Origin of the sequence: Rhodococcus sp. JS3073, assembly GCF_026810085.1 — a bacterium.
In the GTDB taxonomy this organism is placed as follows: domain Bacteria; phylum Actinomycetota; class Actinomycetes; order Mycobacteriales; family Mycobacteriaceae; genus Rhodococcus_F; species Rhodococcus_F wratislaviensis.
This window is the reverse complement of sequence record NZ_CP113951.1, coordinates 913,281-970,951: the sequence shown is the minus strand read 5'-3', so window position 1 is coordinate 970,951 and position 57,671 is coordinate 913,281. Positions and strand designations below refer to the sequence as shown.

Genomic DNA, 57,671 nt, shown 5'->3' with positions numbered 1-57,671 from the left:
TTCGCGCTGTTCGGACTGGGGACGCCGCTCATCGCCAAGCGGTGGGGCCTGGAACGGACCGCCCTCGTCGCGATGCTGATGGCCGCGGTCGGCATGCTCACGAGAGCCCTGATGAGCGACACCTGGTCGTTGCTGGCACTGTCGGCGCTGGCGCTGGCAGGCATGGGAATCGGCAACGTGGTGATTCCGCCGCTCGTCAAGCGTTACTTCTCCGACCGGCTGGCCGTGATGAGCGCGGTCTACATCGTCGGCGTGCAGATCGGCACCATCGCGCCCGCCTTCGTGGCCGTCCCGCTCGCCGAGGCATTCGGCTGGCGGGTCTCGATCGGCGTGTGGGCGCTCCTCGGCTTCGCCGCGGCGGTCCCGTGGATCCTCCTCCTCACCCGCGAACGACGTCGCGCCGTGGTCGTGACGGCGCAACCGCCCGCGGACGTTTCGGCCGACCGTCCCCACGGGAAGGCCTGGCGATCGCCCGTCGGCTGGGGCATGGCCGGCATGTTCGGGATGACGTCGATGATCACGTACTCGATGTTCACCTGGATCCCCGACATCCTGTCCGACGCCGGCGCGAGCGAGGCGTTCGGTGGTGCCATGGTGGGACTGTTCTCGTTCATGGGCCTCGTCGCGGCGTTCGGCGCCCCCACGCTGTGCGCGCGCATGCGCAACCCGTTCCCGGTCGTGATCGGGTGCGCGGTCTGCTACCTCGTGTCCTTCAGCGGCCTCCTGCTGGCCCCCATGAGCGCGCCCATCCTGTGGATCGTGCTGCTCGGGCTCGGGCCCAGCACGTTCCCGATGTCGCTGACGCTGATCAACCTCCGCACGCGCAGCCACATCGGCTCGGCGACGCTGTCCGGTTTCACCCAGGGCGTGGGCTACGCCGTCGCGTGCCTCGGTCCACTACTGTTCGGGGTGTTCCACGATGCCTCCGGCGGGTGGACCCTGTCGTTCGGATTCTTGACGTTCGGTGTGGTGATCCTCCTCTTCGCTGCGTTCCAGGCGTGCAAGCCGCGCATGCTCGAGGACAGCTGGCACGTCGATTCGGAGCCGCAGGACGCTCTTCGACACGCCTAGGAAACATGCAGGAAACCTCACATCGGCCCGGCTGAAAAGTGAGGATCAGTTGACGTCGCGGTCACCGACCGCAGCACCGCCGCAACACCGGTTTTCTACCTTTGGGTCTCCCACACAACGAGGAGGCCCGGGTGAAGAAGCACTACATCGAGCACTGGGACGCGGAAGACGTCGACGCCTGGGAGGCGGGCGGCAAGGACATCGCCAAGCGGAACCTGATCTGGTCGGTAGTCGCTGAGCACGTCGGCTTCTCCGTCTGGTCGATCTGGTCCGTCATGGTGCTGTTCATGCCGACCGACATCTACGGCATCGACGCGGCGGGCAAGTTCTTCCTGGTCGCTGTCCCGACCCTCGTCGGCTCGATTCTGCGAATCCCGTACACGGTGGCGACGGCCCGATTCGGCGGCCGGAACTGGACCGTCTTCAGCGCCCTGGTCCTGCTCGTGCCGACGCTGTTCACCCTGTACCTGATGATGAACCCCGGCGCGTCGTACACGACGTTCATCCTCGTGGCCGCCCTCGCCGGCGTCGGCGGCGGCAACTTCGCCTCGTCGATGACCAACATCAACGCGTTCTACCCGCAGCGGCTCAAGGGCTGGGCGCTCGGTCTCAACGCCGGCGGCGGCAACATCGGTGTCCCGATGATCCAGGTGATCGGCCTGCTCGTGATCGCCACCCTGGGTAACACGGAGCCCTGGATCGTCTGTGCCGTCTACCTGGTCTTCATCGCCGTTGCCGCGGTCGGCGCCGCCCTGTTCATGGACAACCTCGGCAACCAGAAGTCCGATCTCCGGTCGATGGCCAAGGCGCTGAAGTTCTCCGACTCGTGGGTCATCAGCTTCCTCTACATCGGCACGTTCGGATCGTTCATCGGCTTCAGCTTCGCGTTCGGCCAGGTCCTGCAGATCAACTTCCTCGCCGGTGGCGCCACCCCCGCGGAGGCTGCGCTGCACGCCGCGCAGATCGCCTTCATCGGACCGCTGCTCGGCTCCATCGCGCGCCCGATGGGCGGCAAGCTCGCCGACCGCATCGGCGGCGGCAAGATCACGCTGTACACGTTCGTCGCCATGGCGCTCGCCGCCGCAGTGCTGGTGACCGCGGGCACCGTCGACGACGGCACGCCCGGCGCGGCAACGGCCGGAGTGCTGGTGGCATTCGTGTTCGGCTTCATCACCCTCATCCTGCTGGCGGGCATCGGCAACGGCTCGGTCTACAAGATGATTCCGTCGATCTTCGAGGCCAAGGCGCAGGGACTCGAGGGCCTGAGCCGGGATGCGAAGGCGGCGTGGTCGCGGGCGATGTCCGGCGCCCTCATCGGGTTCGCGGGCGCCATCGGTGGCCTCGGCGGGGTCGGCATCAACCTGGTGCTGCGCGCGTCCTACGGCGGTACCGCGAAGTCGGCGACCATGGCGTTCTGGGTGTTCCTCGCCTTCTACATCGCCTGCATCTTCGTCACCTGGTTCGTCTTCCTGCGCCGCCCGTCCGTCACTCGTGGGCTCACCGTCTCCGACGGCGACGACGAAAAGGTGTCGGTTTCGGCGTGACCTCACGCAGTACCGCATGAACTCGAGCAATTCAGCTAGAAGGAGCGACGGCATGAGCCGCAAGTCAGCAGTGGTCATCGGACACGGAATGGTCGGACATCGATTCGTCGAGGCGTTGCGTGCGCGCGACGAGGCGGACGACTGGTCGGTGACGGTGCTCTGCGAGGAGCCCCTCCCCGCGTACGACCGGGTGGGACTGTCCTCCTACGTGGGGGCGTGGGACCCCAAGGAGCTTGCGCTCGCGGGTAACGACTACCCGGACGACGCTCTCGTCGACCTCCGGATCGGCCGCCGGGCCGCGACCATCGATCGGGAGTCCCGCAAGGTCACCACCGATTCGGGCGAGGTCGTCGCGTACGACGCTCTCGTGATGGCCACCGGTTCGTACCCGTTCGTGCCGCCGATTCCCGGGCACGACCGTCCGGAGTGCTTCGTCTACCGCACGCTCGACGACCTCGACGGCATCCGGAAGCGTGCCGACGCGGCCGGTCCCGGCGCCGTCGGTGTCGTCGTCGGTGGTGGTCTGCTCGGACTCGAGGCCGCGAACGCGCTCAAGTTGATGGGCATGACACCGCACGTCGTCGAGTTCGCGCCCCGGCTGATGCCGCTGCAGGTGGACGAGGGCGGTGGAGCGCTGCTCGCCAACCTGGTCACCGACCTGGGTCTCACCGTCCACACGGGTGTCGGCACCGCCGGCATCACCGAGGGTCCGGACGGGATCAGCGTCGAATTGTCCGACGGTTCGGTGATCGAGGCCGCGCTGCTGGTGTTCTCCGCGGGTGTGCGGCCGCAGGACCAGCTGGCCCGCGACGCCGGACTCGAGGTCGGCGAGCGGGGCGGGATCATCACGGACCTCGGCTGCCGCACGTCGGACGAGAACATCTACGCGGTCGGCGAGTGCGCCGCGGTGGAGGGACGGTGCTACGGCCTCGTCGCTCCCGGCTACACCACCGCGGAGATCGTAGCGGACCGGCTGCTCGGCGGGGCGGCGGAGTTCCCGGGCGCCGACCTGTCCACCAAGCTCAAGCTGATGGGCGTGGACGTCGCCAGTTTCGGCGACGCGCACGCTCAGACCCCCGGCGCACTGGAGGTAGTTCTCAGCGACGCCGCCAAGGGCACCTACGCCAAGCTGGTCGTGTCCGACGACGCGAAGACGCTGCTCGGCGGCATCCTCGTCGGCGACGCCTCCGCGTACGCGTCGCTTCGCCCGCTCGTCGGCCGCGAACTGCCGGGCGATCCGGCCTCGCTCATCTCGCCGGCGGGGGAGAAGCCCGGCGCCGGGTCCCTTCCCGACGACGCCGAGGTCTGCTCGTGCAACGGCGTCACCAAGGGGTCGATCTGCGGTGCCATCGCCGACGGCGCCTGCGACATCGCGCAGGTCAAGAGCTGCACCAACGCCGGAACGACGTGCGGCGGCTGCCTGCCGACCATCAAGCAGCTCCTCGCGTCGTCCGGCGTGGTGATGTCGAAGGCGCTGTGCGAGCACTTCGAGCAGTCCCGCGCCGAACTGTTCGAGATCGTGCAGGCCACGGACACGCGCACGTTCTCCGCGCTGATCTCGAAGTACGGAAAGGGTTCGGGCTGCGACATCTGCAAGCCCGTCGTCGCGTCGATCCTGGCGTCCACCGACTCGGACCACATCCTGCACCGCAACCAGGCGGGTCTGCAGGACACGAACGACCACTTCCTGGCCAACATCCAGAAGAACGGCACCTACTCGGTGGTGCCGCGGATGCCCGGTGGCGAATGCACGCCCGAACAGCTCATCGTCATCGGCGAGGTGGCCCGCGACTTCGGCCTCTACACGAAGGTCACCGGCGGTCAGCGCATCGACCTGTTCGGCGCCCGTGTCGAGCAGTTGCCCGCGATCTGGAAGCGTCTCGTCGACGCGGGCATGGAGTCCGGTCAGGCCTACGGCAAGTCGCTGCGCACCGTGAAGAGCTGCGTCGGATCCACCTGGTGCCGGTACGGCGTGCAGGACTCCGTCGGGATGGCGGTCGACCTGGAGAACCGGTACCGCGGCCTGCGGTCCCCGCACAAGATCAAGTTCGGTGTTTCCGGCTGCGCCCGCGAATGCGCCGAGGCGCGCGGCAAGGACGTCGGCGTCATCGCCACCGAAAACGGCTGGAACCTGTACGTCGGCGGCAACGGCGGCCAGTCTCCGAAGCACGCCCAGTTGCTCGCCGGTGGGCTCGACGACGAAACCCTCGTCCGCTACATCGACCGGTACCTCATGTTCTACATCCGCACCGCGGACCGTCTCCAGCGCACCGCGCCGTGGGTCGACTCCCTCGAAGGTGGGCTCGACCACCTCAAGGCCGTGGTGTGCGAGGACAGCCTGGGCATCGCCGCCGATCTCGAGGCGGCCATGGCCAAGCACGTTCTGGGATACAAGGACGAGTGGGCGGGCGTGCTCGAGGACCCGGAGAAGCTGTCGCGGTTCGTGTCGTTCGTCAACGCGCCCGAGGAGGCCGATCCGACCGTCTCGTTCGACGACACGGGCGTCCGGAAGGTCCCGGTGTTGATGGGAATGCCGAAATTCGCAGCTTCTACATCGGAGTAATCCCCGCTTAACGCTGCGGAAACACCGACCCCGAACGATGTATCCAAGCACGGATACACACCAGCCCGAAGGAGGACTGTGATGACCGTCGTCGACATGAACGTGCACAGTGCCAGTGGAACCAGGCGTGAAAGCGTCCAGTCAGGCCGTCTCGAATGGACGTCCGCGTGCCCGCTCAGCCAGCTGATTCCCGGTCTCGGGGTGGCGGTGCTGCTGCGGGGCGGGGAGCAGGTGGCACTGTTCCTGCTCGAGGACGGATCGCTGCGCGCCGTGGGCAACATCGACCCGTTCGGGCGCGCGGCCGTGATGTCCCGCGGCCTCGTTGGTGACCGGGCCGGCGAGCCTACCGTGGCGTCGCCGCTGCTCAAGCAGGTGTTCTCGCTGGTCGACGGACGCTGCCTCGACGACGAGTCGGTGCGGCTGCCCGTGTACGACGTGCGGGTGTGGGCCGGCGTCGTCCAGGTTCACAGCACGAACGCGTGAACGACGACACGCCGCTGTGCGGGTTCACGATCGGAATCACGGCGTCCCGGCGTGCGGAAGAGTTCGCCACGCTGCTGACGCGGCGCGGCGCCACCGTCGTGCACGCCCCGGCCATCCGCATCATCCCGCTGGCCGACGACACGGAACTCGAGCGCGTCACACGCCAGATCATCGACAACCCGCCGGAGATCGTCGTCGCGACGACGGGGATCGGCTTCCGCGGCTGGATTGAGGCCGCGGACGGCTGGGGCGAAGCGGAGGAGCTGGGCCGCGCACTGGCCTCGAGCCGCCTCCTGGCCCGCGGACCCAAGGCGAAGGGCGCGATCCGGGCCGCAGACCTGCGGGAAGAGTGGTCACCCGCCTCGGAGTCGTCGGCGGAGGTGCTCGATCACCTGCTCGGTGAGGGCGTCGAAGGCAAGCGCATCGCGGTCCAGCTGCACGGTGCCACCACGGAATGGGAGCCGGTCGCGGACTTCTGCGAGGTGCTCCGCTGCGCGGGCGCCGACGTGATCGCCGTCCCCGTCTACCGGTGGACGCCGCTCGAGGACCAGGCCCCGATGGACCGGATGATCGAACTGATCGCCTCCGGCGGACTCGACGCGGTCAGCTTCACCAGCGCACCGGCGGTGGCCTCGCTGCTGACCCGCGCCAAGGAGACCGGAATGATCGAGATGGTGCTGCACTCGTTCCGGCACCGAGTGCTCGCGGCCTGCGTGGGACCGGTGACCGCGGGACCGCTGCGCGAACTCGAGGTGCCGACGACGATGCCGGCGCGCTCGCGGCTGGGCGCACTCGCCCGGCACATCGCCGACGAGCTGCCGAGGCGGGCGAACAAGATCCAGACCGCCGGACACGAGCTGAGCATCCGCGGCGGATGCGTCGTCGTCGACGGCGAGGTGCGGCAGCTCCCCCCCGCCGCCATGTCGCTGATGCGCACACTCGGCGCCCGTCCCGGCCGGGTCGTGCCGCGGGACGAACTGCTCGCGGCGCTGCCCGGTGGCGGCGGCGACACCCACGCCGTGGAGACGGCCGTGGCGAGGCTGCGCGCATCCCTGGGCGCACCGAAAGCCGTCCAGACGGTGGTCAAGCGGGGATATCGCCTCGCGCTCGACCCCGTCGACTGCGTCGATTCACGTGAGGAGGGACAGCAGTGAACGAGACAGCACTGGTACTGGTGGCACACGGAACGCGGAGTCCCCGGGGCGTGGAGATGATCGCCGCGCTCGCCGACGCCGTCGCCGAGCAGGTCGGACCGACCCGGGTGTCCTTCGTGGACGTTCTCGGGCCGTCGCCCGCCGAGGTGCTCCGCGACATCACCGGGCCCGCTGTCGTGGTCCCGGCGTTCCTCGCGTCGGGCTACCACGTCCACACCGATGTTCCGCGGGAAGTCGCAGACAGCGGTCACCCGTCGGTGGCCGTGACCCGGGCGCTGGGACCGGACCCCGTTCTCGCGGAGGTCCTGCTGCGGCGGCTGGTCGACGCGGGCTGGCGGCCCGGCGACGCGGTCGTGCTCGCCGCGGCCGGCTCGTCCGACCCGCGGGCCCTGCGCGACGTCCGGCGCGCCGCGGCGCTGCTGTCGGAACTCGTGGCGTCGCGCGTCCGGATCGGCTACGTGGCGACAGCGCAGCCGCGCGTCCCCGACGTGGTGGCCGGGCTGCGGGCGGACGGCGAGAAGCGCGTGTTCGTCGCGTCGTATCTCTTGGCCCACGGACTGTTCCACGCGCGTCTCGCCGATGCCGGTGCGGACGGAGTGGCCGAGCCGCTCGGTGTCGATCCGGCCATCGTCGGCCTTGTGGCGGAGCGCTACCGCAGTGGAATTCCGGCCGCGCTGCGCACACTGTCGTTCCAGCGCTGAACCGTCAGCGCGGTAGCGGGACCAGCTCGGCGAGATCGCCGTCGGCCGCACCCGCCGGGACCAGCGCGAGCGCTTCGCGGTCGATCAGGCCCGCGAGATGCGCGGTCCGGATTCCGGGGGCGACGTGCCACGTGCCGTCCGGTTGCGGGACGGCGGGCAGGATCCGGGTGGCGTCGCCACTGACCTCGGACGCATTCGCGATACGTCCCAGCTGACGCGGCGCCGGGGTGCGACCGGTGAGTGCCGCCGCGATGGACGGAACCGTGGTCAGGAGCGTCACGACCGCGGCGTACGGGTTTCCGGGCAGCCCCAGCACCACCCGACCGTCGGGTAGCAGGGCGGTCACCTGCGAACCGCCCGGGCGGCACCGCACCCGCCCCACCACGATCCGGGCCTCCGCCCGGTCGAGCGCGGCACGCAACTGGTCGGCCGCGCCGCCACCGGTCGCCCCGACGATCACGATCAGATCGGGCTGGCGGACTTCCCGGAACAGTTCGTCGAAGCTGTCGGACGTGTCCCGCAGGTGGGTGTCGGCGACCGTCCGGATGCCGCACCACGAGAGGAACTGGGGGAGAACGGGTCCCAGGGCGTCCCGCGTCTGCCCGTGTCGCAGCGGACCGTCCCGCCGGATCTCGTCACCCGTCACCACCACGTGTGCGCGGACGGGGCCGCGAACCCCCGCGGTGGTCACCTCCGCGCTCGCGGCGGCGGAGACGAGTGCGGGCGTGACGGCCGTGCCCTCCACTGCGAGCCGGTACCCCTCGTGCCAGTCCTCCCCGCGCCGCCGCGCGTCGTCGCGCACGGGGGCGTCCTCCTTGCGGGACAGTCGCGGTCCCTCGGAAATGTCTGTCACCACGGCGAATTCGTCCCGCACGATGGCGGTGGCACCGCTGGGGAGGTGCGCGCCCGTCGCGATCCGGGCCGCTTCGCCCTCCGCCAGCTCGAGTTCCTCGGAGCTCCCCGCGTACCGGATGTCGTCGCGCAGCACCCACGGACCGTCGCCTGCGACGGCGTATCCGTCCATGGCGGAGACGGCGATGCGAGGCAGAGCTTCGGCGGCGAGTAGCGGCTCGGCGAGGGTGGCGCCGAGCGACGTGCCGAGTGCCGCGGACCGCGGTGGGAGCGGGGGGACGGCGGTCAGGATCGCGTCCCGGGCCTCGTCGATCGTGACCGGCGTCGCCGCGGCCCTGCTCCGGGCTCGCTCGACGTCCTCCGGTGTGTCGCAGTCCGTGACGCCGCGGAAGAGGACCGTGTCGAACGTGTCCGGAACGAGTGCCTTCATGGGCTGGTTGACCGCCGATCCGAGCGAGCGCACACGGTCGGTCAACGCGCCGACGCGCCACGCGGACAACAGGAACTGCAGGCGGCCCGACTCGTCGATCGCGAACACTGTGTCGGCGTCCTGCACGGCGGCGGCGAGGGCCGCCACCATCGTGGGTTCCGCGAACGGCAGGTCCGACGCGAGCAGAATCACCCGGTCGTCCGGTTCGGCGTCGAGCACGGCGAGTCCGGCGGCCACCCCCGCGACCGGCCCGGCGCCCGGCGGCGTCTCCTGCGTCTGGAGCACCGTCGAATCGAGGTCGGCGCGCCGAGGTCCCACGACGACGATGCGCTCACAGTCGTCGACGGCGTCGAGCGCGGTGTCGAGCATCCGGCGTCCGCCGACCACCACGGCCGGCTTGTCGACGCCGCCCATCCGAGTGGCTCGTCCACCGGCGAGGACGATCGCGTGAACGGGTGCGGCAGAGTTCATTCCCTCATGCTGCCGCACACCCTCAGTCGCTGTGCAGGTGGCTGCGCGGAGGTCCGGCGAGCCCGGACCGTCCGCCGTGCGCCGTGCTGACGCAGAGCCAGGCCACCGACGCCAGGCTGAGGGCCAAGAGGATTCCAATTACCAGCATGTATCGATTGTCGGGGCAAAGTGGACCGCGAATTCCAGTCCTCTGTGGGAAAGTGGCCTGTATGAGTGTCGAACCAGTCCGAAGCGTCTCGGCAGCCGAGTTGGCGGTGCTGCTCGGTGCGGCGCCTACCGGCGGGCAACCGCTGTACCGCGGGCTCGCCGACGCCCTCCGCGAGAGGGTGGCGGACGGGTCGATGGCCGTGGGAGTCCGGCTGCCCGCCGAACGGGCCCTCGCGGAGGAGCTGCGGCTCAGCCGGGTGACCGTCAGTGCCGCGTATCGCGAACTGCGCGAGTCCGGTTGGGCGTCGGCGCGGCACGGATCGGGCACGTTCGTGGCGATGCCGTCGGGGCCGCCGGCGTGGGGGAGCATGGTGGGCGCGCCGGTGGACGGTGTCATCGACCTCGTCAACGCCGCGCCTGCGGCCGCCCCCGAGCTCAGGGAGGCGTATCTCGACGCAGTCGACGAGCTGCCCCGTTTCATGCCCCAGCACGGTTACCACCCCGGCGGACTGACGACGCTCCGGGCGGCGATAGCAGACCATTACACGCGGCGGGGTCGACCCACCACCGCGGACCAGATCCTCGTCACCGGTGGCGCAGGCGATGCCACCGAAGTGGTCTTCGAGGCTCTGGTCGAGGCGGGCGACCGCGTCCTGGTCGAACACCCGACCTACCCCGGCGCGGTCGAGTCCGTGCAGGCGGCCGGCGGCAGACCCGTTCCGGTGCCGAGCGATGCGACCGACCCGGACGCGTTCGTCGCCGACGCGGACCGGGCTGCGCGGCAGAGCGCCCCGACGGTGGCGTACCTGATGCCGGACTTCTCCAACCCGTCAGGGGCCAGGGCGACTCTCGAAGGCAGGCGGCGGCTGGCCGCGACCCTGGCCCGCCACGGCGTGGTGACCGTCGTGGACGAGGTGGCGGCGGAACTCGTGCTGGACGATTCGGACGACCTCGAGCCGTTCGGCGTCCCGGTCCCGGAATCGGCGACCGTGGCGATCGGCAGCCTCAGCAAGACCGTGTGGGGAGGTATCCGCATCGGCTGGGTGCGCGCCGAGGCCGCCCGCACCGCGCAGATGGCCAAGATCATGGCGCGCAGGCAATTGTCGGTCTCGGTGCTGGATCAGCTTGCCGCCGTGCGGTTGTTCGCCTGGCACGACCGCCTGGTCGCGCAGCGCCGCCGCGACCTGCGGGTGCAGCGGAACGCGCTCGCGGCGGCGGTGGACGAGCGGTTGCCCGGGTGGGACTACGTGCTGCCCGCCGGGGGACTGTCCCTGTGGTGCACCCTTCCTGCCGGAACGAGTTCGACGGAACTCGTCGCCTCGGCGCGGTCGAGGGGCTTGCTCCTGGCTCCCGGGCCCCGGTTCGGTACCGGTCATCTGTTCGACGATCACCAGCGGTTGCCCTTCACGCGGCCGGTGTCCGAGCTGACCGCGGCCGTGAATGTCCTTGCCACCCTGGTCGTGTCCGGCGACGCCTCGATGTCCGCGACGCCGACGCTCGTCGTGTGAAGTACCTGTGAATCGAAGTATCGGTCAGAGACCACTTCGGTACCGGGAAAGGGGCTGATCTTTATCGACGCTCTGGCATAGTGATGCCGTCGACCCGCTCGCTGAATTGTGGGGTATGTCATGGGCTCGTTGTTCCGCAGATCCTTCGGCACCGCTGTACTCGGCTCGGTCCTCGCGCTGACGGCCGCCCTCGTGGGCGCAGGCGCCTCCGCGGCACAACCGCCGTTGCTGTTGCCCCCCTTGCTGTCCCCACCCGCTGCCGACGCGATCTTCCCCGTCGCCGACCCGGACCCGTTCTACATCCAACCCGCGGACGTCGCCGACCATGCTCCGGGCGAAGTCCTGAAGATCCGCCAGCTGCCGCCGTCGTATTATTTCCCCGGTAGCGCGATGTGGGAGCTGTTGTTCCGGACCACCGACTCCGAGGGCAGGCCGATCGCGGCGAACACCACATACGTGCTGCCCCCGAACCACGTCCCGGACGGTCCGCTGGTGTCGTACCAGCACATCATCAATTCGCTGGGCAACAAGTGCAAGATCGTCACCGAGCTCTACACCACCGACCCGCTGCACCAGATCCGCGAGGCCGCCGGACTCAACATCGCACTCGCGCGCGGGTGGGCAGTGGCGCTGCCCGACCATCTGGGACCGAGGATGGCGTACGGCGCGGCGAAGCTCGGAGGCCAGATCACCCTCGACGGCATCCGCGCCGTCCAGCAGGTCCCCGAACTCCAGGTGCAGAACAGCAAGGTCGGGCTGGGCGGATACTCCGGCGGCGGCATGGCCACGGCCTGGGCGGCGGCGCTGGCCCCGAGCTACGCCCCCGAACTGAACATCGTCGGCGCCGCCGAAGGCGGAACCCCGATGAACCTGGTGAAGATGGCGGAGGCGCTGGGCACCAACCCGCACCCCGCGTTCGGTCTCGCGATGGCCGCCGCGCTGGGGCTGGAACGCGAATACCCGGACCGCATCGACGTCAGCGGCCAGCTCAACGATCAGGGCCGCTGGATGAAGCAGATGATCGGCAACGGATGCACCAACGAGATCATGCTGTTCGGAATCGGGCGCAGCGCATCACAGATGACCGACAACAAGAACTTCATGGACGACCCGGAAGCGTGGAAGGTGATGGAGGAGAACAGCCTGGAGCTCTATCCCGGCGTGCCCACCACGCCGATCTTCGAATGGCACAGCCCGACCGACGCGCTGATCCCGGTCGATTCGATCGACACCACCCTGCGGCGGTACTGCGACGCGGGCACTCCGGTGCAGACGCTGCTCACTCCGACCCCCGACCACCTGTCGGCGGCGGCGCTGGGACTGCCCCAGGGGCTGGACTGGATGGACGCCCGGTTCCGCGGTGATCCCGCGCCGAGCACCTGCTGAGGCGGCGGGGACGTCAGCCGGCCTGATCGAACCGGTGCCGTGCGGCCGCGAGATCCACGCGGCCGTCCCGGATGGGAACACCCTCGAGTTCGAGTTTCGCGATCTGGCGGTGCGCGAGGTGCGGCGCCGGTCGTCCCGACGCGCCCAGCACCCGGTGCCAGGGGAGGTCGGCGGAGTCGGTACGCATGATCCAGCCGACCGTCCGCGCGCTGGACAGGCCTGCCGCCGAGGCGATGTCGCCGTAGGTGGCAACCCGGCCGGGCGGAATCGCCGCGACCAGCGCGCGGACCGCCTCGACCTGTTCCTCCGTCGTCGCGACCATCACTCGACCATCAGAGGAGCGTGCGGACGAGCTCGGCGACCTCGTCGGGCCGGGCCTGCGGCACCATGTGATCGCAGTCGAGGTCGACGGCGGTGAGGTTGTCGCCCAGATGGTCGGTGAGAGCCTTGCGGAACTCGGGTGTGACGTACGGCGGCTGCACCTTCGACGCCTGCACGAGGACGGTCGGCAGGTGCGCGGGCGGCAGGACGGCCTCGCGTGCGAGCTCGCCCCACGCTGTGACGACCGCCGGGGTGGACAGCCGCCAGTTCACCCGGCCGTTCGCCAGCGGCACCAGGTGTTCGGCGATCTCGTTCTCGAGGACCTCGCGTGCCACCTCACCCCACGAGCCGTGCACCTTCTCGGACCGGGCCTCTGCGACGTCGGTGTAGTCGGGGGAGGAGATGGTGAGATCCGCCACGGACTGCATCAGCTCGGGATCGAGTCCGATCGCGGGATCGAGCAGCACGAGTCCCCGGACGCGGTCGGGGACGGCCCGCGACAGATGCAGTGCCAGGGCGCACCCGAACGAGTGGCCCACCACCAGGACCGGTCCCCGCGCGTGTGCGTCGAGAGTGTCGACGAGACTCGCGACGTGGGCCTCGAGATTCCATGGCGGCGACCACGTGGAGCGGCCGTGCCCGAGCAGGTCGGGGGAGATCCAGCGGGCGTCCGGCAGCTGGTCGGTGGCCAGCGCCTCCCACCGTCTGCCATGACCGGTGAGTCCGTGCAGGGCGAGGATCTCCGTGCCGTCCTCGGCGCCGAACAGGTACGTATTCAGTGCTGACACGTGACCCATGATGCCGGATCGGGTCGCCGCACGAGATGTCGGACCGTTCTGGTGGAATGCCACCCATGACGGAATCGGCGGTGCGCACCAGGACGTCGGTTCCCCGTGCCCGGCTCGTGCACCGCCGGAACCCGGTCCGCGAGGCGCGGGTGTGGGACGACGCCACGCAGCGGGTCCTCACCGCGCCGCCCCTCGGCCTGGGCTGGAATCCCTGGCAGGTGCTCGGCGGCCCCGGAACGGGAAAGACGTCGCTTCTCGTCGACGTCGCGGTGGACCGGATCGCCGGTGGCGAAGACCCGGAGTCGGTGCTCGTCCTGACGCAGTCGAAGCGAGCGGCGGGCCGGGTCCGCGAAGAGGTCACCGGCGCCCTCGTCGGCCATGACGAACACCACGGCCCCCGCGCCACGCGCGAACCGCTCGTGCGCACTGTCCACTCCTACGCCTTCGCGGTGCTGAGACTGCAGGCCGCCGCCCACGGAAATCCGCCGCCGCGCCTCATCACCGGCGCCGAACAGGACGCCGTGCTGCGCGAGATGCTGCACGGCGACATCGCGGACGGCGGTGAGATGTGGCCCGAACGGCTGCGTCCAGCACTGGCACTGGGCGGCTTCGCCGTCGAGCTGCGCGACCTCATGCTGCGCTCGAGCGAGCGGGGCCTCGGCCCCGAAGACCTGATCAAGCTGGGGCAACGTCACGCCCGTCCCGAGTGGGTGGCGGCGGGAATGTTCGCCGCCCGGTACGAGCACGGCATGCTGCTGCGCGGTGCCGTCGGGGTCGAGGCCCCCGAGGCCACGGCGCCTGCGCTCGACGCCGCCGAACTCATCGGCGCGGCCCTCACCGCGTTCGCCACCGACCCGGACCTGCTGCGCACCGAGCGTGCCCGGGTGCGGCACCTGCTCGTCGACGACGCCCAGCACCTCGATCCGCAAGCCGCGGAACTCGTCCGGCTCGTCGGCACCGGTACCCGCACCACGGTCGTCGCCGGCGACCCGGACCAGTCGATCTACGGCTTCCGCGGGGCCGATCCGACGTTCCTCGCCGAGCTGGCCGACAAGGGCGATCCCCGGCAGGTGTTGCTACCGGTCAACTTTCGCAGTTCGACGGAGGTCGCGGCCACGGCGGCCCGGATCACGTCCCGGCTTCCGGGGCATCTGCCGCACCGGATCTGGAGCCCGGCGCAGGACGGCGGACGAACCTCGGTCCGGGTGCTGAGCACGGCGGCGAAGGAGGCCGCGCTCATCGCCGACACCCTGCGTCGCGCCCACCTCCTCGACCGGGTGCCGTGGTCGGAGATGGCGGTGATCGTGCGCTCGGTTCCGCGGGTCCTGGCGCCGCTGCGTCGCGCCCTGCTGGGTGCGGGTGTGCCCGTCACCACCGCGGCATCCGAGTTGCCGCTGGCCCGTCAACACGGGGTGTCGGGACTGATGCTGGTGCTGCGGGCACTGTCGGGGCAGGAATTCACGGGCGAGGACGCACTCGCTCTGCTCGCCGGCCCGGTCGGCGGCGCAGAACCCGTGGCGCTCCGGCGTCTACGCCGGGGCCTGCGGCGCGCCGAGCTGGCGTCCGGCGGCGATCGCGACTCGGCGGAGCTCCTTCGTCTCGTGCTGGTGGGCGAGACCGACAGCACCCGCAGGGTCACCGCCAAATTGACCGATGTCGAAGCGGCATCCCTGAACCGGGTGCTGTCCGTGCTGCGCAAGGCGAAGGTGCCTCTGGACCGCGGGCGCGGCATCGAGGACGTGCTGTGGGCGGCATGGCAGGCCACCGGACTCGAACGCCGCTGGTCGGCGGCCTCCGCTCGCGGGGGGCCGATCGGGGCACAGGCCGACCGCGACCTCGACGCCGTGGTCGCCCTGTTCGACGCCGCGGCGAGTTATGTCGACCGCCTCCCGCGCGCGCAGCTCGCCGGGTTCGTCGACTATCTGACCGGGCAGGCCATTCCCACCACCCGGAACGTCTCCGCGGTCCCGGTCGACGCCGTCTCGGTGCTCAGCGCCCACTCGGCTGCCGGCCGTGAATGGGACGTCGTCGCGGTCGCGGGTGTGCAGGAAGGGCTGTGGCCGAGTCTGCGGGCCCGCGGCACCCTGCTCGGCACCGAGGCGCTGATCGACCTGACGGCGGGAGTGTCCGACGGCAGCGAGACGGCCGCCGACCGGATGTCGCGCACCGCACCGCTCTTGGCCGAGGAACGCAGGCTGTTCCTGGTGGCGTGCAGCCGGGCGAGGCGGAGTCTGCTCGTCACCGCGGTCGACTCCGCCAGCGGCGACGCCGATCTCGTTCACTCCCGTTTCGTCGACGAACTGCTCGCCGGAGACCAGGATGCGGACGTCGAGGAGGCAGTCGTGCAGGCGGAGGATCCGGCGACCCGGGTCCTGGCCCTCCCTGCCCTCGTCGCCGAATTGCGCAGCGTGGTCTGCGATCCGGACGTCGCGGAATCCGATCCCGACCGGCAGGAACGTGCGGCGCGCCAGCTCGCCCGGCTCGCCGACGCCGGCGTGCGCGGCGCACACCCGGACCAGTGGTACGGCACAGCCGAACCGAGCACCGGCGTGGCGTTGTGGAACGAGGAGGACGGACCGGTGTCGCTGTCGCCGTCCACCATCGACCTGCTCAACACGTGCCCGCTGCGGTGGTTGCTCGAACGGCACGGCGGGACGGACGGCGACAACACCCACGCCATCGCCGGAACGCTCGTGCACACGCTGGTGCAGGCGCTCGCCGGGCGGATCCCGCCCGATCAGGTGGAACGCGCGCTCGAGAACGCCTGGGAGTCGATCGATCTGGGATCTCAGTGGTACTCGCGGCGCGAACTCGACCGGACCCGGGACATGCTCGCCACCTTCACTTCCTGGCTGGGTAACACCCGGTCCGAACTCACCGAGGTCGGTGTCGAGGTGGCAGTCGACGGCGTCCTGGAACCGCGGGAAGAGGGTTCCCCGACGATCCGGCTGCGGGGGCGGATCGACCGGCTCGAGCGCGATGCCGAGGGCAGGCCCGTCATCGTCGACGTGAAGACCGCCCGCACGCCGGTCACCAAGGACGACGCCCAGCAGCACGCCCAGCTGGCGGCGTACCAGGTGGCGGCGGCGACCGGTGCGATCGACGGGGAGCCGGCGTCGAAACCCGGTGGGGCGCGGCTGGTCTTCGTCGCCAAACCACACAAGAAGGAAGGCGCGACCCAGCGGGTGCAGGCACCGCTGTCGGACGAGGACCTCGAGACGTGGCTCGCGGTCATCCACGCGGCAGCGGCGGCCACCAAGGGGCCTGAGTTCCTCGCCCGCGTCAACGACGGTTGCCGGCACTGCCCGGTGCGCACGAGTTGCCCCGCGCACGACGAGGGACGGCAGGTGACGTCGGAATGACGATCCGTATCGACCCGGTGGAACTCGCCGTCGGCCTGGGTCAGCACCCACCGACCCCGGAGCAGGCCGCCGTGATCGCGGCACCCCTCGGCCCGACCCTCGTCGTCGCGGGGGCAGGCGCGGGCAAGACCGAGACGATGGCGGCCCGCGTCGTGTGGCTGGTGGCCAACGGTGTCGTCGACCCCGAGGCGGTGCTGGGGCTGACGTTCACCCGCAAGGCGGCGCAGCAGCTGACCGCCCGGATCAGGAAACGCCTTGCCCGGCTGGCGGGTTCGGACCTGCTCCGCAGGGTCGACCCGAGCGGCGACCTGCGATCGCGAATCCTCGCGGGCGAACCGGAAGTCAGCACCTACCACTCCTACGCCGGGCGACTGCTGTCCGAGCACGGGCTGCTGCTGCCCATCGAACCCTCGGCGACGCTCCTGTCGGAGACGGAACTGTGGCAGCTGGCGCACCGGGTGGTCAGCTCGTGGGACGGCGACCTCGACACCGACCGGAATCCGGCGTCCGTCACCGAAGCCGTGCTCGCATTGTCGGGGCAGCTGGCCGAGCACCTCGTCGAACCGGACGATCTGCGGGAGGCGCACACCGAGCTCGACAAGCTCGTCCACACCCTGCCCGCCGGACCGCGGCAGCGCGGCGGCCCCGGCAAGGAACTGCTCGACATCCTCGACACCCAGCACCGGCGGGTGGAGCTCCTACCACTGGTGCAGCGTCTCGCGGACACGCTGCGCCGCGAAGGTGCGCTCGACTTCGGCAGCCAGATGTCGCTGGCGGCACGGGTCGCCGCGGACCACCCCGAGGTCGGAGTCGCCGAGCGCACACGCTTCCGGGTGGTGCTGCTCGACGAGTACCAGGACACGGGACACTCGCAGCGGGTGCTGCTGTCGTCCCTGTTCGGCGGCGGTCTCGACGGCGAACTCGCGCTCACCGCGGTGGGCGACCCCATGCAGTCGATCTACGGCTGGCGTGGTGCCTCGGCGGCCAACCTACCGCGCTTCGCCACGGATTTCCCGCTGACGAACGGAGATCCGGCGCCGACGCTGGAACTGCTCACGAGCTGGCGCAACCCGCCGGAGGCCCTGGCCCTGGCCAACATGGCGTCGGCGTCCCTGCGTGAGCGGGGCGTGTCGGTCAGCACCCTGCGGGCGCGACCACAGGCCGTCCCGGGTGATGTGCGGCTGGCCCTCACCGGTGACGTCGTGCAGGAACGCGCATGGGTGGCCGACCGCATCGCCGAACAGTACGCGAACGCCACGAGCCGGGGCGAGGACCCACCGACCGCCGCGGTGCTGATCCGCCGCAACGCGGACGCCGCACCGATCGCGGAGGTCCTGCGGTCCCGGGGTCTGCCGGTCGAAGTGGTCGGTCTCGGCGGGCTGCTCCACACCCCCGAGGTGGCCGACGTCATCGCGATGCTCCGGGTGGTCGCCGACCCGATGGCGGGCAGTGCCGCCGTGCGGATGCTGACCGGGGCGAGATGGCAGATCGGGGCCGCCGATCTGACGGCGCTGTCGCGGCGAGCCTCCGAACTGGCCATCGGAACCGGCTACGGCACCACCGGCGCCGTCACCGATTCGACCGCTCTGGCCGACGCCGTCGGCGAGGCGCTGCCCGGTGAACACGCGGAGCAGGCCGGGCTGGCAGACGCTCTGGCGGATCCCGGTCCTGCCGAACGCTATTCGCAGGTCGGCTACGCACGGATCACCGCCGTCGCGGCGGAGTTGGCGTCTCTGCGTGAGCGAATCGGGCAGCCACTCACCGAGCTGGTGGCCGAGGTGGAACGGACGCTGGGTATCGGCATCGAAGCGCAGGCGCGGACGCGGCGGTCGGCGCGGGGAAGTGCGGGCCGCGAACATCTCGACGCCTTCGCCGACGTCGTCGCCGGGTACGCGAGCCGCACGTCGGCCACCGTCACCGGACTGCTCGCGTTCCTGTCGGCCGCGGAGTCGGTCGAAAAGGGTTTGGCGCCGGGTGAAGTCGAGGTGGACCCGCATCGCGTGCAGGTGCTGACGGTGCACTCGGCGAAGGGGCTGGAGTGGGAAGTGGTGGCGGTACCGCACCTCACGGCCGGGGTCTTTCCGTCGCGGACGGCGTCCGGGTCCTGGCTCGGTGCCGTCGGTGAACTGCCACCCTCGCTGCGCGGAGATCGTGCGCGGCCGGGGGAGTCGGCCGACGGCGTGCCCGTTCTCGACCTCGAGAACCTGTACGACCGGAAGGACCTCGAGGAGGCCGTGAAGGCGCACAAGGCGGCGCTGGCCGCGCGCAAACTCGACGAGGACCGCCGGCTGTTCTACGTTGCACTCACTCGTACCGAACGGGTGCTGTTCGCTTCGGGTCACCACTGGGCAGAATCTGGAACCGAGCCCAAGGGTCCCTCCGAGTTCCTCACCGAACTGCGCGACACGGTGACCGACGAAGAGCACGAGGGAATCGGGATCGTCGACATCTGGGCGCCCGCACCCGAACCCGAGGAGCAGAACCCGCTGACCAGCACCCCCAAGTCGGCTGTGTGGCCGCGGGATCCGCTCGGCCTCCGCCGGGAGTCGGTCGAGCGGGGCGCGGCGTTGGTCGTCGCGGCGCTGAAGGGTGCCGGCGAGCCGGCACCGGCCGGCGAGGACGACGATCCCGAGAACTGGGCCGCCGACGTCGACGCCCTTCTCGCGGAGCGGGAAGCGCGGGCCAATGCGCGCACCGAGGTGGTGTTACCCGGTCAGTTGTCGGTGAGTCAGCTGGTCGAACTCGAAGCCGACCCGGACGCCTTGGCCGCCAGGCTGCGGCGTCCGCTGCCGTACCCGCCGAATCCGCTGGCCCGCCGCGGTACCGCATTCCATGCCTGGGTGGAGCGCCGCTTCGGGGCCACCCGGCTGCTCGACCTCGACGAGCTGCCCGGTGCCGCCGACACGGGTGCGGGCCCCGACACCGACCTCGCGACCTTGCAGGACGCGTTCCTGCGCTCGTCCTGGGCGGACCGCAACCCGACCGAGGTGGAGGTGCCGTTCGAGACGTCGGTGGCGGGGACGGTGCTGCGCGGCCGGATCGACGCGGTGTTCACCGACCCCGACGGCGGGTGGACGGTGATCGACTGGAAGACCGGTGCCGAGCCGAGCGCGGCCAACGAGAAGGCCGTCGTGATGCAGCTGGCCGCGTACCGGCTGGCGTGGGCCGAGCTGATGGACGTTCCGATCGAGCGGGTGCGCGCCGCGTTCCACTACGTGCGGACCGGACGGACGATCGCGCCGGAACACCTGCCCGACGTCGACGCACTCGCCCGTCTCCTCCGTTCCGCCGGTTCTCCCGAGGAGGAGGTCAGGCCTGACGCCGAGCCTTCAGCGACTCGGTGACCAACGGGATCTGCAGCGGAAGACGCAGCAGCGCACCGGCTTTCTGCACGTTCGTCGTCTTGGAGCTCTTCAGCCAGTCCACCGCCATGTTGACGTTGGCAGGGAAGACGGCGAGGAACAGGAGTGCAGCGAGGCCGCCACCGAGCCTGCGGGTTCGCGGCACGGCGAGCGCGGTGCCGATGGCGAGTTCGGCGACCCCCGACACGTACGTGTAGGTGCGGGCCTCGCCCGGAAGTTGGGTGGGGACCGTGGAGTCGAAGAACTTGGGGGCGACGAAGTGCATCGTGCCCGCGCCGAGTAGCAGCGCGGCAAGGCGGAGTGCGGGCTTCTGGCTCGGTCGTGGTGTGTTGCTCTCTCGTTGCATGACGTCAGCTTGCCCGAACGACTCGGTTCGCGACAACGAGGCTCCGACGTGTCACCGATGGGGCAATCGGGGTTAGGCTGCCAGCCGATGTCGGAGTTCAGCGCAACGTGGAGACGAACATATGGCCGGTAGGCTGCGTGAGAGATTGAGCAGGTCGGACACCCTGACCGACCGGCCTGACTTCGCGTTGGTGGGTGTGCTCCGGATTCCGGAACTGCAGACCAGTCCGGCGCGGGCGATCTACCGCCGCGTGGGTATCGCCCTGGCGGCGTTGGCGTTGGCGGTTCTCATCGTCTACATCGACCGGGCGGGTTACCGCGACGCGCAGGACAACGAATTGTCGCTGCTCGACTGCATCTACTACGCGACGGTGTCGTTGTCGACGACGGGCTACGGCGACATCACCCCGTTCACACCGTCCGCGAGGCTCGTGAACGTTCTCCTGATCACGCCTCTTCGAATCTTCTTCCTCATCGTCCTGGTCGGTACGACTCTCTCCGCGCTCACGCAGAGCTCCCGGCAGGCGTTCAAAATTCAGCGTTGGAGGCAGCACGTGCGCAATCACACCGTGGTGATCGGCTACGGAACCAAGGGACGCACCGCGATCGACGCGATGCTCGGCGACGACGTTCCGCCGTCGGAGATCGTGGTGGTCGACACCGACCACGCGGTGCTCGACTCGGCGGCCAGCAAGGGCCTCGTCACGGTCCACGGGTCCGCCACCAAATCGGACGTGCTGCGGTTGGCGGGCGCGCAGAACGCGTCGGCGATCATCGTAGCCGCCAACCGCGACGACACCGCGGTGCTGGTGACGCTGACGGCGCGCGAGATCGCACCGAAGGCGAAGATCGTCGCGGCGATCCGCGAATCCGAGAACACGCACCTGCTGCGGCAGTCCGGTGCCGATTCGGTCGTGGTGTCCTCCGAGACCGCGGGCCGGCTCCTCGGCATCGCCACGAAGACGCCGAGTGTCGTCGAGATGATGGAGGACCTCCTGACTCCGGAGGCCGGATTCGCGATCGCCGAGCGCCCGGTGGAGCGGGACGAGATCGGCGGCTCCCCGCGTCACCTCGCGGACATCGTGCTCGGTGTGGTGCGGGACGGGCGGTTGATCCGGGTCGGCTCGCCGGAGGTCGATTCGATCGAGGAGAACGACCGACTGCTGTACATCCGTCGGGTCGCCAACTGATCGGCAGTAGTGTCGACGGCGTGACTGCATTCCGGCTGAACGACACCCCGCTCCTGTCCCGCTCCGCTGTCGGCCGGGCCGAGGAATTGCGTTCGGACACGGACGCGCTGCGAGCGGGCTGGCGGGATGCGCTGCTGCTGCGCGTCAATCACCGCGGACAGGTGCGGGTGGGCGACGAGGGCCTGGTGTTCGCGGACGCCACCGAACTCGGCCCCGAACCGCAACGGGGGGCGGTGTTCCTCGGCATCCGCAAGGACCGGCACGTGTGGGCGGTGCGAGTGCAGGCGCTGACCGGCGAGCTGGCCGATCTCCGGACGCTGGGCGGGACGCTGGACGATGCGGACGCCGGCGTGCTCACCGGGGCCCTCGCGATGCTCAACTGGCACGACAGCGCAGGCTTCAGCGCACTCGACGGCGCCCCGTCGGAGCCGACGATGTCGGGGTGGTCGCGGATCTCGACGAGCACCGGGCACGAGGAATTTCCTCGCACCGATCCGGCGGTCATCTGCCTCGTGCACGACGGCGGAGATCGGGTCCTGCTGGCCCGGCAGCCCACGTGGCCGGCGCGGCGGTTCTCGATCCTGGCCGGATTCGTCGAGGCCGGCGAATCGCTCGAGACGTGCGTCGTCCGGGAGATCAAGGAAGAAGTGGGTGTCGACGTCCGTGACGTCCGCTACCTCGGTAGCCAGCCGTGGCCGTTTCCCCGTTCGGTGATGATCGGGTTCGCGGCCGTGGGCGATCCCGACGCCCCGCTGACGTTCGCGGACGGCGAGATCGCCGAGGCCCGCTGGTTCACCCGGGACGAGGTGCGCACGGCACTCGAACTCGGCGACTGGGCGTCGGACACCGACGCCCCGCTGCTGCTCCCGGGTTCGATTTCCATCGCGCGCGGAATCATCGAGTCCTGGGCGGGAGCAGCGACGGAGTCCTAGACGCCGAGGAGCTTCTTGACCTGCGACAACGACGGGTTGGTCGCGGTGCTGCCGTCGGCGAACTTGACGGTGGGGACGACATGGTTGCCGCCGTTGACGCTGCCGACGAACTCTGCCGATGCCGGATCGTCCTCGATGTCGATCTCCACGTAGCCGATGCCGGATTCGTCCAGCTGCGTCTTCAGGCGCCGGCAGTAGCCGCACCAGGTGGTGGAGTAGATGGTCAGGGCGGGGGTGTCGGTAGCAGTCACGGCGGATATAACACCACGACGCCGTCGTGTGTTCCCACTGCGGTGTTCGTCCGCTTCGCGCCGTGTCGGTTGCCCCTGTCATGATGGACGCCATGTCAGCAGCCGGCGCAGCAGAGGTGACGAGTACCGGTCTCGATCCCGAACAGTCCGCAGCAGTACTCGCACCCCGGGGTCCGGTGTGTGTGCTGGCGGGGGCCGGAACAGGGAAGACCCGGACCATCACCCGGCGTATCGCGCACCTCGTGGCCAGCGGACACGTCGCGGCGGGGCAGGTGCTGGCGGTGACGTTCACGGCCCGCGCGGCAGGCGAGATGCGCGGCCGGCTGCGCAGCCTGGGGATCGGTGACGGGGGAGCGCAGGTCCAGGCGCGCACGTTCCACGCCGCCGCGCTGCGACAGCTGAGGTACTTCTGGCCGCAGGTGATCGGCGACACGGAGTGGCGGCTGCTGGACCGCAAGTTCGCGGTCGTGTCGTCCGCCGCCGGGCGGGTCGGGCTGTCCACCAGCACGGAAAGCGTCCGCGACCTGGCGAGCGAGATCGAGTGGGCCAAGGCCTCGCTGATCGCGCCGGAGGACTACCCGCGAGCGGTGGCGAAGTTACGCCGGGAGGCGCCGGTCGACGCCGCGAAGGTCGCCGAGGTGTATCACGGCTACGAGCAGCTCAAGGCCCGCGGCCAGGACGGGATGCTTCTCGACTTCGACGATCTCCTGCTCCACACGGCGGCGGCCCTCGAGGAGCATTCGGCTGTCGCGGAGGAGTTCCGCGACCGTTACCGGTGCTTCGTCGTGGACGAGTACCAGGACGTCACTCCGCTGCAGCAGCGTGTCCTCGACGCGTGGCTCGGGGAGCGGGACGACCTCACCGTCGTCGGTGACGCCAACCAGACCATCTACTCGTTCACCGGCGCCACACCCAATTACCTGCTCGACTTCTCACGCCGGTTCCCCGAGGCCACCGTCGTGCGTCTCGAGCGCGACTACCGATCGACCCCCGAGGTCGTGTCGATGGCGAACCGGGTGATCGGAGCGGCCCGCGGCAGGATCGCGGGCACCCGTCTGCAGCTGATCGGCCAACGCGATTCCGGGCCGGAGCCGAGTTTCGTCGAGTTCGACGACGAGCCGGCGGAGGCCGCCGGGGTGGCGCGCACGATCAAGCGGCTCATCGCGTCCGGCACGCCGGCCGCGGAGATCGCGGTGCTGTACCGGATCAACGCCCAGTCCGAGGTGCACGAGCAGGCGCTGACCAAACTCGACATCCCGTACCAGGTGCGGGGCGGAGAAGGGTTCTTCACGCGTACCGAGGTGCGCCAGGCGGTGGCGGCGCTGCGCCAGGCCGCAGGCCGCGACGACCTGCCGGATGCGGTCGGCGCCGACCTGGTCACGCTCGTCCGAGCCGTCCTCGCCCCGCTGGGGCTGACGGACGCGGAGCCGGCGGGTGCACAGGCTCGCGATCGGTGGTCGTCGCTGTCGGCGCTGGTCGCGCTCACCGAGGAGCAGCTGACCCAGGACCCGGAGTTGACGCTCGACGCGCTGTTGCGCGAACTGAGTCTGCGGGCCGAGGCACGGCACCCACCCGTCGTACAGGGTGTGACACTCGCGTCCCTGCACGCCGCCAAGGGGCTCGAGTGGGACGCCGTGTTCCTCGTCGGGCTCACCGACGGAACGCTGCCCATTCAGCACGTGCTCGGCGACTCCAACTCGGCACCGGACGAAGCGGCCGTCGAGGAGGAGCGCCGGTTGCTGTACGTCGGCGTGACCCGCGCCCGGGAGCACCTGCAGATGTCGTGGGCGCTGTCCCGGAACGAGGGCGGCCGCAAGTCGCGGCGTCGTTCGCGGTTCCTGCACGGACTCATCCCCGAAGATTCCCCTGCCTCGCGGATCGCAGCGCCCATCAAGAGCAACAAGAAGCGTCCACGGTGCCGGCTGTGCGGAAAACCGCTGATCGGGACGACCGCGACCATGCTCGGTCGCTGCGAGGGGTGCCCGTCGAACGTCGACGTCGAATTGCTCGAATCGCTGCGGTCGTGGCGGCTGGAGAAGTCGCGGGAGCTGAAGGTCCCGGCGTACGTGGTGTTCAGCGACAACACGTTGACGGCCCTCGCCGAGCAGCGGCCGCAGGACGATCGCGGGCTCGTCGCGATCCCCGGGATCGGTGCGAAGAAGCTCGAGCAGTTCGGCGAGGACGTCCTCGGTGTGATCAAGGGAAGCGGTAGTCCCTGAACGACTCCCACGCCGCAGGGGAGTAGCGCGCATCACTGCAGGTCAAAAATAGGTTGTGCGGTTCTGGAGAATTGCCTACTGTGGTTTCAGTGCGCGGGGAGACCCGTGTGGTTCACATCGGATCGAGAAGAAATGGAGGTGGCAGTGAAATGACGAAGTTCCAAGCACATGAGACGGCAGTCGCTGCTGCCTCCGCACTGTTCGGCATGAACGCGGCGGAAACGGCACCGGCGATCGTCTGGTCGGCAGCCCGTCGTCGTCCCGCAGCAGCAGTCGAGTCCGTGTATCGGAGTTGTCGAGGAATCCCTCGGTAGACCAACTCCCACCGTCTTTTCAAGGCCACGGACCCGCATCGCGGACCGTGGCCTTTGTAGTTCGAGCACCCTTCCCGCTCGCAGCCTCGGCTCTGGTTCGCACCCATTTCATCGAACCGAAGAGATTGACCGTCGCAATGAGAGCAGAGGAGAAGGACGTGTCTACCGTGACATGCCGAGGGGTATCCGAAACCTCAACCGCCACAAGCGGATTTGTTCAGATAGTGTCCGCGCGTGGTGACCTGCCCTGCCGGGTCGATGATCCCGACCTGTGGTTTGCGGACTCTCCCACCGAGCTGGAACAGGCGAAGGCGCTGTGCGCGTCCTGCCCGATCCGCTCCCGCTGCCTCGACGCGGCCCTCGACCGGGGTGAGCCGTGGGGCGTGTGGGGTGGGGAGATCTTCGACCAGGGTGTCGTGATCGCCCGCAAGCGTCCCCGGGGACGTCCGCGCAAGACTCAGACTCTGGTCTGTGCGTAGGAACCGGTACGGGGCGGGAGAATTCGGGCGTTCGCCCGGCCACTCACACGAGTGGGCCGGGCGGACGCCCGTTCTGTGTGTTCGGGTCAGACGGTGTCTTCGTCCTCGGGGGCGGGCTCGGCGAACCCGGGGAGCCACCGCGTGAGGATCTCCATGTACGGCGCGTATGCGTCCAGCTGAGCGCAGATTCCCACCGAGCCGACGAGAACCCGGAAGATCATCAGATATTCCGCCGGCAGATTCAGTGCCCGTGCCGTCCGGAACTGCGCACTGTTGAAGTCGGTCGCGGAACCCGCGGCCTTCTGCAACCAGGCGCGGGTGAAGTGGAACGATTCGGTACGGATCGGGTCGGTGACCGGACGCAGGTAGTCCGCGATCTCCTTGTCGGTGACCGTTCGGCCGGGCAGAACGAATCCGTTGGCGTGCAGCAACTCCGTCAGTTCGTCGAACTGCTCGTGGAGCGCCAGCCGGACCATGGCCCCGAGCACCGGGGGAAGGCCGTGCGGAAACGGTGCCGCGGCACCGAAATCGATGACACCGAGGCGGCCGTCGCTGTGCAGCATGAAGTTACCCGGATGCGGGTCGCAGTGGAGCAGGCCGACGCGGGTGGGGGAGGCGAAGTGGAACTCCGCGAGCAGTGCGCCCGCGGTGTTGCGTTCTTCGGGGGTGCCATCGGCGATGATGGCGGACAGCGGCTTCGCCGACATCCATTCGGTGACCACCACCTTGGGGGCACTCGCGACCACGTGCGGAATCGCGAACTGCGGATCGCCGTCGTACACCTTGGCGAAGCGGCGCTGATTGTTCGCCTCGATGCGGTAGTCGAGTTCTTCCTCGGTGCGGGCCGTGAACTCGTCGATGACCGGGCGCACGTCGACGCCTGGCATGACCGAGGCGAACAGACCCGCGAACCGGCCGAGCGTCTTCAGGTCGGCGCGCAGGGCTTCGTCGGCGCCCGGGTACTGAACTTTGACGGCCACGTCACGACCGTCGGCCCACACCGCGCGGTGCACCTGGCCGATGCTGGCCGATGCGGTCGGGGTGTCGTCGAACGACTGGAATCGGTCACGCCACTTGGTGCCCAGCTGCTGGTCGAGCATTCGGTGGACGGCCCGCGCGGGTAGGGGAGGCGCCTGCGCCTGCAGCTTGTTCAGCGATTCACGGTACGGTTCCGCGAACTCCTCGGGGATCGCCGCCTCCATGACGCTGAGCGCCTGCCCCAGTTTCATGGCGCCGCCCTTGAGTTCGCCGAGGACCGCGAACAATTGCTCGGCGGCCTTCGCGCTCAGCTGGGCGTCGATCTCGTCCTTGTCGCCGCCGGTCAGCTTCCGGCCGAAGCCCATCGCAGCACGCCCCGCGATCCCCAACGGGATGCTCGCGAGTTTGGCGGTGCGGGCGGAACTCCTGCGGGGGATGTCGGACACCCCACCATCATGCATCATGACCGAAGCCTGTTCGATTCGCCCACAGCGGGTGCCAGGTACGTGCAGCTGCAGCTCGCGTGCCGCGGCCAGCGCCGGGTCACCAGCCGGTGCGCGCCGAGATCGATCTCGAGCGTCGCGTCGAGGCTGCTGGGCGGCGCACCTCGCGGTGCGGCCAAGACGGCCTCGAGCTGGCCGAGTGCGACCGCGGCCGTGGCCATGATCACGGCGGGGCTGGCGTGCCCGACCGCCCCGAGTAGCTGAGCGGACAGGTGCGGCCAGTCCTCGTCGTACGCGGCGCGGAGGAGGTCGGCGCACCGCAGGCAGCTGGTGTGGCCCGGGAGCACGAGCGGGCCGACCACACCACGACCGTCACGCAGCCGGACCTGCAGGTGCGGTATCCCGTTCTGGACCAGATCCGCGACGAGCCGAGGTTCCGCCACCAGGTCGTCCGCGAGCACGACGCACAGGGCGTTCCACCGCCGGACGTCGGCGTCGGCGGAATATCGGAAGGAGCGTGAAACCCGGATGCCGCCGTCCGTGAGCCCGGCCGACACCGCATCCGACAGCGGTCCGCGCCCGTGCACGCGGATGGTGATCGTGTCCGCGACGGGGGACGTGCCGGCGACATCGATCAGCCCGGCCCGGTCGAGGTCGCCGAGAAGCTTCGACACGTCCGTGGGCGCCAGGCCGTACCCGACGGCAGTCCACAGGATGTGCGGCCGCGAGTTCTTGCCGTCGAGCAGTCGGACGACGGCGAGGAGTTGCTCGGTCCGGACCCCGGGCGGCGGCGAGAGAACGAGCGCGCGCTCGGGATCCCAGCCGAACTGCACGCGCCCGTCGGGGCGGACGAGTACGGCGATCCGGGGATCGAGAGTGACACCGACGTGGGGTGTGGGCTGGATGGTCACACGCTGAGGATCGCAGGCCACACGCGGGCGTCGGCCCGGAAAACACGGGTTGTCCACAGGCCGAAACGTACTTCGACCTGTGGGTTTCCCGTTATCTACAAACTGGTGGGATCAGGTGGTCAGGATTCGGACTCGTCGTCCTTGCCGGACTTGCCGCGTTCGGCCTCCTCGGCCCGCTCGCGGGCCTCGGTTGCCTCCAGCTGCGCCATCGGATTGTCGAAATCGCCGCCGTCGCCGCCGCCGAGTACACGTTGGACGAACGCATCCGGGCTGTCGAGATCGGACGAGTCGGGCAACAGGTCGGGGTGTGCCCACACACCGTCACGGGCGTCGACGGTCGACTCGGACGTGAGGCGAGTCCACAGCTGCGCGGCCTCCCGGACCTTTCGGGGACGCAGTTCGAGTCCGACGAGCGTGGCGAACGTCTGCTCGGCGGGTCCGCCGGTCGCACGCCTCCGGCGCAGCGTCTCACTGAGGGCCGCGACACCGGGGAGGCGGTCGTTCAGCGCCGACGCGACGACGACCTCGACCCAGCCCTCGATGAGGGCGAGCAGCGTCTCGAGTCGCTCGAGTGCCTGCTTCTGCTCGGGTGTGGTCTGCGGTTCGAACGCCCCCTGCTGCAGGATGTTCTCGAGCTGCGACGGATCGGTCAACGCGGACGGGTCGAGTCCCTTCGCCATGTCCTCGATGGCCGAGAAATCCATCGTGATGCCGCGGGCGTACTCCTCGACGGTGGCGAGGAGACGCTGACGCAGCCACGGGACGTGGCTGTACAGGCGCTGGTAGGCGGCCTCACGCGCGGCGAGGAAAACGAGGATTTCGCGGTCGGGCTGCTCGAGCCCCTTGCTGAACCGCTCCACCGCAGCGGGAAGCAGTGCGCCCGTGCCTGCCGGACCGAGGGGGAGACCGATGTCGGTGGAGGTGAGTACCTCCTTCGACAGCTGGCCCAGGGCCTGGCCGAGCTGGGAGCCGAACGCGAGGCCACCCATCTGGCTCATCATGCCGATCATCGGGCCTGCCATCTGCTGCGCTTCTTCGGGCAGTCCCTGCACCCACATGCCGGACACCTTCTCCGCGACGGGGTCGCACAGCCGCTTCCAGGTGTCGAGGGTGTTGTCGAGCCAGTCGTTGGGCGTCCACGCGACCGTCTTCGTCGCGCCCGCGGGCAGCGTCGTCGCGGCGTCGAGCCACAGTTCGGCGAGCCGTGAGGCATCGGCGATCGCCTCGGAGTTGCCCTGGGTGATGGGTGCGACGGACCCCATCTGCTGGCGCGCGAGTTTCTTCGCGATCTCGTAGTTGACCGGGCCGGTCTGCTCACCGGACCCCATCGACGTGCCCATCCCGCTCAGCATCTGGCCGAACTGGGTCAGCATCTGGCCGAGGGCGGCCGGGTCGAAGCCCCCGGCGGGGAAACCACCCGCCCCGAAACCGAAGTCGCCGGAACCGCCCGCGTTCTGGTCGCGGTCGGGCCCGTTCTGATCCCCCGTGTTCTTGTCACGATCGGGATCGTCGTCGGGTTTGGAGAAGCCGAAGGGCGGATTGCTCATGACTCAACGGTACAAGGCGCATGGTTCCGTGGCTGTCCACCTCGTCACGCTGACGGCGAACACGCGGACGGCCGACAGTCGTGTCCGCGGGTTCGCGCTCTACGCTGGTCCAGGTGAATCGACGGATCGTGACGCTTCTGGCTGCGCTGGCCCCGATCGTGGTACTCGGAATTCTCGGCACGGTGATCACGGTGCCGTATGTGGCCCTCGGGCCGGGACCCACGTTCAACACGCTCGGCGAAGTGGGTGGTGAGGAAGTGGTCGCCATCGCGGGAACGGAGGTCGACGACACCACCGGCCACCTCAACATGACGACGGTGGCCGTGCGCGACGACCTCAACGTGTTCGAAGCGTTCGGATTGTGGGCCAGTGGGCGCCAGGGCATCGTCCCCCGTGAGGAGGTCTATCCGCCGGACAAGTCGAAGGACGAGGTCAAGCAGGAGAACGACGCCGACTTCCAGCAGTCGGAGGACAGCGCCGAACTCGCGGCACTCCACTTCCTCGGCAAGCCGGTGGACCTGCGGATCGCCAAGGTCGGTGAGGACGGCCCCTCCCAGGGACTGCTCCGTGAGGGCGACGTGTTGGTGAGTGTCGACGGAAAGCCGGTATCGACGGTCGGTGGCGTGCAGGAGGCGGTGGCCGATGTGCCCCCGAACACCGAGGTGCCGATCGTGATCCGGCGCGACGGCGCCGAGACGACGGTGCGGGTGGTCCTCGGCGCACGCCCGGACGACGAGTCCAAGGGCTACCTGGGGATCACTCCCGAGGAGATCCCGGACGTCCCGTTCACGATCGACTTCAACCTCGCCGACGTGGGCGGCCCCTCGGCAGGGCTCATGTTCACCCTCGCCGTGATCGACAAACTCAGCCCGGGTGAACTCAACGGCGGCAAGTTCGTCGCCGGCACCGGCACGATCGACTCGGACGGCGATGTCGGCCCCATCGGCGGCATCAAGTACAAGTTGATCGCCGCGGAGGAGGCGGGCGCCGAGACGTTCCTCGTGCCGGCGAAGAACTGCGACGAGGCACGCCAGGGCGCACCGGACGGGCTCCGGCTCGTGAAGGTCGAGAATCTCGACGGAGCCGTCGACGCGCTCGAGGCCATCAGCGCCGGAGCCGACGCGCCGCACTGCTGAGCGGTCAGTCGTCCTCGGTCGCGTCGAGGGTGGCGTACAACGCGCTGATGAGATTCGGCGCCAGATCCTCGTAGGTGAGCAGTTCGATCCCGGCGTACGGGTCGGCGTCCTCGTCGGGGCGCAACTGCATCAGGCACAACGACGGTCCGTCGCGCAGCACGGCGGCGATCAACCGGGCGGACCGGCGGTCGGGATGCGACTCGGCCGCGGCCCGCGCGGCGTCGTCGGCGGCGTCCCGATCGGACAGCAGGGGGACGAGCGCGTCGTCGAGATCGGACTCCGCCTCGGGCGGCAGAACGACGATCTCCTGAACGAGGGCGCACCCCACCACGGACTCCGGCCAGCTGGTGGTGGCGAGGAACTCGTCGAGTGCGCGCGACCCGCCGTCGATGTCGTCGGGGAACGGATCCTGTTCCACCGGGGTCAATTCCGCACCGTCGGCGAGTTGGTCGAGCAGGCTGGGTTCGGCGGCCGCGAGCAGTTCGGTCGGGACGAGTGCGAACATCTGGGGCGGCTGATCCCACCCTCCGGCATCGACGAATTCGATCACCTCGCGCACACAGCGGGCGAGGGCGTCCGTCTCTGGGTTCACATTCTCTTCACTCACGAGACCCATCTTCGCACCCCCGGAACAGGACCGACGGCCGCATCTCTCGGTTGTTACGTAGAGTGGGACGAAACGGTCACGCCCTCGCTGTTCGGGTGTGGACGAACGAACGGTGCAGTTGATCGCGGCGCGACAGCGTCGCCGAGTTCTTGGAGTGTGGCACGTGGGCATGCGGCCCCCCGCAGGTTTACCGTCGTTGTCCAAACGCAGCCGAGTGCTGCTGGTGCTGGCGCTTGTCGTCGCGGCCCTGTTGCTGGTGGGCCCTCGGCTCATCAGTACCTACACGGACTGGTTGTGGTTCGGTGAGGTCGGATTCCGTGGTGTCTTCACCACGGTTCTCGTCACCCGCCTGCTCCTCTTCCTCGTAGTCGGGGTCGTGGTCGGCGGAATCGTCTGGCTGGCACTGCTGCTCGCCTACCGTTCGCGGCCGGTGTTCGTTCCGGTGTCGGGTCCCAACGATCCGGTGGCGCGGTACCGCACCACGGTGATGACTCGACTGCGCCTGTTCGGCCTGGCCATTCCGATCGCGGTCGGTCTGCTCGCGGGGCTGATCGCCCAGTCCAGCTGGGTGACGGTGCAGTTGTTCGTCAACGGCGGCGCGTTCGGCGTCGCCGATCCCGAGTTCGGTCTCGACGTCGGCTTCTACACGTTCGATCTGCCGTTCTACCGTTTCGTCCTCAACTGGCTGTTCGTCGCCGTTCTACTGGCGTTCTTCGCGAGCCTGGTGACGCACTACATCTTCGGCGGGCTGAAGCTGGCGGGCCGGGGCGGGGCGCTGACCAATGCGGCGCGAGTCCAGTTGGCGGTCCTCGCGGGAACGTTCATTCTCCTCAAGGCCGTCGCGTACTGGTTCGACCGCTACTCACTGCTGTCGAGCAGCCGCAAGGAACCCACGTTCACCGGTGGTAGCTACACCGATATGAATGCGGTGCTGCAGGCGAAGCTGATCCTCCTGGCCATCGCGGTCATCTGCGCGGGCGCGTTCTTCGCGGCGATCTTCCTCCGCGATCTGCGGATTCCCGCAATGGCGACAGCGCTTCTCGTGCTCTCCTCGATCCTGGTCGGCGCCGTGTGGCCGCTCGTGGTGGAGCAGTTCTCGGTGCGCCCCAACGCCGCCGACAAGGAGAGCGCGTACATCGAGCGGAACATCGCCGCCACGCGGCAGGCGTACGGCATCACCGACGACAAGGTCGAGTACCAGGACTATCAGGGGTACGGAACGAAGCCGCCGCGGGACGTGCCGGCTGACGTCACCACCATCGAGAACACGCGACTGCTCGATCCGAACATCCTGTCGCGGACGTTCACCCAGCAGCAGCAGTTGAAGAACTTCTACGGTTTCCCGCCGACGCTCGACATCGACCGGTACGACATCGACGGGCAGTTGCGGGACTACATCGTCGCGGCCCGCGAGTTGTCGTCCAAGAGCCTGACGGGTAACCAGACGGACTGGATCAACAAGCACACCGTCTACACGCACGGCAACGGACTGGTCGCGGCCCCCGCGAACCGGGTGAACGCCGCTGCCGGCGAGTCCGCGGAGGAAGCCGCCAACAGCAACAGCGGTTACCCCGTCTACATGGTCAGCGACATCGCCTCGCAGGAGGCGGGTAATCAGGTCATTCCGGTCGAGCAGCCGCGCATCTATTACGGCGAGGTCATCGCCGACACGGACGCCGACTACGCGATCGTCGGCGGATCCGAAGGTTCGGATCCGCGGGAGTACGACACCGACACCTCGCGCTACACGTACACCGGTTCGGGTGGCGTGCCGATCGGCAACTGGTTCAACCGGCTGGCGTTCGCGGCCAAGTACACCGAGCGCAACATCCTGTTCTCCGGCGCCATCGGTTCGGATTCCAAGATCATCTACAACCGTGACCCGCGGGACCGGGTCACACATGTCGCCCCGTGGCTGACCGCGGACGGCGACTCGTACCCGGCCGTCGTCGACGGCAAGGTCGTGTGGATCGTGGACGCGTACACGACGTTGCAGGACTACCCGTACGCCCAGCGCAGTTCGCTCGACGGACTCGTCGAGGACAGCATCGACCAGAACACCGGCCGCCTGCTGCCCCGCAAGGAGGTGTCCTACATCCGCAACTCGGTGAAGGCCACCGTCGATGCGTACGACGGCACCGTGAAGCTCTACCAGGTGGACCAGAACGATCCGGTCCTAGATGCGTGGATGGGTGTGTTCCCGGATGCGGTTCAGCCGGCGGACTCGATTCCCGACGAACTGCGTGCGCACTTCCGCTATCCCGAGGACCTGTTCAAGGTGCAGCGCGAGATGCTCGCCAAGTACCACGTGGACGATCCGAAGGAGTTCTTCACCAACAACGCGTTCTGGTCGGTGCCGAGCGATCCCACGATCGACACGAGCGCGAACCAGCCGCCGTACTACGTGCTGGTCGGTGATCCCGAGACCGGGAAACCGTCGTTCAATCTGACCAGTGCGATGGTGGGTTACAGTCGCGAGTTCCTGTCCGCATATCTGTCGGTGAAATCGGATCCGGACAACTACGGCAAGTTCACGGTGCTCCAGTTGCCGACGGACACGCAGACCCAGGGTCCGCAGCAGACGCAGAACTCGATGATCTCGGATCCACGGGTGGCGTCGGAGAGAACCCTGCTCGAGAGATCGAACAAGATTCAGTACGGCAACCTGCTGACCTTGCCGATCGCGGACGGCGGCATTCTCTACGTCGAACCGATGTATACGGAGCGAAGTTCGACGGGCCCGAACACGTCGACGTTCCCGCAGCTGTCCCGAGTGCTGGTGAGCTACCGCGAGCCGCCGCCGAGTAACAGTGTGCGCGTCGGGTACGCCCCGACGTTGGCGCAGGCGCTCGACCAGGTGTTCGGTGCCGGCACGGGCTCGGTGGCGACGGCACCCAGTGCGGAAGAAGGGACTCCTCCGGAGACCGGCACCACGCCGCCGGTCGATCAGGGCGCGGCCCCGGCGCCGACCGCCCCGGCGACACCGCCGTCCGGAACGGACGTCTCGGCGGCGGTGGCGGAGCTGGACGCCTCGCTCGACGCCTTGACGTCGGCGCAGCGCAGCGGTGACTTCGCGGCCTACGGCGCAGCCCTCGCTCGCGTCCAGAAGGCGGTTGCCGCGTACGAGGCGATCCCGAAGTAAGGGCGCTTCAGCCGCAGAGAGAACGAGGCCCTGTCATCCGGTTCGGATGACAGGGCCTCGTCGTATCTGATCGGAAGATCAGCGCAGTGCGTCGACCAACTGCGGGTTGGCGTCCACCAGCTGCTGGAACTGCTGTCCGTAGCCGTTCTGATCGGCGACCTGACGCGCGGCGTCGAGCGCCTGCTGTGCGGCGGGCTGGACCGGGGCGGGTGCCTGGACCTGAGCCGGAGCCGCGGGGGCGGGAGCCGGGGTGGGCTCCGGTGCGGGGGCGGGGGCCTCGGCGACGTCGCCGCCACCGGTGGACAGGTACTGACCGCACACCGGCCATGCACCCTGGCCCTGGGTCGCGAGAACGTTCTCGGCGACGCGGACCTGCTCGGCCTTGCTGGCGTTCGATGCCGAGCCGGTGCCGCCGTTGGCCTCCCAGGTGCTCTGCGAGAACTGCAGGCCGCCGTAGTAGCCGTTTCCGGTGTTGATTCCCCAGTTGCCGCCGCTCTCGCACTGGGCGACGCCGTCCCAGTTGTGGGAAGCGGCGGACGCGGTGCCGGTGCTCAGTCCGAGGGGGACGGCGACGACGGCTCCGGTGACGGCGATCCAGCCGAGGGCACGCTTGCTGATGCTGTGATTGGTCATGCGGGGTCAATCCTCTCCGCGCTTGCTGGCGTGGCCGGCCTGCGGGCGACGACGTTCGCGTCGTCACGCCGGGCTGCGATTCTGTGCCGCGTCCCTGCCCCTCGAAGGTTTCGGGGATTCCGAACCCGCGGGGCAGAGCTAGCAGCGGCGGGCCGGCTTTCGCCCGGTTGTTTCGGGCCGAGAGCGACCGTACGGGAGCTTTGCCCGCAGTTCACCTGGCGAAAATGATGGACAGCTGTCCGGCATCGAAGGCGAATTATCGCTGTCTTTGCAGGTCAGACCATCTCGATATCGTTTCGGCGTCTATTCGTTACCCCGTTGTTATGTGGTGGGGATCACCACGAATTTGTGCAGCGGCTCACGTCGAAATGGCAGGAAAGTGGGCCTCAGTGGTGTAGGGCGAGGCCGCGCAATGCAGGAGTGCCCCCGCGTGCAGTCGTGACTGCGCGCGGGGGCACTCCGAGCAAGGTGTGGATCAGAGGTACTGTCCGCAGACCGGCCAGGCGCCGGGACCCTGGGTCGCCAGGACGTTCTCGGCGACGCGGATCTGCTCCTCGCGCGAGGCGTTGGCAGGCGAGCCGGAGCCGCCGTTCGCCGCCCAGGTGCTGTCGGTGAACTGCAGACCGCCCGAGAAGCCGTTTCCGGTGTCGGCGCCCCAGTTGCCGCTGCTCTCACACGCTGCGACGGCGTCCCAGTCTCCGGAAGCGGCCGATGCGGTGCCGGTGCTCAGGCCGAGCGGCACTCCGATGACTGCTCCGGTGAGTGCGATTGCGCCCATGGTCCGCTTGACGATGCTGGAATTGGTCATGTGGTTGATTCCTCTCCGCGCCTGCTGACGAGGTGGTGGTGCAGTGACGGCTGGTGTGCCGAACCGCTTTTCGATCTGTCCTCGTCCCTGCCCCTCGAGGTGTCGGGATTCCGAATCCCGCGGGGGCAGGTCGAGCTGCGGCGGGTCGGCGTTGCCCGGTAGTTTCGGGCTGGCAACGAACGTACGCGGCGATCACGGAATGGTCACGGGTCGATTTTCTGTGACGGGCGTCCAAATACTGGGATGAACGACCCGCGTTTCCCCAGGTCGTCCCCGAAGTTTCAGGTTTCGGCGGCGTTACAGATTTCGTCCAAAATGTGACGAGCGTCATAACGTTTAGGTAACGGATGTGACTCGAGTGGTGCTCAAAGGTTGCTAGCCGGACGCTTTCCGGGCGATTTGCAATCCGTTCGTTCGCTCGTGTAACTTTGTTCATGCAACGCGGGGTGGAGCAGCTCGGTAGCTCGCTGGGCTCATAACCCAGAGGTCGCAGGTTCAAATCCTGTCCCCGCTACCACTGAAGAACCGGCGTCCTGGAATCCAGGACGCCGGTTCTTTTTTGTCTCTGCTCGCCCCCGAGGGGGGCGGTCTCACATACGCGTCGTCCGTACCAGCAACCCCGCCACGTGTGCGCACGCTGCTGCCCGCGCTCCGACCGCGTCGCCGGACTCGATGGCGCCGACGATCCGCTCGTGCTCGGTGACGGCGAGTCTCCGATTCAGATCCGCACTCCACATGTCCGACCGGTACAGATGCGATTGCCCGTCCAACCGCAGGAGGGCTTCGCTGAGCGGCTTGTTGCGGGCGGTTTCCCGGATGAGGGTGTGGAATTCGAGGTCGAGCCGTGAATCGCGGCGTTGATCGGCCGGACTGTCCAGCAGCTCGCGCTGGACCTGCACCATCTTCTTCAATTGCTGCACCGTCTCGTGGGTGGCGGCGGCAGTCGCGTGAAATGCGGCCAGTCCGTCGAGTACCTCGCGGACCTCGAAGACGGCGCGGATCGAGTCCGCGTCGAGCGAATCGACCTTGGCGCCCGCATTGCGGGTGTAGACCGCGATGCCCTCGTAGATGAGTTGCTGCACGGCCTCGCGGACGGGGGTGCGGCTGACGTTCAGTTTCGCGGCCAGCGCGGGAACGCTGAGCGGCGTGCCGGGCGGCAGCTCGCCGGAAAAGATCTGCTCACGAAGAGTGTCGTGAACGGATTCGGTGAGCAGGGCTCGTTCCGTGTGTGTCATCGATCCTTCCGAACCCTTTCCTCGGGGCGGGTCGTGGCCCCTCCGCCCGGCCCGGCTCCTGCGTCGACTCTATTCGATCGCCCGCGGGAGGGCGTCCCACCGGCTGATCCTGCTAGCGGGCGGACAGTACCCGCGCGGCTTCGCGAAGTGCCACAGTCGGTTTGACGCCCGCCTTCAACCCCGCAACCTTGGCCGCGATGTTCTCCGCGACCGTGATCGGCGGGTATCCAGGCTCCCCGTCGACGAGAGTGCCGGGGAGCGGTTCGATCACGGCATCGTGGTTCCCGTCGAAGAAGAACGCTGCGGATCGCCGGCGAATGATCTGTCCGTCGGTGATGGGCGGATTCACCCGGTGCACGGTCGACCGCCACCGGTCGTTGGTCCACCGGGCCATGGCGTCGCCGAGGTTGATCAGAAACGCGTCGTCGGCGGGCTGCGCGTCGTGCCACGCGTTGTCGGAGCCGAGGATCTGCAGGCCGGGAACCTGATCGGCCCAGAGAATCGTGAGAATTCCGAAGTCGGTGTGCGCGCCCATGCCGGTGGCATCGCCGTCGAAGGCGACCTCACCCTCGGGAAGCGCGTAGTTGTTCATCTTCAATGCGTTGATCGAGTGATCGACCATCGCGTCGAAGTATCCCGGTTCCACCCGAAGGGCATCGGTGAACGCGGCCAGGAGAATTCGTGCCAATTCCTGGGCGTGCGTGAAGTATTCCTCCACCGCGCTACGGAAGGACGGGGCGTCGCCGGGCCAGGTGTTGGTGGCGTAACTGGCCTCGGGGAGGTCGAGGTCGGGGTACTCGGTGGTCTCGGTACCGACGATGAACGCTTCGTAGAAGTCGTTCATCCGGTTCGCGGACTGCACCCCGAGGCTCATGCTCAGGGACTCGGACACCGGCGGCGAGTACCCACGATTCTCGGACGAGAAACGCCGGTACTTCTTCTTGGTCTCGAGCGGAAGTCCGAAGAATTCGTCGAGTGCACGGGTCAGGCGATCGACCGTCGCTCCGGGAATCCGGTGACCGACGATCTGCACGAACCCGACCTCGCGGCATGCGGTATCGAGTTCCGCTGCCACGCGGGCGCATTCGGCACTGTTGTGGGCGCGGGCTCCCTCGGCGAGATACGGGCTGATGTCGACGGTCGGGACGATGAACGGGGAGGTGGGCATGACGGCCTTTCGGGGAAGGGTGTTCAGGACTTGTGGCCGGACGCGTGCCAGCTGCCGACGAGCAGTCGGGAGAGGATGCCGAACGCGGAGAACACGGCGACGCCGAAGAGTGACGCGATCACGATCGCGGCGATGAGATCCTCGGATTGGAGCCGGCTGCGGAACACGTCGAGAAGCGTGCCGATGCCGGGCTCGCCCTTGGCGAAGAACATGTCTCCGATGATCGCGCCGACCACGACGAGGCCGGACGCGGTGCGGATGCCGGTGAGGACGGCGGGCAGTGCCGCGCGAAGTTCCAGCTTCACCAGGCGATCCCATCGGGATGCCCGGCCGAGGGTGAACAGTTCGTGGAGGCCGCGGTCGACGGACTGGAGTCCGAAGTGAGTGTTGGTGATGATGGGAAAGGCCGCGATGAGGACGCATACGAGTGTGCGGGCCGTCATCCCGTAACCGAACCACAGGCCGATCAGCGGGACGATCGCAAGGATCGGAATCACCTGGAGAACCACGGCATAGGGGTAGACGATCCGTTCGATCCACTTCGCACGGCTCATCAGGACTCCCGTACCGACTCCGACGAGCACTGCGACGACGAAGCCGACCAGCGCGACGCGGGCAGTGACGGCGAGGGCCTCGAGCATCGGCGACAGGTGCTTCCAGTCCAGGAGTGACTGCGTGAGAACACGATTCGGCGGAGGAAGGAGGAATTGTCGTTCGGGGGAGAGGACGAACCAGCTCACCGCGGACCACAGGGCGAGTGCTCCCGCCAGCGACAGCACGGGAAACAGCAGGCCCGTGGCCACCGTGACCGTTCGCGGCCGCCGCTTCGAGGGGCGGCTCGTGGCTGTGACGGCTGGGGTCCTCGCTCTCTCGACGCGACGGGTCAGGACGGCAGGTGCTTCGGTCATCGTGTGCTCCCGTGCAGGCTGTTCGAGATCTGGGCGACGTACTCGGTGTATTTCGGGTCGAATCGCAGTCCGGGGCTTCGTGGGTGAGGGAAGTCGATGTCGATGACCGAGGCGATTCGCCCGGGCCGCGCGGTCATGACGACGACCCGGTTGGCGAGGTACACCGCCTCCGACACCGAGTGGGTGACGAACATCGACGTGAACCCCTTGTTGCTGTACAGCCTGTGGAGTTCGACCTGCATGTCGAGCCTGGTCATCTCGTCGAGTGCGCCGAACGGCTCGTCGAGCAGCATGACCTCGGGTGCGAGCGTGAGGGCGCGGGCGAGGGAGACGCGCATCTTCATCCCGCCGGACAGTGACCGGGGTAGCTGGTCGGCGAAGCCGCCCAGTCCGACGGCGGTGATGGCCTCGGCCGCGCGTGCCTTCCGGACCGCCGCGTCGCCGCGGCCGAGCTCGGCCGAGAGTTCCACGTTGGCGCGCACGGTCCGCCAGGGCAGCAGCGTGGGTTCCTGGAAGATGAACCCGACGGAGTCGGTGGCCAGGGCCACGGATCCTTCGGTCGGACGTTCCAGTCCCGCTGCCATTCTCAGCAGTGTCGACTTCCCGCAGCCGGAAGGCCCGACGACGGCGACGAAGTCGCCGCGGTGGACGTCGAGGTCGATGCCGTCCAGTGCGATTGTTCCCGTGTCGAACCGTTTGACGACAGTGCTGAAGGCGATCGCGACGTCCCGTGTGAGCCGGCGTGCGTCGACGTCCAGTGTCGTGTCGGCGAGTTTCATCCCAACCTCCAGGTCAGTGAAGTGCATGCAAAGAATCGATCTGATCGGTGATAAGAGTCTGGATTGCATGCATGTCTGCCAGGTTGCAGAGTGTTAACACGCGGTGACATGTGGTCGATCTGGGGTGAAGTATCGACGAAAACGGGGTGATCATGATCGGGCAGTCTGCTGTTCACGTGAATGAAACAGAACAGATATTGCATGTAATCACGACGCATGCAGACTTGGCGCACCGGTCGCCGACGCGCCTCTCGGCACCGAATTCCCTTGGTCGTCACGTGTGTTCACCGCACCTCCGCGGTACCCGGCGACGGCCGTCATCGATCGTGTTCGCGAGGAGAACAATGAACCGCAACAGCAGGACCTTCCGGCAGGCGGGCATGTCCGCCGTCGTACTGGCCACACTCGGCCTCTCGGCGTGCAGTTCGTCCGACGGCGGCAGCGCCGCCGGGGTGCCCCTCGAACCCGCCGCCGAAGCGCAGAACCTCGCCGGGGTGTGCCCGGAGAACGTCGTGGTCCAGCTGCAGTGGCAGCCGCAGTCGGACATGGGTGGGCTGTTCCGGATGCTCGGCCCCGGATATGCCGTCGACGCCGACGACAAGTCCGTGACCGGACCGCTGGTGGCCGGCGGCAAGGACACGGGTGTGGACCTGACGCTCCGCGCAGGCGGTCCGGCGATCGGCTTCCAGTCGGTGACGTCGCAGATGTACGTGGATGATTCGATCGCACTCGGCGTGGTTCACGGTGACCAGGTGATCGCTGCCGCGGCGAGCCAACCGGTCGTGGCGGTGACGCCGCTGCTGAAGTACAGCCCGGCGATCCTGATGTGGGATCCGGAGACTCACCCGGACTGGCGGACGGTCGCCGACATCGGAAAGTCGGATGCCTCCGTGGTGGTCTCGAAGGAACAGCTGTTTCCCCAGTGGCTGGTGGCGCGGGGTCTGCTGAAGGAGTCGCAACTCGACACGAGTTACGACGGCGCCCCCTCCCGGTTCGTCGGGGATCCCGCCATCGCGCAACAGGGTTTCGCGAACTCGGAGCCGTACACCTACGAGTACGAGACTCCCGCCTGGGACGAGCCGGTCGCGTACGACCTCCTGAAGGACTCGGGCTTCGACATCTACGCGTCGAACGTCTCCGTTCGCGCGGACAAGGTGGAATCGCTGACGCCGTGCTTGCAGAGGCTGGTGCCGATCATTCAGCAGTCCACCGCCGACTACGTCCTCGCTCCCGAGGCCACCAACGAGGCCATCGTGGATGTCGTGTCCCAGGACTCCTCGTTCTCGCCCTACACCGAGGGCGAGGCGGAGTTCAGTGCGCAACTGCTGAAGGACGAAGGGCTGATCGCGAACGAGGCCGACGGGTCGGTGGGGACGTACGACATGGCGCGAGTGCAGGGGACGGTCGACGAACTGAAACCGATCCTCGTCGCCGGGGGCGCCGCGATCCCGGATTCGCTGACCGCGGAACAGATCTACACGAACCGGTTCACCGATCCCGCAATCGGGATCAGCTCTCCGTAACGTCCATCTCGATCAGGACGCGACGCAGCAACTTGCCCGTCGCATTGCGGGGGAGTTCCTCGATGAAGATGATCTCGCGGGGCACCTTGTACCGCGCCAGGTTGGATTTGACGTGGGCCTTCAGCTCGTCGGCGTCCTTCGCGGACCCCGGACCGGGTACCACGAAAGCCCGGAGGCGATGGCCGAATTCGGAGTCCTCGACACCGATCACCGCGGCCTCGAGCACGTCCTCGCGGTCGGCGAGCAGGTTCTCGACCTCCAGGGGGTAGACGTTCTCGCCGCCGGAGACGATCATGTCGTCGTCCCGGCCGTCCACGAAGAGGAGGCCGTTGCGGTCGAAGTGGCCGACGTCGCCGGTGGACAGCAGACCGTTGATGCGCTCCTTGTCGCGACCGTCGGTGTATCCGGAGAAGCTGAGACCACTGGCGACGAAGATCCGTCCGACGGTCCCGGGTTCGGTGATCCGTTGGCTCGACTCGTCGTAGAGTTCCACGTGGCAGGTGACGGGTGCCCGCCCCGCGGTGCCCGGCGCCAGCGCAAGATCGGCCGGAGTCGCGACGGTGGCGACGGCGACCTCGGTGGAACCGTACAGGTTGTGGAGGACCTCGCCGAAGGCGGCGGTGGTGCGCTTGCAGAGGTCGGGGGAGAGTGCGGACCCGGCCGCGAAGATGATCTTCAGGCTCGACGTGTCGTACTTGGCCAGCGTCCCCGGCCCGAGGTCGATGATGCGCTGCAGCATGGTGGGAACGACGACCAGCGTGTCGCACCGGTGCTTCTCGACCAGGCGGATCGTGTTCTCCGGATCGAACTTGCGATGCATCACCACGGTCTGGCCCAGTGCCAGCGCGAGTGCGAACTGGGAGACTCCGGTCCCGTGGAACGCGGGGGCCGCCATCATCATCGTCTGCCCGCGTCGCAGCGGAACCCGGTCGAGGAACTGGGCCGACGCGAGCGGCGACGTGTGTCCGCGGGGAGCGCCCTTCGGGGTGCCCGTGGTGCCGCTGGTGAGGAGGACGAATCCGCCCTGTGTGGACGGCGCGGGCAGCGAACCGCGGTCTCGATCCTTCATCACGTCGTCGAGTGTGCGGACCTCGGACGTCGAATCGTCCTCCGCCCAGGAGCGATAGGCGATGACCTCGTCGGGGAGGGCCTCGGCGACCGCGTGGAACTCGTCGTCGTACACGAAGGCCTGAACCTGCTCGCGGGCGGCGACGTCGACGAGCTGGGGCCGGGCGAACCCGGTGTTCATCAGCACCAGTTTGGTGCCGTTCTTGGCGGCGGCGAGCATCGTGAGGACCAGGCCGCGATGATTGCGGCACATACATCCCATGACGGAACCGGGAGTGATGCCGTCGGCCTGCCACGCCCGCACGAGGGCGTTGGACTGTTCCTCGATGCCGGCGTAGGTGAGCGGTCCGCGCTCGTCGATCAGGGCGACCGCATCCAGCCCGGCCTCGGCGTTCGCGTGGACGGGCCCGGCGAACGGACCGTACTTCCGCACGGCCAGGATCGATCGGACGCCCTGGTCGACGCGGGGAAAGGGAACGAGGCCTGCGCGGTTCATCACCCGCACAGCTCCCACGGTGTCCGTGATCTTGGTGAGGAAATGCTGAGCTGGCATGGAGAACCCCTCCGGCTGCAGTGACGGATGTCCCGTTCAGCGTAGATGAAGACAACGGTCCAGCCACGCGGTCCGGCGAAGCCGGACGCTCGCGGTGACGCGCAGCCGAATCCGGCACGAAGAAGCCCCCGCCGCAGGTGAGCGCGGCGGGGGCTACACCCCTCGATGAAAGTCCTCTCGAACTGCTACTTCAGCTCGGCGGACGACTTTCCGAGCAGACGGCGAGCGACGATGAGCTGCTGGATCTGCTGCGTTCCCTCGAAGATGTCGAGGATCTTGGAATCGCGCGCCCACTTCTCGAGCAGCGGGCGCTCCGAGTATCCCAAGGTGCCGGCGAGTTCGACGGCCTTGAGGGAGATGGCGGTTCCGGTGCGACCGGCCTTCGCCTTCGACATGGATGCCTCGAGTGAGTTCGGCTTCTTGTTGTCCGCCATCCATGTTGCGCGCAGAGCGAGCAGGTAGGCGGCTTCCCAGTCGGCCTCGAGCTGCAGGAACTCGGCGGCGGCCGCGTGCTGGTTGTACGCGGGAGTGTCGTAGGAGATCTCCACACCGGCGTCGGAGAGGATGCTGCGCAGTTCCTCGAGTGCGGCGCGGCCGAGGCCGACCGCCATGCCGGCGACGATCGGACGGGTGTTGTCGAACGTCTGCATGACGCCGGCGAAGCCCTTCTCGACGTTGACCTCCGGCGTGCCGAGCAGGTTGTCCTTGGGGATCCGGCAGTCCTGCAGCAGCAGTACCGCGGTGTCGGACGCCTTGATGCCCAGCTTGTGCTCGAGGCGGGCGACGCTCAGACCCGGGGCGTCCCGCGGGACGACGAACGACTTGATCGCGGCGCGGCCCTTCGTCTTGTCGACGGTGGCCCACACGACGATGTGCGTGGAGCGCTCGCCGGCGGTGACGAAGATCTTCTCACCGTTGAGCACGTACTCGTCGCCGTCGAGCACCGCGGTGGTGGTGACGGCGGCGGAGTCGGAACCGAAACCGGGTTCGGTGATGGCCATCGACGCCCACACCTTGCCGAAACGCTCGAGCTGCTCGTCGGTGGCGACGGCGGCGATGGCCGAGTTGCCGAGGCCCTGGTACGGGATCGCCAGTGTGAGACCCACGTCGCCCCAGCAGGTTTCGATGACGTTCATCAGCGACGACATGTTGCCGCCGTTGACGTTCCCGATGACCTTCGGCTCGTCGCCCCGTCCGAGGGCGGCGCCGGCCGCGCCCTTACCGGAGTCGTTGAGTCCCTCCACCATGGCGGCCATGGTGTCGAGTTCCTTGGGGTAGGCGTGCTCCGCGAGATCGTACTTGCGGGAGATCGGCCGGAAGATTTCCGCGGCGACCTGGTGCGCCTGATTCGCGGAGGCTTTGAGCTTCTTGGGAAGTTCGAGGTTGATCATGACAGTTTCCTTAGTTCGAATCCGGCCGCTCAGATCAGGACGATGCCCTCGGCGACGCCGATGGCGCGCAGATCGCGGTACCAGCGCTCCACGGGATGCTCCTTGGTGTAACCGTGGCCACCGAGCAGCTGGACGCCGTCGAGGCCGATCTGCATGCCCTTCTCGGACGCCAGCTTTCGGGCGAGGGCCGATTCGCGGGCGAAGGAGAGCCCCTGCTCGGCGCGGGAGGCCCCGCGCAACGTCACCAGACGCAGGCCGTCGAGTTCGATGCCGATGTTCGCGACCATGAACGCGACCGCCTGACGGTTGCTGATCGGTTCGCCGAACGCGACCCGCTCGTTGACGTACGGGATCACGTAGTCGAGAACGGCCTGTCCGGTTCCGACCGCGAGCGACGCCCAGCCCAGGCGGGCCAGCCGGATGGCGTCGGCGTACTCGGCCTTCCGCACGTCGGCGTCGGCGTCGCCGAGCAGACCCGACTCGGGCACGGCGACGTCGGTCAGGTTGAGCCGGCCGAGGCCCGCGGCGCGCAGACCCATGCTGGGGTCCGCCTCGACGACGAGCCCCTTCGTGTCGGCCTCGACGATGAAGAAGGAGGGCTTGCCGTCGAGTTCGGCTGCCACGATGAACAGCTCCGACGAGGCGGCGGCGGGAACGAGGCTCTTGACGCCGTTGAGCTTGTACCCGCTGGGGGAGCGAACCGCCTTGGTCTGCAATGCGAACGGATCGAACAGTGCACGGGGCTCGTTGACGACCACGGCGGCGTTCGGAACCTGCTCGCCCGTGAACGAGGGCAGGTAGGTCTTCTGCTGGGAGTCGGTGCCCCACTGGGTGAGGGCGACGGCAACGCCGCTCGGTGCGAGGATCGGCAGGGCGAGTCCCATGTCGCCGTGGGCGAGAGCCTCGGCGACGAGGGAGTTGGTGACGGCCCCGCGCTCGCTGGCGGCCCCGTCGAGTTCCTCGGGGACGTTGATGAGGGTGATGCCGAGTTCGGCGGCGCGCTTCACGAGGTCCGCCGGGGCGGCGGCCGCAGCGTCGGCGTCGTGGCCCGCGGGTCGCAGGATCTCGGCCGCGAACTCACGCACGGTCTCGACGATCATCTGCTGCTCGTCGCTCGGAGTGAGATCGAAGTAGCCGGCCTTGGCGGTCGGGTTGTCGGGGAGGCGCTTCGGCGCACCGCCGCCGGACACCTTCTGGAACCCGCGGGTCGCGGCGCCGAGCGTCTTGAAGCCGGTCTTCGTGCCTTCGTAGGTCACCCGGTCGATCGTCTGGCGCAGGTTGTACTTCTCGGCCAGATCGGAACCGGTGATCTTGGTCAGCACGCGCATCGCGGCACCCATGGCGTCGCGCTTGACCGGATTCAGTCCGACGGCGGACGTGTCGCGGGGCTTCCGCTTCGCGCTGTCGTTGGGGGCAACAGTGTCTTGCTTGCTCATGATCACCAGCTGTTTCTCGGTGTTCGGGCGTGGACACGATCTATCTTACTCAGCAGTAAGGTTGGTGTCTACTATTGAGTAAGTTCGGGTGGGTGCGACCTTCAGGGGAACGTCCGGCTCCTGCTCGGGGAGGAGGTGGCGGCGAATCCACTCACCTACGGTGAAGCGGTGATCGAGATTCCCGCGATTCGTCGGCTGCGTCCCCTCATACGTCTCGCGCCCCTCCTGCTCGTGCCGTTGCTGCTGCTGGCGAGCACGTTCCCCGGCGAGTACCGCGTACCCCCGAGCTACTGGCTGCTCGCGATGACGGCCGCAGTCGTGTTCGCCGCCGGGGGCCGGTGGCCGCTGGCGGTGTCGATCGTCACGTCCGTGCTCGCGGTTCCGATGTTCGCGGCGCACGCCTGGGGGCTCTCCGATTTGGTCCCCTACCTCGGCGCGGTCGCACTGGTCGACGTCGCGATGCGCGCCCGGCGGGCGCCGGCGATCCTCGCCGCCACGCTCTGCTGGACGGCGGCGGTGGTGGCAGGTCTCGGGTGGGACTCCTACGGCACGTTCTGGCGGGTTGCCACCGTCGTGTCCACCGTCGCGTACGTCGGACTGCCGCTGCTGCTCGGTCTCTATCTGCGCGCGCAACGAGATCTCGCCGCGACGTACCGGCTGCGCGCCGCCGAAGCCGAATCGCGCCGGCTGGAGGACCGGTCCCGCGCCGTGGTCGCCGAGCGCAACGCGCTGGCACGGGAACTGCACGATCTCGTCGCGCACCACATGGCGTCGATCGTGCTCCGGATCGGGGTGGCGCAGCACGTGCTGACGGATGTGGACGACCGCACGAGTTCGGTGCTCGAGGACGTGCACCGCACCGCGTCCGATGCCCTCGCCGACATCCGGCGGCTGCTCGTCGCGTTGCGCGACCCTTCGATGGGCGACGTGGCGCTGGTGGAACCCGAAGCGCTGTCGATCGAGATCGCCGCTGCGGTCGACCGCACGCGGGCGGCGGGCTTCCCGGTGTCGGCGGAGATCGACGCCGGCATCGGCCGGCTCGACGCGATCGGCCGGCTGACCCTCCTGCGTGTGGTGCAGGAATCGCTGACGAATGCGATGCGGCACTCCACTCCCGGTGGTGCCGTGTTCGTGACACTCGAACCGAACGCCGGCGGAATCGCTCTGCGGGTGACCAGCACCGGCCACCGCGCCACCCCCGCGGATCACTCGGAGGGGCACGGCATCATCGGCATGGGCGAACGGGTGGAACTCGCGGGCGGCACCCTCGGAGTGACGGATACCGTGAACGGGTGGGTGGTCGATGCCTGGCTGCCCGGTCGTGTCGGCGACGACACCGGCACGAATGAGGTTGTGGGCCAGTGATACGGGTACTGATAGTCGACGACCAGCGGCTCGTCCGCGCCGGACTGCGGATGTTGTGTGAGGCGACGGACGACATCGAGGTGGTCGGCGAGGCGTCCAACGGACTGGACGCGGTCCGGCTGGTGGCCGAGTGCCCACCCGACGTGATCCTGATGGACCTGCGCATGCCGGGACTCGACGGGATCGCGGCGACCCGGCAGATCGCGAGCTCACACCCGGCGGTGAAGGTTCTGGTTCTCACCACGTTCGACGACGACGACCACTTCTATCCCGCACTGGCCGCGGGGGCAGCCGGATTCCTCGTCAAGGACACCGATCCCGCCGAACTCCTGAACGCGATTCGCCGGACGGCGGCCGGTGACACGATCTTCACCCCCGCGCTCCTTCGCCGCCTCGTCGACCGGGCGCTGGACACCGCACCTCCGGACGAGCGCTCCTCGACGTCGGTCGCACTGACCGGGCGGGAGAGAGAAGTGCTGACGCTGGTGGGGGAAGGGCTGGGCAATCAGGAGATCGCGGCCCGCCTCTACATCGGGGTCACGACGGTGAAGACGCACGTGGCGAACCTGATGGAGAAGACGGGCTGCGACAACCGGGTTCGGCTGGCCGTGTTCGCCCACACCCGGCTCTAGCCGCCGTGGTGGTCGTCCGACGGCATCGCCATCGTCATCGGAGCCGGCCGCTGACCTGGCTCCAGGACGAGGAACTGCCCCATCATTCCGCGGTCCTCGTGGAGCAGAAGATGGCAGTGGAACATGTAGGGGTACGTCGCATCGGTGTAGTCGGTGAAACGCATCGCCAGCCGGATCTCGGTTCCGGGAGGCGTGTACACGGTGTCCTTCCAGCCGGCCAGCGCCGGGGGTGGTGGGGAGCCGTCGAGGTCGACGATCTGGAATTGCACGTCGTGGACATGGAAGTTGTGTGGCCAGTTGTCGACGTTGCGCACCGTCCACACCTCCGTGGTGCCGACGACGGGGGAGAAGTCGATGCGGTTCATGTCCATTCGCGCCCCGTTGATCATGAACCATCGCAGTTCCAAACTCCGCTCCGCGGCAGCGGTGGCCGGGTCGAGTCGCGGGACGGCCGCCAGCGTGGGCGGAATCGGCCGGGAGGGGAGCAGCTCGCGGTCCGGGCGCAATTCGAGGACGTCGAACGTATCCTCGAGGCCGTACCCGGCGGCGTCGCCGCGGTCGACGCCGCCCCGGCCCTCGATCGGATGCGAACGCAGCATCACGGCGCGGCCGTCACCCGCTGCGACGACGAGTTCGATCCGTTCTCCCGGACTGACCTGGATCCGTCGAAGGGGTACCGGTTCGCCGAGGAGGCCCCCGTCCGTCGCGATCAGGTGGAACTCGCGCTCGTCGGAGAAGCCGAGGTTGTAGAGGCGGCCCGACGAGCCGTTGAGGACGCGCAATCTGATCAGACCGGTGCTGACGGGAAGGTGTGCGCCGGCGATTCCGTTCGTGACGATCGTGTCGCCGAGCAGGCCGACGTCCGTCGGGTCCGATTCGTCCAGTGCCCCGTCCGCGGTGAACCGCCTGTCCTGGATGATCAGCGGAATATCGTCCAGCCCATACGTTTTCGGTAGATCGAGGGTGTCGGTCGTGTCGTCGTCGACGAGGAAGAGTCCGGCGAGGCCGCGGTAGACGTGCTTCTCGGTGGAGCCGTGCGGATGCGGGTGGTACCAGAGCGTGGCGGCCGGCTGGTTCACCGTCCACGACGGTTCCCACCGCGCGCCGGGCTCGATCGACTGGTGCGGTCCGCCGTCGCACCTGGCCGGGACGTGCATGCCGTGCCAGTGCACCGACGTCGGCTCGGGCAATTCGTTGTCGATGGCGAAGGCGACCGCTTCACCTCGCCGGGCGCGAAGGGTCGGGCCGAGCATCGATTCGCCGTACCCCCAGGTGGGGGTCCCGCGACCGGGCAGGATCTCGGACGTGCCCGCTCGTGCAGTGAGCGTGAAGTGGCGGACCCCGGAATCGTCCACAGTGGACGCGGCCAACGGCGGAATCGGCAGTCGCCGGGCGAATTTCCCGCGGGCGGGGGCGGCGGATTCCGATCCTCCGGAGGCGCAGGCGGCGGTCACCACGAACGGCGCGGCCGCCAATCCCATCAGAAAGGTACGTCTTGCAAGGGCTGTCACGATTCTCCTGGGTTCCGTCGCCGCGCGGATCGCGGCGGAATTGGCTCAGGAGAAATTCTTCGGGACCGACGCCGACGTTCCGTCCTCCGCGGGGCCGAGGATGGCGGAGCCGGACTCCTCCGTCGGAGTCTTGTCGGAACCCGTTGTCTGTGTTAGTCCCCGTGTCGGTTCGAGCGCAGGCGGGACAGCGCCTCGTCGTGGAGCAGCGTGTTGGTGGCCAGTGCGCTGCCTCCGTGCGGGCCGTCGGCGCCGGCGAGGTTGGTGAAGCGGCCGCCGGCCTCGCGCACCAGAACGTCGAGGGGCGCGAGGTCCCACAGCGACACCTCGGGCTCGGCGGCGATGTCGACGGCGCCCTCGGCGAGCAGGCAGTAGGAGAAGAAGTCACCGAATCCGCGGACCCGCCACACGTCGTCGGTGAGGGAGAGGAACTGTTCGCGGATCCCGAGGTCCTTCCAACCCGACAGACTCGAGAACGTGAGACTGGCCGATCCCAGTCGGTCGACGGAGGAGACGGCGAGGCGTGCGGGCTCGGACCCGTCGAACGTCGACCAGGCGCCCCCGCCGGACGCGGCCCACCAGCGGCGCGCGAGTGCCGGGGCACTCACCACGCCGACGGTGGGAACGCCGTCCTCGAGCAACGCGATCAGCGTGGCCCAGATGGGGACGCCGCGGACGAAGTTCTTGGTGCCGTCGATCGGGTCGACCACCCATTGACGTCCCGCGAACTGCGCGTCGCCGCCGAACTCCTCACCCAGGACGGCGTCGGTGGGCCGCTCGGCTTCCAGCGTCGCGCGCACTGCGCGTTCCACAGCCAGGTCGGCGTCGGTGACCGGTGTGAGGTCCGGCTTGTCGTCGACCGACAGGTCGAGCGCCCCGAATCGGGCCCTGGTGATCGCGTCCGCCTCGTCGGCGATTCGGAGGGCGAGCTGCAGGTCGGCGTGGAGGTCGGTCACGGTCGCACAGATTACTCGTACCGCGCCGGGGCGGACTCAGTCGATCTTCACTTCGGCGAGCTTGCCGGTGGCGACGTCGAAGACGAACCCTCGGAGGGACGTGGTCGCCGTGATGAACGGGCTGGACTGGATGCGGCGCAGCGACTGCCGGACGTCCTCGTCGAGGTCGGAGAACGCCTCGGCCGACCAGGCCGGCTTGATACCGACCTCGTCCTGGATGGACTTCTTGAAGTCGTCGTCCGTGAATGTGAGCATCCCGCAGTCCGTGTGGTGGATGAGGATGATCTCGGTGGTGCCGAGCAGTCGCTGGCTGATCGCGAGAGACCGGATCTCGTCGTCGGTTACCACCCCGCCGGCATTGCGGATGACGTGCGATTCACCCTCCTGGATGCCGAGGATCCGGTAGACGTCCAGACGCGCGTCCATGCAGGCGAGGACCGCGACGTGCTTGCTCGGGGGGAGGGGCAGCGGCCCGGTGAATCCGGCGGCGTACTCCTCGTTGTTCTTCAGGTACTGGTCGGTCACGGTCATCGTCGACTCCGTCCGGAATGGCGGCACAAACAAGTGCGTACCCGTGCATGCAACAAGGTGCATCCGGGGTCCGCAAGGGTTTGACTCGACGCGATCGGAAGGGGTGACTTCGGCTGGGAAGCAGGGGTGAGAGGGCCCGGGCGCGCACCCGGTAACCTTGGGAACCGTGCATCCCGACGTATCCGCAGACCTCAGCGAGCTCGACACCACCCTCCGTACCGTCGAATCGGTGCTGGACGTGGAGGAGTTGCGCCGCCGCATCGACGAGCTCGAACACCAGGCCGCCGATCCGGAGCTGTGGAACGACCAGGAGCACGCCCAGCAGGTCACCAGCCAGCTCTCGCATTCCCAGGCCGAACTGCGCCGCGTCGAGGAACTGCGAACGCGGCTCGACGACATGCCGGTGCTGTACGAACTCGCCGAGGACGAGGGCGCGGAGGCCATCGCGGACGCCGACGCCGAGCGGCACAGCCTGCGCGAGGACATCGCCGCGATGGAAGTCAAAGAAAATTGAGTATAAGGGAGAAAAGAAGAGAGAGAGGGAGAGAGAGGGGTGGTAAAATAAGAGTAAGGAGAAGGTGGAGTAGAAGACGGGAAGTAGGGGAGTGTTGAGAGGAGAATGGTAGAATAAGATGGGAGTGAAGAAAAGGGATGTAGAGAAGTGGTGATTAGTATAGGAAGAAAGAGTTGTGGAAAGATTATTGTGGGGAGTTAGGGATGAGGGATTTATTGTTTTGTTTTGAATGATATAGTTTTTGGGTTTTGAATAGGGGGGAAGGTGATTAAGGGAGTATTAATGGGAAGAAGAATGTAGAGTAGAAGAGGGAGAGGTGAGATAAAGGGTAGAGAAAAAGTAATCTGAGTAGGATTAGTGTTAGTAGGAAGAGAGTAGGGTAAGAGAAGAGGAAAAGTGGGATGGAAGGATTATAATAAGTAGAGAGGGAAGGGGGTATATATGATAAGTATGGGATGAGTAGGTAAGGAGAACTATGTGTTGGAGATGATGATGTTATTGGGAGGAGTGAGGGAATGATGGAATAGAGAGAGTGAGATTGAGATGTAGGAGCGCGCAGTAGATGGTACGCGCTCATGCGACGGCGGCAGTTCCTGGGGCAACCAGATGCGGTCGTACGTGCTGCACCCGTACCAGATGGTCAAGGATCTGCGCACCGAGTACGAGGTCAACAACCCGTCGTCGGTGCTCGACGGTGACATCGACGGATTCCTCGAATCGGGCATCCGGTGGCGGATGCGCGAGAATCAGGCGTCCTAATACCTATGGAAGCGACGGCGGCGATGTTCGCTCCCACCCAGAACCTGCTCGACTGGCTCTCGTCGACGGGGCTCGCGGTGTCGCTCACCGTGCTCGGAGCCATCCTGATGGCGCGATTCGTCAATTGGGGCGGCAGCAAGGTCACCGACCGGATCGACAGCAACTACATGCAGGGCGACGCCCTCGTGCGGTCCGAGGCGACCAAGCACCGGCACTCGGTGGCCCAGGTGATCACCTGGGTGATCATCACCATCATCTATGTCATCGCGACGATGAAGGTGCTGGACCAGCTGAGCCTGCCGATCGGCAGCCTGGTGGCCCCGGCCACCGTGCTCGGTGCGGCGCTCGGCTTCGGCGCGCAGCGCGTGGTGCAGGACATCCTCGCCGGCTTCTTCATCATCACCGAACGCCAGTACGGCTTCGGCGACACGGTGCAACTCGCGGTGACGGGATCGTCGGAAGACGCCGAGGGCGTGATCGAGGACGTCACGCTGCGGGTCACCCGGATGCGGAACTCGGACGGTGAGGTCATCACCGTTCCCAACGGCCAGATCGTCAAGGCGATCAATCTGTCCAAGGACTGGGCGCGTGCGGTGATCGATGTTCCCGTTCCGGCCACGTCGGACATCAACCGGGTCAACGAGGTGCTGCACCAGGTCGGTGTCGAGGCCTTCGCGGATCGCGGACTGAAGAAACTACTGCTCGACGAGCCGACAGTGATGGGAGTGGAGAGTCTGACGGTCGACGAGGTCAGTGTTCGCGTCGTGGCGCGAACCCTGCCGGGTAAGCAGTTCCAGGTGGGTCGCGCGCTGCGCGTGCGCATCGCCACCGCGATGAGACGGCAGGGAATCACCGTCGAACCGGACCTCCAGACGGTCCGGGCAGCGGAGGGCGAGGGATGACCGACGAACCCCGGCGCGGACTGGACCGGATTCTGCACTCGTCGTTCCTTCCCGCGAAGATCTTCGGTGGGCGGGTACGCACGTCGACGCTGGTGCTGTGCATCCTCTGGGTAGTGCTGTACACGCTGTACACGTACCTCAATCCCGCCGAGGAGGTGGTCCAGGGACCCGTCGCTCCGGCGGTCGTTCCCACCCGGGAGGCGCCCCTGCAGGGAGAACCAGAGGGAGGAACCGGATCAGGAGAGTAGAGAAGACCAAACGGTGCCGAACTCTGAGAAGGGACAAACGAAAAAAGTGAAGAGATACCAAAGAAGACCCAAGCAAGGAGAAAGGAGCACTAAAGGAAGACAGTAGGTGACGTGAACCCACGACGTGAAGTTAGGGTAGTTAAAAAGAAGTTAAAGAATAAGGAAGATAGGCAATGAAGAAGCCAATAAGAGTGAGTAAGTAAAGAAGAAGTTAGGAGACTAAGAAGTGTGTGGAGGATGAAGAAAGAGAAAAGTAAGATAATTTTGGGGATATGTTAGTGTTAGTATATATGGAGAATAGGTTATGAGTAGTTTGGTGTAGTTGTAGTTATAGTAATAATAGGAGGACAGACGAAAGGAATTGGGGGAGGAGGAGGGGGTGAATGGAGTGGTAGAGTGAGATAGTAGAACAGTGAGGAGAGTTTTAGTAAGGAATAGAGTATATATAAGTTGGTGTGAGAAGTAGGAAGGGTGAAGTATATGAGAGGTATTAATAGATTATTGATGAAAAAGGGAAGTTGATGAAATGATGGGGAGAGGATTAATGTAATTAAGGATAAGGATGTTTTGACCGTGTCCGAGAACGTCGCGTTCGCGCTCGAGGTGATCGGGAAGCCGCGCGCGATGATCTCCCGGACCGTCCCCGAGGTGCTCGAGATGGTCGGGCTGTCCGGTAAGGCGGACCGTCTCCCCACCGAACTGTCGGGCGGTGAGCAGCAGCGCGTCGCCATCGCGCGGGCGTTCGTGAACCGGCCGCTGGTGCTGCTGTGCGACGAGCCCACGGGAAACCTCGACCCGGAGACCAGCCAGGACATCATGCTGCTGCTCGAACGGATCAACCGCACCGGAACGACGGTGGTGATGGCCACCCACGACCACCACATCGTCGACTCGATGCGCCGTCGGGTGGTGGAACTGGACCTCGGCAGAGTGGTGCGCGACGAGGCTCGGGGTGTGTACGGCGTGGGGCGTTAGCCGCCCTCCCTGCACTCCAGCTTCAGTACTGTCCCCAAGTCTCCTACGAAGGACTCTGATTCCCCGATGCGTGCCAGTTTCATTTTCAGTGAGGTCCTGACCGGACTCCGTCGCAACGTCACCATGACCATCGCGATGATCCTCACCACCGCGATCTCGCTCGGCCTGTTCGGCAGCGGGTTGCTGGTGGTGCAGATGGCCGGCAAGACCCAGCAGATCTTCCTGGACCGCGTCGAGGTGCAGATCTTCCTCACCGACGACATCTCCACGTCGGACCCGGGTTGTGAGGGGGAGATCTGCAAGACGTTGCGCACGGAACTGGAGGAGACGCCGTCGGTGGTGTCGGTGGAGTACCTCAACCGGGACGACGCCGTGAAGGACGCGACGGAGCGGGTGTTCAAGGATCAGCCCGAACTCGCCGCACTGGTCAGCCCCGACAGCTTCCCGGCCTCGTTCAAGGTCAAGCTCAGCGATCCCGAGCGGTTCGGCGTGATCAACGAGAAGTTCGGCACCCGCCCGGGAGTCGAGAGCGTCCTGAACCAGCGCGAGCTGGTGGAGCGGCTCTTCAGCGTCCTCAACGGTGTGCGCAACGCCGCGTTCGCGATCGCGATCGTGCAGGCCGTGGCCGCAATCCTGCTGATCGCGAACATGGTTCAGATCGCGGCGTTCACCCGGCGCACCGAGGTCGGCATCATGAGGCTGGTCGGTGCCACCCGCTGGTATACGCAGTTGCCGTTCCTGCTCGAGGCGGTGGTCGCCGCGCTGGTGGGTGCCGTCCTCGCCATCGTCGGCCTGTTCACCGCGAAGAACATGTTCATCGACGACGTGCTCGCCGACGTGTACGAGGCCAACATCGTGGCCCGGATCTCCAACAGCGACGTGCTGTTCGTCTCGCCGGTGCTGGTGCTCGTGGGCGTCGGAATGGCGGCGGTCACCGCGTACGTGACCCTGCGCTTGTACGTCCGCGAATAATTCGGCTTGCTTCTTCTCCTATGCTGGAGGGTACGAACTGTTCACCTCGGACATCGCGGACTGAAAGGCCCGGAACGTGAAGGAAAAGGGCCGCAAGGTCATTGCGACCAATCGCAAGGCGCGTCACAACTACACCATCCTCGACGTCTACGAGGCGGGGATCGCCCTCGTCGGTACCGAGGTGAAGAGTCTGCGCGAGGGCAAGGCGTCGCTGGTCGACGCGTTCGCCACCGTCGACGACGGTGAGGTCTGGCTGCGCTCCCTGCACATTCCCGAATACACGCAGGGCACGTGGACCAACCACGCGCCGCGCCGTACCCGGAAGTTGCTGCTGCACAAGCGGGAGATCGAGCATCTCGTCGGCAAAACGCGGGAGGGAAACCAGACCCTGGTTCCCCTGTCGATGTACTTCTCCGACGGCAAGGTCAAGGTGGAGCTCGCGCTCGCGAAGGGTAAGCAGGACTACGACAAGCGCCAGGATCTGGCCAGGCGGACCGCCGAGCGTGAGGTGACCCGCGAACTCGGCCGCCGAGTCAAGGGCATGCGCTGACATCGATCCTGCTCGCGCTCGTGGCCGCGATCGGTTACGGCGTGAGCGATTTCATCGGGGGAGTCGCGTCCCGCCGGGTGGCGGCGCTTCGCGTCGTCATCGTGTCGTACCCGCTGTCGCTGCTGATCGTGCTCGCGATCGCCCCGTTCGCCGGGGGCACCCTCACCTCGTCCTCCCTCGTCTGGGGCGCCCTCGCGGGAGCGGCCGGTGGCGTGGCTGTCTGGTGGTTCTACCTCGCGCTGGCGTCGGGACCGATGTCGGTGGTGTCGCCGCTGACGGCCGTGCTGGTCGCGGGCATTCCGGTGCTGATCGGGCTCGCATTCGGTGAGCGGCCCGGGCCCGTCGCGTACGTCGGGATCGCCGTGGCCCTCGTCGCCGTCGTCCTCGTCAGCCGGGAATCTCCCGACGAGACCGCGGGGGAGGTGGCCGGGGGCAGGGTGCTGCGCTTCACCCGGACCGTGGCGCTGCTGACCGTCGGTTCCGGCATCGCGTTCGCGCTCTCGTTCGTGTCGTTGCACCAGATCGGTGACGACGGCGGGATGTGGGCGCTCGCCGTGTCGCGTGCCGCGGCGACCGCGGTGGTGTGGCTGGTCGCGTTGTCCGCCGGCCACTTCGTGCTGCCCCACGGTGAACCCCTCAAGCTCGCCGTGTACGTGAGTTTCCTCGACGTCCTGGCCAACGCGGCCATGATGTACGCGTTCCAGGGCGGGCTGCTGTCGCTCGTCAGCGTGATCGGGTCGCTGTACCCCGCGGCCACCGTGTTGCTGGCGATGGTGATGCTCGGCGAACGGGTGAGCAGAATGCAGCAGGCGGGCATGCTCCTCGCCCTCGCGGCCGTCGGAATGATCGCCGTGGCCAGCTGAAATACGGCTGCCGACACTCGGGACGAAAACCGGGATGAAACCGGACCGGGTTCGCGTTACACTAGGTGGCCCCGCGAGACTCGTGGGGCACGTACGGGGCTGAACGGTTTCGACTGCGTACGTTGAGGTAGGGGAAGCGTGTCGGTGCAGGCAAGAGACCACCGTAAGCGTCGCTGCAAACATATAAGCGCCGATTCCAATCAGCGCGACTACGCACTCGCTGCCTAAGTAGCGACTGCGTGTCTGTCAGTCCGGGTTCGCCCTCGGTCCGGGTACTGGCATCAGCTAGAGGGCTTTACCGTTCGACTCGGTCGCGGAGTCGAATGGGACAACCAACAGCGACTGGGATCGTCATCCTGGCTTGTTTGCGAGACTGGGAGATCCAAGTAGAGACATAGCAAACTGCACACGGAGAAGCCCTAGCTTTGCTGCGGAGGACCCGGGTTCAATTCCCGGCAGCTCCACCAAGGTCCGGGCCGGACACCACCAGGTGTCCGGCCCGGATTTTTTGTGCCCGGCGGAGTTCGAACGCCGCGGCCCGCCGCCGTGACACGATGTGTGCCGTGTCCCTGACGAAACCCGTGGCCGTGGTCGCGCTGGGTGGCGCGCTCGGTGCGTCCGCGAGATTCCTGTTGTCCGAGCTGTGGCCGGGCATCTGGACGGTCCTTCTGATCAACGTGGTCGGGTCACTGCTGCTCGGCTACCTCGCCGAGACGGTCGGGCCGGACCGGTTGTGGCGACTGTTCCTGGGAGTCGG

General features: G+C 67.7%; 46 protein-coding genes, 1 tRNA gene, 1 other RNA gene and 3 pseudogenes (2 of these 51 cut by a window edge). 29 read left to right on the top strand and 22 right to left on the bottom strand.

Features of this window, described 5'->3' with window-relative positions; all coding sequences use genetic code 11:
- The 6 genes from OYT95_RS04685 to OYT95_RS04660 form a co-directional block, all read left to right on the top strand.
- Nucleotides 1-1,071: the 3' portion of a CynX/NimT family MFS transporter gene (locus OYT95_RS04685; RefSeq protein WP_268790887.1), read on the top strand. The gene continues 180 nt to the left of window position 1, outside the view; 1,071 of the gene's 1,251 nt are visible here — the last part of the coding sequence; its start codon lies beyond the left edge, outside the window; the stop codon is at nucleotides 1,069-1,071.
- Nucleotides 1,072-1,202: 131 nt separating this feature from the next.
- Nucleotides 1,203-2,615 carry an MFS transporter gene (locus OYT95_RS04680; protein WP_268790886.1) on the top strand — a complete coding sequence of 471 codons (1,413 nt, stop codon included), beginning with the start codon at nucleotides 1,203-1,205 and terminating at the stop codon, nucleotides 2,613-2,615.
- A gap of 52 nt (nucleotides 2,616-2,667) precedes the next feature.
- Complete coding sequence (gene nirB / locus OYT95_RS04675) at nucleotides 2,668-5,178, top strand: nitrite reductase large subunit NirB (RefSeq protein ID WP_268790885.1); 2,511 nt, start codon at nucleotides 2,668-2,670, stop codon at nucleotides 5,176-5,178.
- Between the two features lie 81 nt (nucleotides 5,179-5,259).
- On the top strand, nucleotides 5,260-5,661 hold the full coding sequence (gene nirD / locus OYT95_RS04670; protein WP_005574158.1) for a nitrite reductase small subunit NirD: 402 nt from the start codon (nucleotides 5,260-5,262) through the stop codon (nucleotides 5,659-5,661).
- On the top strand, nucleotides 5,658-6,815 hold the full coding sequence (locus tag OYT95_RS04665; protein WP_268790884.1) for a uroporphyrinogen-III synthase: 1,158 nt from the start codon (nucleotides 5,658-5,660) through the stop codon (nucleotides 6,813-6,815). The genes nirD and OYT95_RS04665 overlap by 4 nt, the downstream gene beginning before the upstream one ends.
- A complete protein-coding gene (locus tag OYT95_RS04660; RefSeq protein ID WP_037245196.1) occupies nucleotides 6,812-7,516 on the top strand; it encodes a sirohydrochlorin chelatase in 705 nt (234 codons plus the stop codon). Before OYT95_RS04665 ends, OYT95_RS04660 begins: the two co-directional genes overlap by 4 nt.
- Before the next feature lie 4 nt (nucleotides 7,517-7,520).
- On the opposite strand, the gene OYT95_RS04655 is transcribed toward OYT95_RS04660, so the two are convergent.
- Complete coding sequence (locus OYT95_RS04655) at nucleotides 7,521-9,269, bottom strand: NTP transferase domain-containing protein (RefSeq protein WP_268790883.1); 1,749 nt, start codon at nucleotides 9,267-9,269, stop codon at nucleotides 7,521-7,523.
- A 22-nt stretch (nucleotides 9,270-9,291) separates the two neighbouring features.
- The gene (locus OYT95_RS04650; RefSeq protein WP_255221814.1) at nucleotides 9,292-9,417 is read right to left on the bottom strand and encodes a hypothetical protein; all 126 of its coding nucleotides are present in this window, start codon (nucleotides 9,415-9,417) and stop codon (nucleotides 9,292-9,294) included.
- A 61-nt stretch (nucleotides 9,418-9,478) separates the two neighbouring features.
- On the opposite strand from OYT95_RS04650, the gene yczR reads away from it, so the two are divergent.
- Nucleotides 9,479-10,924 carry a MocR-like transcription factor YczR gene (gene yczR / locus OYT95_RS04645; protein ID WP_268790882.1) on the top strand — a complete coding sequence of 482 codons (1,446 nt, stop codon included), beginning with the start codon at nucleotides 9,479-9,481 and terminating at the stop codon, nucleotides 10,922-10,924.
- 120 nt (nucleotides 10,925-11,044) lie between these two features.
- Nucleotides 11,045-12,310: a lipase family protein gene (locus tag OYT95_RS04640; protein WP_268790881.1), complete on the top strand. Its 1,266-nt coding sequence runs from the start codon at nucleotides 11,045-11,047 to the stop codon at nucleotides 12,308-12,310.
- 13 nt (nucleotides 12,311-12,323) lie between these two features.
- On the opposite strand, the gene OYT95_RS04635 is transcribed toward OYT95_RS04640, so the two are convergent.
- Nucleotides 12,324-12,632, bottom strand: coding sequence for an MGMT family protein (locus OYT95_RS04635; RefSeq protein ID WP_037245209.1), 309 nt, complete (start codon nucleotides 12,630-12,632; stop codon nucleotides 12,324-12,326).
- A 10-nt stretch (nucleotides 12,633-12,642) separates the two neighbouring features.
- Entirely contained in the window at nucleotides 12,643-13,428 is a 786-nt protein-coding gene (locus OYT95_RS04630; RefSeq protein WP_268790880.1) for an alpha/beta fold hydrolase, read from the bottom strand.
- A 56-nt stretch (nucleotides 13,429-13,484) separates the two neighbouring features.
- On the opposite strand from OYT95_RS04630, the gene OYT95_RS04625 reads away from it, so the two are divergent.
- Nucleotides 13,485-16,781, top strand: a complete 3,297-nt coding sequence (locus OYT95_RS04625) for an ATP-dependent helicase (RefSeq protein WP_268790879.1) — start codon at nucleotides 13,485-13,487, stop codon at nucleotides 16,779-16,781.
- Nucleotides 16,778-20,125 (top strand): ATP-dependent helicase, encoded by a 3,348-nt coding sequence (locus OYT95_RS04620; protein ID WP_268790878.1) that lies wholly within the window; start codon nucleotides 16,778-16,780, stop codon nucleotides 20,123-20,125. Before OYT95_RS04625 ends, OYT95_RS04620 begins: the two co-directional genes overlap by 4 nt.
- Here the strand turns inward: OYT95_RS04620 and OYT95_RS04615 are convergent.
- Complete coding sequence (locus OYT95_RS04615; RefSeq protein ID WP_268790877.1) at nucleotides 20,091-20,489, bottom strand: DoxX family protein; 399 nt, start codon at nucleotides 20,487-20,489, stop codon at nucleotides 20,091-20,093. The genes OYT95_RS04620 and OYT95_RS04615 overlap by 35 nt on opposite strands.
- Nucleotides 20,490-20,610: 121 nt before the next feature.
- On the opposite strand from OYT95_RS04615, the gene OYT95_RS04610 reads away from it, so the two are divergent.
- Together OYT95_RS04610 and nudC are read left to right on the top strand one after the other, a co-directional pair.
- Nucleotides 20,611-21,678 (top strand): potassium channel family protein, encoded by a 1,068-nt coding sequence (locus OYT95_RS04610; RefSeq protein ID WP_037245219.1) that lies wholly within the window; start codon nucleotides 20,611-20,613, stop codon nucleotides 21,676-21,678.
- A gap of 20 nt (nucleotides 21,679-21,698) precedes the next feature.
- Nucleotides 21,699-22,610 carry an NAD(+) diphosphatase gene (nudC, locus tag OYT95_RS04605; protein ID WP_112299318.1) on the top strand — a complete coding sequence of 304 codons (912 nt, stop codon included), beginning with the start codon at nucleotides 21,699-21,701 and terminating at the stop codon, nucleotides 22,608-22,610.
- On the opposite strand, the gene OYT95_RS04600 is transcribed toward nudC, so the two are convergent.
- Entirely contained in the window at nucleotides 22,607-22,861 is a 255-nt protein-coding gene (locus OYT95_RS04600; protein WP_037245224.1) for a mycoredoxin, read from the bottom strand. The genes nudC and OYT95_RS04600 overlap by 4 nt on opposite strands.
- 80 nt (nucleotides 22,862-22,941) lie before the next feature.
- Between OYT95_RS04600 and OYT95_RS04595 the strand changes: the two genes are divergently transcribed.
- Together OYT95_RS04595 and OYT95_RS04590 are read left to right on the top strand one after the other, a co-directional pair.
- Nucleotides 22,942-25,080 (top strand): ATP-dependent DNA helicase UvrD2, encoded by a 2,139-nt coding sequence (locus OYT95_RS04595; RefSeq protein ID WP_268792197.1) that lies wholly within the window; start codon nucleotides 22,942-22,944, stop codon nucleotides 25,078-25,080.
- A gap of 451 nt (nucleotides 25,081-25,531) precedes the next feature.
- Entirely contained in the window at nucleotides 25,532-25,873 is a 342-nt protein-coding gene (locus tag OYT95_RS04590; protein WP_016883149.1) for a WhiB family transcriptional regulator, read from the top strand.
- Nucleotides 25,874-25,959: 86 nt separating this feature from the next.
- On the opposite strand, the gene OYT95_RS04585 is transcribed toward OYT95_RS04590, so the two are convergent.
- The 3 genes from OYT95_RS04585 to OYT95_RS04575 form a co-directional block, all read right to left on the bottom strand.
- Entirely contained in the window at nucleotides 25,960-27,315 is a 1,356-nt protein-coding gene (locus tag OYT95_RS04585; protein ID WP_037245231.1) for an ABC1 kinase family protein, read from the bottom strand.
- A complete protein-coding gene (locus OYT95_RS04580; protein WP_037245235.1) occupies nucleotides 27,312-28,205 on the bottom strand; it encodes a hypothetical protein in 894 nt (297 codons plus the stop codon). Before OYT95_RS04580 ends, OYT95_RS04585 begins: the two co-directional genes overlap by 4 nt.
- A gap of 119 nt (nucleotides 28,206-28,324) precedes the next feature.
- Nucleotides 28,325-29,752: a zinc-dependent metalloprotease gene (locus tag OYT95_RS04575; RefSeq protein ID WP_112299321.1), complete on the bottom strand. Its 1,428-nt coding sequence runs from the start codon at nucleotides 29,750-29,752 to the stop codon at nucleotides 28,325-28,327.
- A 113-nt stretch (nucleotides 29,753-29,865) separates the two neighbouring features.
- On the opposite strand from OYT95_RS04575, the gene OYT95_RS04570 reads away from it, so the two are divergent.
- A complete protein-coding gene (locus OYT95_RS04570; protein ID WP_037245239.1) occupies nucleotides 29,866-30,888 on the top strand; it encodes a YlbL family protein in 1,023 nt (340 codons plus the stop codon).
- A 4-nt stretch (nucleotides 30,889-30,892) separates the two neighbouring features.
- Here OYT95_RS04570 and OYT95_RS04565 read toward each other — a convergent pair whose 3' ends face one another.
- Nucleotides 30,893-31,504: a PPA1309 family protein gene (locus tag OYT95_RS04565; RefSeq protein WP_037245242.1), complete on the bottom strand. Its 612-nt coding sequence runs from the start codon at nucleotides 31,502-31,504 to the stop codon at nucleotides 30,893-30,895.
- A 154-nt stretch (nucleotides 31,505-31,658) separates the two neighbouring features.
- Between OYT95_RS04565 and OYT95_RS04560 the strand changes: the two genes are divergently transcribed.
- Nucleotides 31,659-34,637: a UPF0182 family protein gene (locus tag OYT95_RS04560; RefSeq protein ID WP_081792787.1), complete on the top strand. Its 2,979-nt coding sequence runs from the start codon at nucleotides 31,659-31,661 to the stop codon at nucleotides 34,635-34,637.
- A 78-nt stretch (nucleotides 34,638-34,715) separates the two neighbouring features.
- Here the strand turns inward: OYT95_RS04560 and OYT95_RS04555 are convergent, their stop codons facing one another.
- Together OYT95_RS04555 and OYT95_RS04550 are read right to left on the bottom strand one after the other, a co-directional pair.
- Nucleotides 34,716-35,270, bottom strand: coding sequence for a transglycosylase family protein (locus OYT95_RS04555; RefSeq protein ID WP_037245245.1), 555 nt, complete (start codon nucleotides 35,268-35,270; stop codon nucleotides 34,716-34,718).
- Between the two features lie 478 nt (nucleotides 35,271-35,748).
- Nucleotides 35,749-36,078, bottom strand: a pseudogene (locus OYT95_RS04550) (transglycosylase family protein); the annotation flags it as partial.
- 440 nt (nucleotides 36,079-36,518) lie between these two features.
- Between OYT95_RS04550 and OYT95_RS04545 the strand changes: the two are divergent.
- Nucleotides 36,519-36,595 (top strand) — tRNA-Met (locus OYT95_RS04545).
- Between the two features lie 73 nt (nucleotides 36,596-36,668).
- Here the strand turns inward: OYT95_RS04545 and OYT95_RS04540 are convergent.
- The 4 genes from OYT95_RS04540 to OYT95_RS04525 all read right to left on the bottom strand — a co-directional run bounded on the left by OYT95_RS04540 (nucleotide 36,669) and on the right by OYT95_RS04525 (nucleotide 40,168).
- On the bottom strand, nucleotides 36,669-37,313 hold the full coding sequence (locus tag OYT95_RS04540) for a GntR family transcriptional regulator (RefSeq protein WP_005240192.1): 645 nt from the start codon (nucleotides 37,311-37,313) through the stop codon (nucleotides 36,669-36,671).
- 112 nt (nucleotides 37,314-37,425) lie between these two features.
- Nucleotides 37,426-38,481 (bottom strand): isopenicillin N synthase family dioxygenase, encoded by a 1,056-nt coding sequence (locus OYT95_RS04535; protein WP_268790876.1) that lies wholly within the window; start codon nucleotides 38,479-38,481, stop codon nucleotides 37,426-37,428.
- Nucleotides 38,482-38,504: 23 nt separating this feature from the next.
- The gene (locus OYT95_RS04530; protein WP_268790875.1) at nucleotides 38,505-39,389 is read right to left on the bottom strand and encodes an ABC transporter permease; all 885 of its coding nucleotides are present in this window, start codon (nucleotides 39,387-39,389) and stop codon (nucleotides 38,505-38,507) included.
- Entirely contained in the window at nucleotides 39,386-40,168 is a 783-nt protein-coding gene (locus tag OYT95_RS04525; protein ID WP_268790874.1) for an ABC transporter ATP-binding protein, read from the bottom strand. Before OYT95_RS04525 ends, OYT95_RS04530 begins: the two co-directional genes overlap by 4 nt.
- 344 nt (nucleotides 40,169-40,512) lie before the next feature.
- On the opposite strand from OYT95_RS04525, the gene OYT95_RS04520 reads away from it, so the two are divergent.
- The gene (locus OYT95_RS04520) at nucleotides 40,513-41,691 is read left to right on the top strand and encodes a nitrate ABC transporter substrate-binding protein (RefSeq protein WP_128638996.1); all 1,179 of its coding nucleotides are present in this window, start codon (nucleotides 40,513-40,515) and stop codon (nucleotides 41,689-41,691) included.
- Here the strand turns inward: OYT95_RS04520 and OYT95_RS04515 are convergent.
- The 3 genes from OYT95_RS04515 to OYT95_RS04505 all read right to left on the bottom strand — a co-directional run bounded on the left by OYT95_RS04515 (nucleotide 41,678) and on the right by OYT95_RS04505 (nucleotide 46,145).
- On the bottom strand, nucleotides 41,678-43,312 hold the full coding sequence (locus OYT95_RS04515) for an acyl-CoA synthetase (RefSeq protein WP_268790873.1): 1,635 nt from the start codon (nucleotides 43,310-43,312) through the stop codon (nucleotides 41,678-41,680). The two genes, OYT95_RS04520 and OYT95_RS04515, sit on opposite strands and share 14 nt — an antisense overlap.
- Before the next feature lie 185 nt (nucleotides 43,313-43,497).
- A complete protein-coding gene (locus OYT95_RS04510; RefSeq protein WP_005240205.1) occupies nucleotides 43,498-44,703 on the bottom strand; it encodes an acyl-CoA dehydrogenase family protein in 1,206 nt (401 codons plus the stop codon).
- Nucleotides 44,704-44,732: 29 nt separating this feature from the next.
- Nucleotides 44,733-46,145: an acyl-CoA dehydrogenase family protein gene (locus tag OYT95_RS04505; protein ID WP_037245266.1), complete on the bottom strand. Its 1,413-nt coding sequence runs from the start codon at nucleotides 46,143-46,145 to the stop codon at nucleotides 44,733-44,735.
- A 129-nt stretch (nucleotides 46,146-46,274) separates the two neighbouring features.
- Here OYT95_RS04505 and OYT95_RS04500 point away from each other — a divergent pair, with 129 nt between their 5' ends.
- Nucleotides 46,275-47,504 carry a sensor histidine kinase gene (locus tag OYT95_RS04500; protein WP_268790871.1) on the top strand — a complete coding sequence of 410 codons (1,230 nt, stop codon included), beginning with the start codon at nucleotides 46,275-46,277 and terminating at the stop codon, nucleotides 47,502-47,504.
- Nucleotides 47,501-48,136, top strand: coding sequence for a response regulator transcription factor (locus OYT95_RS04495; protein WP_112299330.1), 636 nt, complete (start codon nucleotides 47,501-47,503; stop codon nucleotides 48,134-48,136). Before OYT95_RS04500 ends, OYT95_RS04495 begins: the two co-directional genes overlap by 4 nt.
- Here the strand turns inward: OYT95_RS04495 and OYT95_RS04490 are convergent.
- The 3 genes from OYT95_RS04490 to OYT95_RS04480 form a co-directional block, all read right to left on the bottom strand.
- Nucleotides 48,133-49,647 (bottom strand): multicopper oxidase family protein, encoded by a 1,515-nt coding sequence (locus tag OYT95_RS04490; protein WP_268790869.1) that lies wholly within the window; start codon nucleotides 49,645-49,647, stop codon nucleotides 48,133-48,135. The two genes, OYT95_RS04495 and OYT95_RS04490, sit on opposite strands and share 4 nt — an antisense overlap.
- 152 nt (nucleotides 49,648-49,799) lie before the next feature.
- On the bottom strand, nucleotides 49,800-50,600 hold the full coding sequence (gene hisN / locus OYT95_RS04485) for a histidinol-phosphatase (protein WP_037245275.1): 801 nt from the start codon (nucleotides 50,598-50,600) through the stop codon (nucleotides 49,800-49,802).
- A 36-nt stretch (nucleotides 50,601-50,636) separates the two neighbouring features.
- Nucleotides 50,637-51,131, bottom strand: coding sequence for a beta-class carbonic anhydrase (locus tag OYT95_RS04480; RefSeq protein ID WP_037245277.1), 495 nt, complete (start codon nucleotides 51,129-51,131; stop codon nucleotides 50,637-50,639).
- A gap of 166 nt (nucleotides 51,132-51,297) precedes the next feature.
- Between OYT95_RS04480 and OYT95_RS44635 the strand changes: the two are divergent.
- From OYT95_RS44635 to OYT95_RS04430, 9 genes and pseudogenes are all read left to right on the top strand, one after another.
- Nucleotides 51,298-52,404 (top strand): annotated as a pseudogene (locus tag OYT95_RS44635) (PCRF domain-containing protein).
- Between the two features lie 5 nt (nucleotides 52,405-52,409).
- On the top strand, nucleotides 52,410-53,306 hold the full coding sequence (locus tag OYT95_RS04465) for a mechanosensitive ion channel family protein (RefSeq protein WP_005240218.1): 897 nt from the start codon (nucleotides 52,410-52,412) through the stop codon (nucleotides 53,304-53,306).
- On the top strand, nucleotides 53,303-53,554 hold the full coding sequence (locus OYT95_RS04460) for a hypothetical protein (RefSeq protein WP_268790868.1): 252 nt from the start codon (nucleotides 53,303-53,305) through the stop codon (nucleotides 53,552-53,554). Before OYT95_RS04465 ends, OYT95_RS04460 begins: the two co-directional genes overlap by 4 nt.
- 570 nt (nucleotides 53,555-54,124) lie before the next feature.
- Nucleotides 54,125-54,529 (top strand): annotated as a pseudogene (locus OYT95_RS04455) (cell division ATP-binding protein FtsE); the annotation flags it as partial.
- A gap of 66 nt (nucleotides 54,530-54,595) precedes the next feature.
- A complete protein-coding gene (gene ftsX / locus OYT95_RS04450; protein WP_112299333.1) occupies nucleotides 54,596-55,501 on the top strand; it encodes a permease-like cell division protein FtsX in 906 nt (301 codons plus the stop codon).
- A gap of 76 nt (nucleotides 55,502-55,577) precedes the next feature.
- A complete protein-coding gene (gene smpB / locus OYT95_RS04445; protein ID WP_005240226.1) occupies nucleotides 55,578-56,051 on the top strand; it encodes an SsrA-binding protein SmpB in 474 nt (157 codons plus the stop codon).
- A gap of 20 nt (nucleotides 56,052-56,071) precedes the next feature.
- Complete coding sequence (locus OYT95_RS04440; protein WP_037245287.1) at nucleotides 56,072-56,914, top strand: DMT family transporter; 843 nt, start codon at nucleotides 56,072-56,074, stop codon at nucleotides 56,912-56,914.
- Between the two features lie 95 nt (nucleotides 56,915-57,009).
- Nucleotides 57,010-57,381, top strand: a transfer-messenger RNA (tmRNA) gene (gene ssrA / locus OYT95_RS04435).
- A gap of 87 nt (nucleotides 57,382-57,468) precedes the next feature.
- Nucleotides 57,469-57,671, top strand: partial view of a fluoride efflux transporter FluC gene (locus OYT95_RS04430; RefSeq protein ID WP_112299335.1) — the 5' portion only. The gene runs 172 nt beyond the window's last position; the window shows 203 of its 375 coding nt (coding positions 1-203); it begins with the start codon at nucleotides 57,469-57,471; its stop codon lies off the right edge, out of view.

Excerpts from the sequence above, each read along its gene's own strand:
- OYT95_RS04640 (WP_268790881.1), top strand. The coding sequence starts at position 11,045 with ATGGGCTCGTTGTTCCGCAGATCCTTCGGCACCGCTGTACTCGGCTCG.
- OYT95_RS04590 (WP_016883149.1), top strand. The coding sequence starts at position 25,532 with ATGAGAGCAGAGGAGAAGGACGTGTCTACCGTGACATGCCGAGGGGTA.
- OYT95_RS04615 (WP_268790877.1), bottom strand. The coding sequence starts at position 20,489 with ATGCAACGAGAGAGCAACACACCACGACCGAGCCAGAAGCCCGCACTC.
- OYT95_RS04510 (WP_005240205.1), bottom strand. The coding sequence starts at position 44,703 with ATGATCAACCTCGAACTTCCCAAGAAGCTCAAAGCCTCCGCGAATCAG.
- OYT95_RS04650 (WP_255221814.1), bottom strand. The coding sequence starts at position 9,417 with ATGCTGGTAATTGGAATCCTCTTGGCCCTCAGCCTGGCGTCGGTGGCC.
- OYT95_RS04530 (WP_268790875.1), bottom strand. The coding sequence starts at position 39,389 with ATGACCGAAGCACCTGCCGTCCTGACCCGTCGCGTCGAGAGAGCGAGG.
- OYT95_RS04555 (WP_037245245.1), bottom strand. The coding sequence starts at position 35,270 with ATGACCAATCACAGCATCAGCAAGCGTGCCCTCGGCTGGATCGCCGTC.
- OYT95_RS04520 (WP_128638996.1), top strand. The coding sequence starts at position 40,513 with ATGAACCGCAACAGCAGGACCTTCCGGCAGGCGGGCATGTCCGCCGTC.
- OYT95_RS04620 (WP_268790878.1), top strand. The coding sequence starts at position 16,778 with ATGACGATCCGTATCGACCCGGTGGAACTCGCCGTCGGCCTGGGTCAG.
- OYT95_RS04610 (WP_037245219.1), top strand. The coding sequence starts at position 20,611 with ATGGCCGGTAGGCTGCGTGAGAGATTGAGCAGGTCGGACACCCTGACC.
- yczR (WP_268790882.1), top strand. The coding sequence starts at position 9,479 with ATGAGTGTCGAACCAGTCCGAAGCGTCTCGGCAGCCGAGTTGGCGGTG.
- OYT95_RS04595 (WP_268792197.1), top strand. The coding sequence starts at position 22,942 with ATGATGGACGCCATGTCAGCAGCCGGCGCAGCAGAGGTGACGAGTACC.
- OYT95_RS04585 (WP_037245231.1), bottom strand. The coding sequence starts at position 27,315 with ATGATGCATGATGGTGGGGTGTCCGACATCCCCCGCAGGAGTTCCGCC.
- OYT95_RS04630 (WP_268790880.1), bottom strand. The coding sequence starts at position 13,428 with ATGGGTCACGTGTCAGCACTGAATACGTACCTGTTCGGCGCCGAGGAC.
- OYT95_RS04535 (WP_268790876.1), bottom strand. The coding sequence starts at position 38,481 with ATGCCCACCTCCCCGTTCATCGTCCCGACCGTCGACATCAGCCCGTAT.
- OYT95_RS04460 (WP_268790868.1), top strand. The coding sequence starts at position 53,303 with ATGACCGACGAACCCCGGCGCGGACTGGACCGGATTCTGCACTCGTCG.
- OYT95_RS04655 (WP_268790883.1), bottom strand. The coding sequence starts at position 9,269 with ATGAACTCTGCCGCACCCGTTCACGCGATCGTCCTCGCCGGTGGACGA.
- OYT95_RS04465 (WP_005240218.1), top strand. The coding sequence starts at position 52,410 with ATGGAAGCGACGGCGGCGATGTTCGCTCCCACCCAGAACCTGCTCGAC.
- OYT95_RS04565 (WP_037245242.1), bottom strand. The coding sequence starts at position 31,504 with ATGGGTCTCGTGAGTGAAGAGAATGTGAACCCAGAGACGGACGCCCTC.
- OYT95_RS04480 (WP_037245277.1), bottom strand. The coding sequence starts at position 51,131 with ATGACCGTGACCGACCAGTACCTGAAGAACAACGAGGAGTACGCCGCC.
- OYT95_RS04625 (WP_268790879.1), top strand. The coding sequence starts at position 13,485 with ATGACGGAATCGGCGGTGCGCACCAGGACGTCGGTTCCCCGTGCCCGG.
- OYT95_RS04540 (WP_005240192.1), bottom strand. The coding sequence starts at position 37,313 with ATGACACACACGGAACGAGCCCTGCTCACCGAATCCGTTCACGACACT.
- OYT95_RS04635 (WP_037245209.1), bottom strand. The coding sequence starts at position 12,632 with ATGGTCGCGACGACGGAGGAACAGGTCGAGGCGGTCCGCGCGCTGGTC.
- OYT95_RS04575 (WP_112299321.1), bottom strand. The coding sequence starts at position 29,752 with ATGAGCAATCCGCCCTTCGGCTTCTCCAAACCCGACGACGATCCCGAT.
- ftsX (WP_112299333.1), top strand. The coding sequence starts at position 54,596 with ATGCGTGCCAGTTTCATTTTCAGTGAGGTCCTGACCGGACTCCGTCGC.
- OYT95_RS04525 (WP_268790874.1), bottom strand. The coding sequence starts at position 40,168 with ATGAAACTCGCCGACACGACACTGGACGTCGACGCACGCCGGCTCACA.
- OYT95_RS04515 (WP_268790873.1), bottom strand. The coding sequence starts at position 43,312 with ATGCCAGCTCAGCATTTCCTCACCAAGATCACGGACACCGTGGGAGCT.
- nirD (WP_005574158.1), top strand. The coding sequence starts at position 5,260 with ATGACCGTCGTCGACATGAACGTGCACAGTGCCAGTGGAACCAGGCGT.
- nirB (WP_268790885.1), top strand. The coding sequence starts at position 2,668 with ATGAGCCGCAAGTCAGCAGTGGTCATCGGACACGGAATGGTCGGACAT.